51 protein-coding genes and 1 pseudogene (1 of these 52 cut by a window edge) are annotated in these 57,172 nt (G+C 68.0%); 19 read left to right on the forward strand and 33 right to left on the reverse strand.

Annotated features, from left to right (window positions below; all coding sequences use genetic code 11):
* Positions 1–183 (reverse strand): annotated as a pseudogene (locus tag U4Z64_RS37670) (circularly permuted type 2 ATP-grasp protein); the annotation flags it as partial.
* Between the two features lie 737 nt (positions 184–920).
* Between U4Z64_RS37670 and U4Z64_RS31300 the strand changes: the two are divergent.
* The 10 genes from U4Z64_RS31300 to U4Z64_RS31350 all read left to right on the forward strand — a co-directional run bounded on the left by U4Z64_RS31300 (position 921) and on the right by U4Z64_RS31350 (position 15,194).
* Positions 921–1,916: a LysR substrate-binding domain-containing protein gene (locus tag U4Z64_RS31300; protein ID WP_321821987.1), complete on the forward strand. Its 996-nt coding sequence runs from the start codon at positions 921–923 to the stop codon at positions 1,914–1,916.
* Positions 1,917–2,606: 690 nt separating this feature from the next.
* Positions 2,607–3,035, forward strand: a complete 429-nt coding sequence (locus U4Z64_RS31305; RefSeq protein ID WP_044843971.1) for a hypothetical protein — start codon at positions 2,607–2,609, stop codon at positions 3,033–3,035.
* A 72-nt stretch (positions 3,036–3,107) separates the two neighbouring features.
* Positions 3,108–3,866 (forward strand): hypothetical protein, encoded by a 759-nt coding sequence (locus U4Z64_RS31310; protein WP_321821988.1) that lies wholly within the window; start codon positions 3,108–3,110, stop codon positions 3,864–3,866.
* Positions 3,867–3,970: 104 nt separating this feature from the next.
* Positions 3,971–6,979, forward strand: coding sequence for a poly-beta-1,6 N-acetyl-D-glucosamine export porin PgaA (gene pgaA, locus U4Z64_RS31320; RefSeq protein WP_415750613.1), 3,009 nt, complete (start codon positions 3,971–3,973; stop codon positions 6,977–6,979).
* A 15-nt stretch (positions 6,980–6,994) separates the two neighbouring features.
* Positions 6,995–9,088, forward strand: a complete 2,094-nt coding sequence (pgaB, locus tag U4Z64_RS31325; RefSeq protein WP_321821990.1) for a poly-beta-1,6-N-acetyl-D-glucosamine N-deacetylase PgaB — start codon at positions 6,995–6,997, stop codon at positions 9,086–9,088.
* Positions 9,085–10,356 (forward strand): poly-beta-1,6-N-acetyl-D-glucosamine synthase, encoded by a 1,272-nt coding sequence (gene pgaC, locus U4Z64_RS31330; protein ID WP_044843967.1) that lies wholly within the window; start codon positions 9,085–9,087, stop codon positions 10,354–10,356. Before pgaB ends, pgaC begins: the two co-directional genes overlap by 4 nt.
* Entirely contained in the window at positions 10,334–10,822 is a 489-nt protein-coding gene (locus U4Z64_RS31335; protein ID WP_044843966.1) for a hypothetical protein, read from the forward strand. Before pgaC ends, U4Z64_RS31335 begins: the two co-directional genes overlap by 23 nt.
* 124 nt (positions 10,823–10,946) lie before the next feature.
* Positions 10,947–12,770: a glutamine--fructose-6-phosphate transaminase (isomerizing) gene (gene glmS, locus U4Z64_RS31340; protein WP_321821991.1), complete on the forward strand. Its 1,824-nt coding sequence runs from the start codon at positions 10,947–10,949 to the stop codon at positions 12,768–12,770.
* Positions 12,770–14,077 (forward strand): hypothetical protein, encoded by a 1,308-nt coding sequence (locus U4Z64_RS31345; RefSeq protein WP_321822026.1) that lies wholly within the window; start codon positions 12,770–12,772, stop codon positions 14,075–14,077. The genes glmS and U4Z64_RS31345 overlap by 1 nt, the downstream gene beginning before the upstream one ends.
* 280 nt (positions 14,078–14,357) lie before the next feature.
* Entirely contained in the window at positions 14,358–15,194 is an 837-nt protein-coding gene (locus tag U4Z64_RS31350) for a cytochrome c (protein WP_321821992.1), read from the forward strand.
* Positions 15,195–15,215: 21 nt separating this feature from the next.
* Here the strand turns inward: U4Z64_RS31350 and U4Z64_RS31355 are convergent, their stop codons facing one another.
* Genes U4Z64_RS31355 through U4Z64_RS31365 form a run of 3 tightly spaced genes read right to left on the reverse strand, consistent with a single transcriptional unit; the run spans position 15,216 to position 18,188 of the window.
* Complete coding sequence (locus tag U4Z64_RS31355) at positions 15,216–16,472, reverse strand: Zn-dependent hydrolase (RefSeq protein ID WP_124488830.1); 1,257 nt, start codon at positions 16,470–16,472, stop codon at positions 15,216–15,218.
* Positions 16,465–17,004 carry an L-2-amino-thiazoline-4-carboxylic acid hydrolase gene (locus U4Z64_RS31360; RefSeq protein WP_044843961.1) on the reverse strand — a complete coding sequence of 180 codons (540 nt, stop codon included), beginning with the start codon at positions 17,002–17,004 and terminating at the stop codon, positions 16,465–16,467. Before U4Z64_RS31360 ends, U4Z64_RS31355 begins: the two co-directional genes overlap by 8 nt.
* Positions 17,005–17,021: 17 nt before the next feature.
* A complete protein-coding gene (locus U4Z64_RS31365; protein WP_044843960.1) occupies positions 17,022–18,188 on the reverse strand; it encodes a branched-chain amino acid ABC transporter substrate-binding protein in 1,167 nt (388 codons plus the stop codon).
* A 177-nt stretch (positions 18,189–18,365) separates the two neighbouring features.
* Here U4Z64_RS31365 and U4Z64_RS31370 point away from each other — a divergent pair, with 177 nt between their 5' ends.
* The 4 genes from U4Z64_RS31370 to U4Z64_RS31385 all read left to right on the forward strand — a co-directional run bounded on the left by U4Z64_RS31370 (position 18,366) and on the right by U4Z64_RS31385 (position 20,124).
* A complete protein-coding gene (locus U4Z64_RS31370) occupies positions 18,366–19,259 on the forward strand; it encodes a LysR substrate-binding domain-containing protein (protein WP_321821993.1) in 894 nt (297 codons plus the stop codon).
* A gap of 111 nt (positions 19,260–19,370) precedes the next feature.
* Positions 19,371–19,589, forward strand: a complete 219-nt coding sequence (locus tag U4Z64_RS31375) for a ribbon-helix-helix protein, CopG family (protein ID WP_044843958.1) — start codon at positions 19,371–19,373, stop codon at positions 19,587–19,589.
* Positions 19,583–19,765: a hypothetical protein gene (locus U4Z64_RS31380; RefSeq protein ID WP_124893633.1), complete on the forward strand. Its 183-nt coding sequence runs from the start codon at positions 19,583–19,585 to the stop codon at positions 19,763–19,765. Before U4Z64_RS31375 ends, U4Z64_RS31380 begins: the two co-directional genes overlap by 7 nt.
* Positions 19,759–20,124: a type II toxin-antitoxin system VapC family toxin gene (locus U4Z64_RS31385; protein ID WP_321821994.1), complete on the forward strand. Its 366-nt coding sequence runs from the start codon at positions 19,759–19,761 to the stop codon at positions 20,122–20,124. The genes U4Z64_RS31380 and U4Z64_RS31385 overlap by 7 nt, the downstream gene beginning before the upstream one ends.
* A 39-nt stretch (positions 20,125–20,163) precedes the next feature.
* On the opposite strand, the gene U4Z64_RS31390 is transcribed toward U4Z64_RS31385, so the two are convergent.
* Genes U4Z64_RS31390 through U4Z64_RS31400 form a run of 3 tightly spaced genes read right to left on the reverse strand, consistent with a single transcriptional unit; the run spans position 20,164 to position 23,147 of the window.
* Positions 20,164–20,865, reverse strand: coding sequence for an aspartate/glutamate racemase family protein (locus tag U4Z64_RS31390; protein WP_044843955.1), 702 nt, complete (start codon positions 20,863–20,865; stop codon positions 20,164–20,166).
* A 10-nt stretch (positions 20,866–20,875) separates the two neighbouring features.
* The gene (locus U4Z64_RS31395) at positions 20,876–22,180 is read right to left on the reverse strand and encodes a dicarboxylate/amino acid:cation symporter (RefSeq protein ID WP_321821995.1); all 1,305 of its coding nucleotides are present in this window, start codon (positions 22,178–22,180) and stop codon (positions 20,876–20,878) included.
* 1 nt (position 22,181) lies between these two features.
* Positions 22,182–23,147, reverse strand: a complete 966-nt coding sequence (locus U4Z64_RS31400) for an ABC transporter substrate-binding protein (protein WP_321821996.1) — start codon at positions 23,145–23,147, stop codon at positions 22,182–22,184.
* A 320-nt stretch (positions 23,148–23,467) separates the two neighbouring features.
* Here U4Z64_RS31400 and ahpC point away from each other — a divergent pair, with 320 nt between their 5' ends.
* On the forward strand, positions 23,468–24,031 hold the full coding sequence (gene ahpC, locus U4Z64_RS31405) for an alkyl hydroperoxide reductase subunit C (RefSeq protein ID WP_006750178.1): 564 nt from the start codon (positions 23,468–23,470) through the stop codon (positions 24,029–24,031).
* Positions 24,032–24,159: 128 nt separating this feature from the next.
* A complete protein-coding gene (ahpF, locus tag U4Z64_RS31410) occupies positions 24,160–25,758 on the forward strand; it encodes an alkyl hydroperoxide reductase subunit F (RefSeq protein ID WP_321821997.1) in 1,599 nt (532 codons plus the stop codon).
* A gap of 114 nt (positions 25,759–25,872) precedes the next feature.
* On the opposite strand, the gene U4Z64_RS31415 is transcribed toward ahpF, so the two are convergent.
* The 9 genes from U4Z64_RS31415 to U4Z64_RS31455 all read right to left on the reverse strand — a co-directional run bounded on the left by U4Z64_RS31415 (position 25,873) and on the right by U4Z64_RS31455 (position 37,080).
* Positions 25,873–26,706 (reverse strand): extensin, encoded by an 834-nt coding sequence (locus U4Z64_RS31415; RefSeq protein ID WP_321821998.1) that lies wholly within the window; start codon positions 26,704–26,706, stop codon positions 25,873–25,875.
* 168 nt (positions 26,707–26,874) lie between these two features.
* Complete coding sequence (gene lpxO, locus U4Z64_RS31420; protein ID WP_321821999.1) at positions 26,875–27,774, reverse strand: lipid A hydroxylase LpxO; 900 nt, start codon at positions 27,772–27,774, stop codon at positions 26,875–26,877.
* A 209-nt stretch (positions 27,775–27,983) separates the two neighbouring features.
* Positions 27,984–28,538: a carboxymuconolactone decarboxylase family protein gene (locus U4Z64_RS31425; RefSeq protein ID WP_321822000.1), complete on the reverse strand. Its 555-nt coding sequence runs from the start codon at positions 28,536–28,538 to the stop codon at positions 27,984–27,986.
* Positions 28,539–28,563: 25 nt separating this feature from the next.
* On the reverse strand, positions 28,564–29,898 hold the full coding sequence (locus tag U4Z64_RS31430) for an aspartate aminotransferase family protein (RefSeq protein WP_321822001.1): 1,335 nt from the start codon (positions 29,896–29,898) through the stop codon (positions 28,564–28,566).
* 14 nt (positions 29,899–29,912) lie between these two features.
* Positions 29,913–30,962, reverse strand: coding sequence for a C45 family peptidase (locus U4Z64_RS31435; protein WP_321822002.1), 1,050 nt, complete (start codon positions 30,960–30,962; stop codon positions 29,913–29,915).
* Positions 30,963–30,982: 20 nt separating this feature from the next.
* Entirely contained in the window at positions 30,983–31,711 is a 729-nt protein-coding gene (gene glnQ, locus U4Z64_RS31440; RefSeq protein WP_321803834.1) for a glutamine ABC transporter ATP-binding protein GlnQ, read from the reverse strand.
* Entirely contained in the window at positions 31,708–32,364 is a 657-nt protein-coding gene (glnP, locus tag U4Z64_RS31445; protein ID WP_044843947.1) for a glutamine ABC transporter permease GlnP, read from the reverse strand. Before glnP ends, glnQ begins: the two co-directional genes overlap by 4 nt.
* A 66-nt stretch (positions 32,365–32,430) precedes the next feature.
* Positions 32,431–33,183, reverse strand: a complete 753-nt coding sequence (gene glnH / locus U4Z64_RS31450; RefSeq protein WP_044843946.1) for a glutamine ABC transporter substrate-binding protein GlnH — start codon at positions 33,181–33,183, stop codon at positions 32,431–32,433.
* A 354-nt stretch (positions 33,184–33,537) separates the two neighbouring features.
* Positions 33,538–37,080 carry an ABC transporter ATP-binding protein gene (locus U4Z64_RS31455; protein ID WP_321822003.1) on the reverse strand — a complete coding sequence of 1,181 codons (3,543 nt, stop codon included), beginning with the start codon at positions 37,078–37,080 and terminating at the stop codon, positions 33,538–33,540.
* A 120-nt stretch (positions 37,081–37,200) separates the two neighbouring features.
* Here U4Z64_RS31455 and U4Z64_RS31460 point away from each other — a divergent pair, with 120 nt between their 5' ends.
* Positions 37,201–38,154, forward strand: coding sequence for a LysR family transcriptional regulator (locus U4Z64_RS31460; RefSeq protein WP_321822004.1), 954 nt, complete (start codon positions 37,201–37,203; stop codon positions 38,152–38,154).
* A gap of 48 nt (positions 38,155–38,202) precedes the next feature.
* Here the strand turns inward: U4Z64_RS31460 and U4Z64_RS31465 are convergent, their stop codons facing one another.
* Positions 38,203–38,574 (reverse strand): MAPEG family protein, encoded by a 372-nt coding sequence (locus U4Z64_RS31465; RefSeq protein WP_044843943.1) that lies wholly within the window; start codon positions 38,572–38,574, stop codon positions 38,203–38,205.
* A 300-nt stretch (positions 38,575–38,874) separates the two neighbouring features.
* On the opposite strand from U4Z64_RS31465, the gene alr reads away from it, so the two are divergent.
* Positions 38,875–39,996, forward strand: coding sequence for an alanine racemase (alr, locus tag U4Z64_RS31470; RefSeq protein ID WP_257775344.1), 1,122 nt, complete (start codon positions 38,875–38,877; stop codon positions 39,994–39,996).
* A 202-nt stretch (positions 39,997–40,198) separates the two neighbouring features.
* On the opposite strand, the gene U4Z64_RS31475 is transcribed toward alr, so the two are convergent.
* The 12 genes from U4Z64_RS31475 to U4Z64_RS31530 form a co-directional block, all read right to left on the reverse strand.
* Positions 40,199–40,993, reverse strand: coding sequence for an enoyl-CoA hydratase (locus tag U4Z64_RS31475; protein WP_124667701.1), 795 nt, complete (start codon positions 40,991–40,993; stop codon positions 40,199–40,201).
* Between the two features lie 380 nt (positions 40,994–41,373).
* Positions 41,374–41,739 carry a response regulator gene (locus tag U4Z64_RS31480; RefSeq protein ID WP_006765703.1) on the reverse strand — a complete coding sequence of 122 codons (366 nt, stop codon included), beginning with the start codon at positions 41,737–41,739 and terminating at the stop codon, positions 41,374–41,376.
* Between the two features lie 36 nt (positions 41,740–41,775).
* Complete coding sequence (locus U4Z64_RS31485) at positions 41,776–42,744, reverse strand: chemotaxis protein CheX (RefSeq protein ID WP_044843940.1); 969 nt, start codon at positions 42,742–42,744, stop codon at positions 41,776–41,778.
* Positions 42,745–42,766: 22 nt separating this feature from the next.
* On the reverse strand, positions 42,767–43,351 hold the full coding sequence (locus tag U4Z64_RS31490; protein WP_321822005.1) for a hypothetical protein: 585 nt from the start codon (positions 43,349–43,351) through the stop codon (positions 42,767–42,769).
* Complete coding sequence (locus tag U4Z64_RS31495; protein ID WP_321822006.1) at positions 43,348–44,088, reverse strand: methyl-accepting chemotaxis protein; 741 nt, start codon at positions 44,086–44,088, stop codon at positions 43,348–43,350. The genes U4Z64_RS31490 and U4Z64_RS31495 overlap by 4 nt, the downstream gene beginning before the upstream one ends.
* A 2-nt stretch (positions 44,089–44,090) precedes the next feature.
* Entirely contained in the window at positions 44,091–46,499 is a 2,409-nt protein-coding gene (locus U4Z64_RS31500; protein WP_321822007.1) for an ATP-binding protein, read from the reverse strand.
* Between the two features lie 398 nt (positions 46,500–46,897).
* Positions 46,898–47,908 carry a succinylglutamate desuccinylase/aspartoacylase domain-containing protein gene (locus U4Z64_RS31505; protein ID WP_321822008.1) on the reverse strand — a complete coding sequence of 337 codons (1,011 nt, stop codon included), beginning with the start codon at positions 47,906–47,908 and terminating at the stop codon, positions 46,898–46,900.
* 31 nt (positions 47,909–47,939) lie between these two features.
* Positions 47,940–49,133, reverse strand: a complete 1,194-nt coding sequence (locus U4Z64_RS31510) for a pyridoxal phosphate-dependent aminotransferase (RefSeq protein WP_321822009.1) — start codon at positions 49,131–49,133, stop codon at positions 47,940–47,942.
* Positions 49,134–49,185: 52 nt separating this feature from the next.
* Positions 49,186–49,881 carry an ABC transporter permease gene (locus U4Z64_RS31515; RefSeq protein ID WP_044843935.1) on the reverse strand — a complete coding sequence of 232 codons (696 nt, stop codon included), beginning with the start codon at positions 49,879–49,881 and terminating at the stop codon, positions 49,186–49,188.
* A gap of 61 nt (positions 49,882–49,942) precedes the next feature.
* The gene (locus U4Z64_RS31520) at positions 49,943–50,659 is read right to left on the reverse strand and encodes an ABC transporter permease (protein WP_044843934.1); all 717 of its coding nucleotides are present in this window, start codon (positions 50,657–50,659) and stop codon (positions 49,943–49,945) included.
* Between the two features lie 48 nt (positions 50,660–50,707).
* Entirely contained in the window at positions 50,708–51,505 is a 798-nt protein-coding gene (locus tag U4Z64_RS31525) for a transporter substrate-binding domain-containing protein (protein WP_044843933.1), read from the reverse strand.
* Between the two features lie 94 nt (positions 51,506–51,599).
* A complete protein-coding gene (locus tag U4Z64_RS31530) occupies positions 51,600–52,406 on the reverse strand; it encodes an ABC transporter ATP-binding protein (protein WP_044843932.1) in 807 nt (268 codons plus the stop codon).
* 227 nt (positions 52,407–52,633) lie between these two features.
* Here U4Z64_RS31530 and U4Z64_RS31535 point away from each other — a divergent pair, with 227 nt between their 5' ends.
* On the forward strand, positions 52,634–53,290 hold the full coding sequence (locus U4Z64_RS31535) for a TetR family transcriptional regulator C-terminal domain-containing protein (RefSeq protein WP_321822010.1): 657 nt from the start codon (positions 52,634–52,636) through the stop codon (positions 53,288–53,290).
* Between the two features lie 85 nt (positions 53,291–53,375).
* Here the strand turns inward: U4Z64_RS31535 and U4Z64_RS31540 are convergent, their stop codons facing one another.
* From U4Z64_RS31540 to U4Z64_RS31555, 4 genes are all read right to left on the reverse strand, one after another.
* Complete coding sequence (locus U4Z64_RS31540; protein ID WP_321822011.1) at positions 53,376–54,977, reverse strand: 5-guanidino-2-oxopentanoate decarboxylase; 1,602 nt, start codon at positions 54,975–54,977, stop codon at positions 53,376–53,378.
* Between the two features lie 55 nt (positions 54,978–55,032).
* Complete coding sequence (locus U4Z64_RS31545; protein WP_321822012.1) at positions 55,033–55,671, reverse strand: MarC family protein; 639 nt, start codon at positions 55,669–55,671, stop codon at positions 55,033–55,035.
* 61 nt (positions 55,672–55,732) lie between these two features.
* Positions 55,733–56,461, reverse strand: a complete 729-nt coding sequence (locus U4Z64_RS31550) for an NAD(P)H-dependent oxidoreductase (protein WP_321811702.1) — start codon at positions 56,459–56,461, stop codon at positions 55,733–55,735.
* Between the two features lie 41 nt (positions 56,462–56,502).
* Positions 56,503–57,172 carry the 3' portion of an ABC transporter permease gene (locus U4Z64_RS31555; protein WP_044843928.1) on the reverse strand. It continues 125 nt past the right edge of the window, so the window shows 670 of its 795 coding nt (coding positions 126–795); the start codon falls outside the window, past its right edge; its stop codon occupies positions 56,503–56,505.

Below are 57,172 nucleotides of genomic sequence, written 5' to 3' on the forward strand. Positions count from 1 at the left end.
CGTCCTGCGGAACACGCCTTCCGCGTCGTGGGCCTTCTGGGCGAGGCTTGCAGGGTTCTGCGTGTCGAGCCACTGCTTGAGGCGCGCGTAAGGCGCCCTCACCATATCGCCGGATTGCAGCATTTCATCGAATGGCTTCATCGATCTTTTTCTCCATCGATCGTTTTCCCCGGCATTGCGCATGCCGGACCGGCGTACTAACTGCCTTGCAAGGAACGTGCCTTGCGATAACCCCTCAGGTCCCCCTTTTTGTCGCGCGGCCGGCACGCCCCCGCAGCATGCCGCACCATGATGGTGCGACGCACGGCGCGGGACGCGCCAGCGGCGTGCCGTGCCCGTGCACGGCCGCTGCTGCGCCGCGTCTGTGAAACATAGTTCCCCTGCGTGTCACGACTGTGCAAGCTGCACTGCACCAATACTTCCCCTGCCCGCACGCCTGCCCGTTGCCGCGCTGCCCGCCGGCAGCAGCTCCGAGCCCGTACCGGCGCGGCTTCCCGCCGCCGTGCACTCGGCCGCGTCCCGCCACCTCCTCGGCCGGTCTTGCCGCATCGCAGCGAACCGCGCCGCGGCCGCGGCGGCCCGTCGCGGCGGCCCGTCCTGCACCGCGGACGGGAATGGCGCCGCATCCTTCGGTTACCGGGCGGAATGGCGGAAAGGCGGGCCGGCACGAGGCCGGCCCTGGGGGAAGTACCGTCTGCGGCGGGTCGGGCAGTTCGACGCGGTGAACTAACCGGTTAGCCGGGTCCGGCACCTCGAACTTATGCAGCCGTAATCCCGCCGACAACGCCCATGCATATTTCGACTGACACCGATCGAAAAAAAACATCGGCCCCCATGCGCGAGGCGCGGTACGCTACCAAACCGGTTCAGTGAAATGGTGCCGCTCCTCCCGGCGCCGACTATAAACAGCGAAGATCAACATGGAAGCAAAGTGGCTGGAAGATTTCCTGAGCCTTGCGGATACCAAGAGCTTTTCCCGGGCCGCGCGTCATCGGCACCTCACGCAGTCGGCGTTCAGCCGGCGCATCGCCGCGCTCGAAACGTGGATGGACGCGAAGCTGGTCGACCGCAGCATCAACCCGATCGCGCTGACGCCGGCCGGACAGATGTTCCGCGGGCTGGCCGCGGACATCCTGCGCAGCATGTATGCGGCACGCAACCTCGTGAACGGCTATGACCAGTTCGCGGCAAGCGACCAGGTGGTGCGCTTCGCGGTCGCGCATACGCTCGTGTTCACGCTGTTCCCCGAATGGCTCAAGCAGCTGAACGGCGAAGTCGGCCACGTGACCGCGCGCGTCAACGCGGTGAACGTGCCCGAAGGCGTGCAGCAGCTCGTCGAAGGTGAATGCGACCTGCTGCTCGGCTATCACCATCCGCAACTGCCGATCGTGCTCGACCCGAACCACTTCCCGTTCGTCACGCTCGGCGTCGAACGGATCCTGCCGGTGTCGACGCCCGACGCGCGCGGCAAACCGGTATTCGAACTGCCGGGCACGCCGGACGCGCCGCTGCCGCTGCTCGCGTATTCGTCGGGCGCGTTCCTCGGGAACGTGGTCGAGATGCTGCTGCTGAACGCGGCCGAACCGTACGCGCTGCACCGATGCTTCGAGACGCACATGTCCGAGGCGCTGAAGGGGATGGTCGTGGCCGGGCACGGGATCGGCTGGCTGCCCGAAAGCTGCGTGGCGAAGGAACTCGCGGAGGGCTCGCTCGTCCGCGCGGGCTCGGCGGAGTGGATCACCGAACTCGAGATCCGCCTGTACCGGTCGGCGCGCAAGCGCGGGCTCGCGGCCGAGCAGCTGTGGACCTACATCATGAACCGGCCGCGCACCGCGGCCGACGGCGCGCGCGCGGCCGAGGAGTCGATCGCGCCGGCCATGCGCATCGCGCGCCGCAGCGCCGGCGGCAGCCGGTAGCGCCCTTCACCGTCCCTCGTCACCCGACTCGCCAGCGCGCCGCGCGGATGCAATCCGCCCGGCGCGCGGTTATTCGACGTGCGCAATCGCTGAGCATTTTCCGCTCCTGCTCCGTCTTCGATATGCGTTCCGTACCTCGATTGAACCCGTAAAAACAGGCAAACGTTTGCGAGACGAATCGCATTTAATTTACATCGAAAACATCGACCCCGAATAAATTTCCGATTCATACGACAGAAATAACCTGTTACAGAACAAATTAAAAGTTTCTCTTTTCATGCAATGGCATTTTTCATCGATAAGGCCATATCCCCTCTTTCGATTCCCTGACCTGCACTCCGAAATTCACCGTAATGCTTCGATGAAAGAGGAAAGTCTTCCTTTTATCAGTCGTTACTTTTCGGTACAAACGTCGGTACCACTTACGTCGGAAATTTGCAAAATGGCCATCGTTACCGATGAGCAAATTTCATATTCGGCAATATCGCCTTTGTTCAGAGCTGATCCATTTCGTCGAATTATTGCCAATCCTATTTAAATAAGACATTTAAAGCTTGTCCCATTCGGGCCACACATGATTGTTTGTTCGAAACCCATCGTGTATCAATAGCGTTGTCGCAAAACGAAATAGCGTCGCTAATTTTCAAATCGGAATAAGTGCATTGCCAGCGATTCCGGATGGAGGTTGCAATGTCTTCCTCGTTTGAACAGCATGGTCGCCGGCTCCTCGGCATTGTCGTATCCGCGCTCTGCATTCATGCCGCGGCCCAAACTCCGAACCAGGCCCCGACACCCTCGTCCGATACCGGCTCCGGGCGATACGTGATTTCGTACGTCTGCGGCGACGCGCGAATCGACGGTACGGCGCCGCTTCCCCCCGATGGCCGGCCGTACAACCTCGGTGTGTCGTTCGTATCGGGCGCCACCGGGCAACCGCTGTCGAACGTGCAGGTTCGGCTGCGACGGCATGGACGCGTCCTCGTCGAATTCAACGCGACGGGTTCGCGCTGTCTGTTCAGCGTGCCCGATGCAAGTTACCGGGTCGAGGGGACCTATCAGGGAGCGACCCAGTTCGCGGTGGTCGAAACCGGCGCACTCACCACGCAGTTGCGGTGGTGAACGTCAGTCGAATCCGCGCGCCGAGGGCGCGCACCCGCGTCATGCACTGCAATCCATCGACAGGAGAATCGAATGACTCGTGCAGAGCGACCGGACGGCGCGCCCGTCCGTCAGCCGAAGCCCTCCTGGGGACCGGGAAAGAATGCGGCGCTCAGCATCGTTGCATTTGCCGCGATCTTCGGCGCCTTCGCCTACGTCGAGCGAGACGTGGGGGGCAGCCATGCCACCGTGACGCACGACATCGCCGGCCTGATCGGCACCACCGTCGGGAAGTATCGCCAGGCCATCGTGGCCGCGACGGCCGACGCCTCCCGCGCGGCGTCGACGGCCGCGCAGGCCGAGCCGGTGACGCCTTCCGTACCGGGTACGCCGTTTGCGTCGGCAATGCCTGCCGGGTCGGCCGCGACCGCCCCGGCCGTGCCGCCACCACCGACCGCCCGCTCCGCCGCGAAACACACGCGCCCCGCGCATGTGCCGACCACGACGCTCGCGGCCAGCGCACACGCCGCATCGGCCAGCGCTCGCGCGGCACGCCCCGCTGACACGCACCGGACGTCGCGTTCGCAGGCGCTGGCACGCACGAGACAACACCCCGAGCCCACGCCGACACGGCAACCGCAATCGGATATCGCCGATACGACGCACATGCAGACCACCAGCGTCACGCGCGACGAGATGGAAGGCGCCCGCGCCCTCGCCAGGGCGCGCTGGTGCGCACGCATCGACGAATGGACCTGCGTCGAGCACAACGCGAGCCGGGCCCTCGCCATCGACCCGAAGAACAGCGAATCGCGCGCGCTGCTTGGACAAGCGATCCGCAACCGCCTGTGAAGCGGCCGGACGCTGCCGGGCCTCACTGCCCGGCAGCACGACGACCGGCGACGCGCGTCGTCGGGCGTGCAACCGATGTGATCGTTTCAGAGTGAGGAGACATCGTGGCTAACAATCGTCAACAACAATGCACCACCGTCGCTCCGCCCAACCGGCGGATCCTCCTGCACGCGCCCTTGCTGTTGCTGCTCATCGCGTCCGGCTCCTGTCTTGCCGCCGAAGGCGACGCGGAACCGGGCAGCGCGAGGGAAGTCGCAGGGACCCACGGCGCGCCGGATGCGCTGCCGCCCGGCATGCAGCCGACGGAGGCGTCGATGCGGCTCGCCCAGGGCCCGGACGCCCTGCCCCCGCATGCGCCGACGCCGATCGCGCAGGCATCGGACGCATCGATGCAGATCGCGCAGGCGTCGAACCCGCAGCCGCAGGCGATGCCGACCACGGTCGTGGTGGAGCCGGACGCGGCGCAGCCGAGTGAACCGGCGCCGGACGCGCGATCGTCGGATGCGCAGGCGCAGCAGCTTGCCCAGGCGCCCGACATCGCGTCGCCGAATACGTCAGCGCCAGCCGCGCAATCGTCGGACGCGTCAATCCAGCTTGCCCAGGCACCCGACACCGTGCCGCCGAACACTTCGGCTCCGGCCGCGCAATCGTCGGATGCTTCAATCCCGCTTGCCCAGGCACCCGGCACCGCGCCGCCGAATACATCGGCTCCGGCTGCGCAATCGTCGGACGCTCCAATGCCGCTTGCCCAGGCGCCCGACACCGTGCCGCCGAACACATCGGCTCCAGCCGCGCAATCGTCGGATGCTCCAATGCCGCTTACCCAGGCGCCCGACACCGCGCCGCCGAATACATCGGCTCCGGCTGCGCAATCGTCGGATGCTTCAATCCCGCTTGCCCAGGCACCCGACACCGCGCCGCCGAACACATCGGCTCCGGTCGCGCATGCATCGGACGCGCCGACCCGGCCCGCACCGGCCGCTGCCGCCGCATCGCCGAATGCTGCGACGACAGCGACGACACCGACGCAAACCGCGCAGGCATCCGGCACCCCCATGCCGACCTCGCCTGCGCCGGTGACCCAGACGCCCGGCGCTCAGCCGCCGTCCTCGCAGGCACCGAATTCGCAGACGCCCGGCGCCCAGCTACCCGGCGAATCGATCCAGCGATCGCAAGGCCCCGACGTCCAGACACCGAATGCCCAGATACCGAATCTCCGTACCGCCGATGTCGCGACCGTGCGCAACGACGTGTTCGGCCTCGCGGCGAGCGGCGGCGCGATCCAGGCGCTCGAGGAAGCGAAGGCACGGCCCGATGCGTTCTCGGCCGTCGACGTCGCGCAACTGGAAGAGCTGTCGATACGCCAGCAGGTGCGCGGCGGACGCGACAAGTCGCGCTCGATGACGAGTCCGGACCGCTTCGACGGGATCGACAACGCGCTGCGCGCGGCCGACGACCTCGACAAGCGGATGCCGGCCACGCCCGACTATGCGCCGGTCAGGACGGCGCTCGCGGGCGACCGCACGGTCGCCCTCGCGGCACGCGGCGACATGAAGCCGGCCGTCGCGACGTTCGAGACGATCCCGTCCAATGCGGAGATCTCGATCGACGCGCTGGCGGCGGTTGGCGACGCCTACCTGTACCTGAGCGAACCGGCCAAGGCGAACGGCGTGTACCAGCGTGCGCTGAACCAGGCGACCGCGTCGCCTACGGACCGTGCGACCCGCGGCTTCCAGTACGGCGCACGCACGCGTCCGATCGAACTTCGCGAAGGGCTGTTCTGGTCGTATGTCGACCAGGCACGCGCGGCGGACGCGAAGCAGGTGCTCGACGACATGGGCAAGTCCCTGCCGCCGGTCAACGAAGTGCGCAACGTCGGTCCGGAGGAAAGCGACTATCTGCGCTACTACCGGCTGCGCGCGCAATACCTGATCTTCACGGGTCACACCGACGAGGGGATCGCCGCACTGGAACAGCTCGAGAAGGAGGTGCCGTTCAACGCGGAGGTCCGTGCCGCGCATGCCGACGCGGTATCCGGCCAGTCGCATCCCCGCCAGGCGATCGCGATGTATCGCGCATCGCTGACCGACCACCCGGACAGCGTCGAGATGCTCGCCGGCCTCGGCCGCGCGGCGCTGACGGCAGACGACTACGCAACCGCGAAGAACGTCGACCAGACCCTCGACAACACGTTCCCGGACAGCGGCGCCGTGCGCAGCTTCAAGCGCGACTACAAGGCATACCGCAGCCCCGTGTTCACGACCGACCTGAGCTTCGAGCACGGCAACAGCGCACTGGCCGACAACAGCTTCACGTCGGACAGCTATGTGTATTCGCAACCGTTCGGCGACAACTGGCGCGTCTTCTCGCATACGTTCTTCGGCCACGCGCAAACCGATTCCGGCAGCGTCAGCCGCACGCGCACGGGCGTCGGCGGCGACTACCGGCACGGGCCGCTCACCGTGCAGGGCGAAGTCACGCGCTCGTTCGGCTCGGACGGCCGAACCGGCGGCCGCGGGTCGATCGCGTACGCGCTGAACGACTACTGGACGGTCAGCGCCGGCCTCGACAGCAACGACAACTCGCTGCCGTGGAAAGCGTATGCCGCGCATATCTGGGGCCGCTCCGCGAACGCGTCGGTCGTGTATCGCCAGAACGACCGCCGCGAGGTCAAGCTGAGCTACGGCGTGAGCCGCTACAGCGATTCGAACCTGCACCAGGAAATCGCGGCAACCGCCACGCAGCGTGTGTACACGTCCGCCAAACAGCTCGTCAACGTCTCGCTGGAACTCGGCACCGACAGCAACACGCGCAACGACGCGCCCTACTTCAGTCCGCGCCGCGACTATGCGGCCGCGGCGACCGTCATGCACCAGCTGACGCTGTGGAAGAAGGGCGACATGTCGCTGCAGCAGCGCGTCTCGGCGTCGGGCGGCGTGTACAACGAGCGCGGCTTCGGCAGCAGCCCGCTGTGGAGCGCGCGTCTCGAGCACGCGTGGACGTTCAAGCACGACATCACGCTGAGCTATGGCGTCGAGGTCAGCAGCCACGCGTACGACGGCCAGCGCGAGCGCTCCGAAACCGGCTTCCTGTCGCTCAACCTGCCGTTCTAGCAAGGAGATCGCGCAATGCAAACCAGACGGACCTTCATGTGCGGATGCCTCGGCACGTTCACCGCCTGTTCGCTGTTCCCGGGCGTGACGAACGCCAAGATGATCGACCTGCTGCCGCCATCCGATCCGGCCGACGGCAAGACGTTTCGCGTCATCTGCCTGCATGACGTGCGCGACAACCTGATGGAGTCGTTCAAGCCCCCGTCGGCGCTGGTCGATCCGTTCGCGGTCGATACCGGCACGCTGACCGCGATCTTCTCGTGGCTGCAGACCAACAACTACCACACCATCACGGTCAAGCAGATCGAGGCGTCCCGGCACGGCGGCAAGCCGCTGCCGCCGCGCGCCGTGCTGCTCACGTTCGACGACGGCTTTCGCAGCCACTACACGAAAGTGCTGCCGCTGCTCGAGCGCTTCAAGTATCCGGCCGTGATGGGCATCGTCACCGCGTGGATCGATGCACCGCCGAATGTGCCGATCCGCATCAGCGACAAGGTCCAGGTGCCGCGCGACTACTTCCTGTCGTGGGACGAGGTGAAGAAGCTCGGCCAGTCGGACCTCGTCGAGCTCGGCTGCCATACCCACAACCTCCATCACGGCGCGATCGCGAATCCGCAAGGCAACGAGTTGCCGGCGACCACGTCGCACCTCTACCTGCAAGACCTCAAACGCTATGAAACCGACGCCGAATTCCACGCACGCGTGCACGACGACCTGCAGACGTGCGTGCGGCAGATCCGCGAACACACAGGCCTCGTTGCACGCTCGATGGTGTGGCCATACGGCGCGGAAAACCAGCCCGTGCGCCAGATATCGACGTCGCTCGGCATGGACATCCAGTTCAGCCTCGATGCCGGCCCGAATACGCCGGACGTGCCGCTGGACCGGCTGAGACGGATCCTGATGATGTACGACGTCGACATCGGCGGGTTCGAACGCTCGATGCGCGAGCCGGCCTCCAACCGCGGCGACGTCGACGTGCCCGAGCGCACCGTGCAGGTCGATCTCGACCAGGTCTACGATCCTGATCCCGCGCGGCAGGAAGCGAATCTCGGCAAGCTGATCGAACGCATCTACCGGATGCAGCCGAAATCGGTATACCTGCAGGCGTATGCCGATCCGAAAGGCACGGGCGTGGCCGAAGCGGTGTATTTCCCGAACCGGCACCTGCCGATGCGCGCCGACCTGTTCTCGCGCGCCGCGTGGCAGCTCAACACGCGCTCCAACGTGCAGGTGTACGCGTGGATGCCGGTGCTCGCGTTCCGGCCGCCGCCGGACAAGCAACGCGGGCTCGAGGCCGTCAGCGCATTCGGCGGCGCGCCGGCCCGCGAAAACGGCACGCGCGTGTTCCGGCTGAGCCCGTTCGATCCGGAGGCGCGGCTGATGATCCAGCAGATCTACGAGGATCTCAGCAAGCACGCGTCGTTCAGCGGCATCCTGTTCAGCGACGACGCCGTGCTCGACGACTACGAGGATGCGGGCCGGCATGCGCTGCGCACCTATTCGCAGTGGGGGCTGCCGGCCGACGTCGGCAAGATCCGCGAAAACCCCGACCTGTTGAAACGCTGGACGCGCCAGAAGTCGCGCTACCTGATCGACCTGACCCGCCAGCTCGAACAGATCGTGCTGGCCCATCAGAACGTGGGCGACGTGCTGACCGCGCGCAACATCTACGCGCTGCCGGTGCTCAAGCCCGAATCGGAAGCGTGGTACGCGCAGAACTACGACGATTTCCTCGCCGCCTACGACTACGTCGCGCTGATGGCGATGCCGTACATGGAGCAGGCGAAGGATCCCGAGGGCTGGCTGGACCAGCTCGTGCGGGCCGTCCGCGCCAAGCAGCGCGGGCTGCAGCGTACCGTGTTCGAACTGCAGTCGTACGACTGGCGCGCGCAGAAGCAGGTGCCGGCCGGCACGCTGCTTGCGCAGATGCGACGACTGCGCAGCGAGGGCGCCGTGAATTTCGGCTACTACCCGGACAACTTCCTGAACGGCCAGCCGGAACTCGACGCGATGCGCGACGTGATGTCGCTGAAGTCGCGCCTCGATCCGACCTCCATCAACGCGCTGATGCAGATGCAGCATGCACAGGGGACCAAGACGCCATGACCACCCACGGCATCATCCAGCGCCTGCAGGACTTCGTCTTCTACTATCCGTTCTTCATGTCGTATCTGTGGATGATCGGCGGCGTCGTCCATTATTTCCTGCTCGAGGAAGGCCGCGAGCTGTCGACGCGCACGATCGCCGCGAGCGGCATCCCGAAGATCTCGATCGTCGTGCCGTGCTTCAACGAGGCCGCCAACGCGCGCAGCGTGATCCGCCACCTCAACGCGATGGACTACCCGAACTACGACATCATCGCGGTCAACGACGGCAGCCGGGACCGCACGGGCGACATCCTCAACGAGCTGGCCGTCGAGATCCCGCGGCTGCTCGTCATCCATCACGCGCGCAACGAAGGCAAGGCGGTCGGGCTCACCACCGCGGCGGCGGTATCGAACGCGGAATACCTGCTCTGCATCGATGGCGATGCGCTGCTCGCGCATGACGCGATCGGCTGGATGCTCGAGCACTTCCTGACCGACCCGGGCGTCGGCGCGGTCACCGGCAACCCGCGCATCCGCACGCGCACGTCGCTGCTGGGACGCATGCAGGTCGGCGAATTCTCGTCGATCGTCGGCCTGATCAAGCGCACGCAGCAGGTGTACGGCCGCATCTTCACGGTGTCGGGCGTGATCACGATGTTCCGCAAGACCGCGCTTGCCGACGTCGGCTACTGGAGCTCGGACATGCTGACCGAGGACATCGACATCAGCTGGAAGCTGCAGTGCCGCGACTGGCGCGTCGTGTACGAGCCGCACGCGCTCAGCTGGATCCTGATGCCCGAGACGCTGAAGGGTCTCTACCGGCAGCGATTGCGCTGGGCGAAAGGCGGCATCCAGGTGCTGATCAAGTACGCGGGCACGCTCGCGCGGCCGACCCAGATGATGATGTGGCCGCTGTTCGTCGAGTACCTGATCGGCATCACGTGGGCCTACTCGATGTCGTTCATCCTGCTGCTCGCGCTCGTCGACGTCGTCTACCCGCTTCCGCCCGACTGGCATGTGTCCGTGGTGCCGCACTGGCACGGGATGCTGCTGGTCGCGACCTGCATCCTGCAGCTGATCATCGGCAGCATGATCGATCGTCGTTACGACGAAAAACTCCTGATGTATTTCCTTGACACCGTCTGGTACCCCGTCGCGTTCTGGCTGATCAGCATGATCACCACCGTCGTCGCCCTGCCCGCCGTCGTACTGCGGGGCCGCGGCAAGCGCGCCGTCTGGGTCAGTCCCGACCGAGGCATTCAACATGAAGAACGCGCCGATTATTGACCTTTCCCTGCGCGCGCCGCGCGAAATGATCGCCGAGCGCGGCGTCGTCGTCGGGCCCGTGCTCGTCGCATGGTTCCGCCTCGTGCGGCCCGCGCTGGTCGGAGGAGTATGGGCATCGATCTGCATCTACACGTACCGCTACCTGCTGCCGTTCAACGAGGCCGAGATGCCGATCGAGCAGATCGTGTTCTACGTGACGAGCATCGCGCTGATCGCCGGCACGATCGTCACGTGGCTGATCGCGGGACGCGTCGTGCATCCGCTCGCGTACCGGTTGCGCGTGTCGAAGATGCTGCGGCGCTCGGCCAGCGTGAAGATGCGCTCGGTGCCGCCGACCGCGCTCGCGGGCGCCCGCCGGCGCGGCGCGCGGCGCACGACGCGCATTCTCGTCGCGTCGCACGACGCGAACGGCTCGATCTCGGGCATCGAATGGATCGCGCATGCGGGACCGCAGCCCCGCGAGTAGGTCACCGGCGCCGTGCCGCAACGCACTGCGCACCACGCACGCCGCATGACGCGACGGCGCTCCTGAAATCGTCCTGGCGCGCGTCGCGCGCCGGCCGAAAAACTTCCTGTAGACGAGGTGAATCATGTGCGGAATCGTCGGAGCAAGCGGCCTGAACAATCAGGTCCCGCAACTGGTCAATGCACTGAGCCGGCTCGAATATCGCGGCTACGATTCGTGCGGCATCGCCGTGCTGCGTGACGGCTGCCTGCGCAGCGAACGCACGTTGCGGCGCGTGGCAGACTTGCAGGACCGCGTGCTGACGCTCGGTCTCGAAGCGCAGACGTGCATTGCGCACACGCGCTGGGCGACGCACGGCGCACCGTCTGAAATGAACGCGCACCCGATCATGTCGGGCGACACGATCGCGGTCGTGCACAACGGCATCATCGAAAACCACGATGCGCTGCGCGCCGAACTGCGGGAGCGCGGCTATACGTTTCGCGGCGAGACCGACACCGAAGTGATCGCGCACCTGATCCACAGCATGTATCGCGACGACCTGTTCGACGCGGTGATTCGCGCGGTCAAGCGGCTGCACGGCGCGTACGCGATCGCCGTGCTGAGCGCGCGCGAGCCGCAGCGGCTCGTCGCCGCGCGCGCGGGCTCGCCGCTCGTGATCGGCATCGGCGCGGACCAGAACTATCTCGCGTCCGATTGCGCGGCACTCGGCGACCTGACCGACCGTTTCGTCTACCTGGAAGACGGTGACGTCGCGCTGATCACGCCGGAGCGGATCGCCGTGGTCGACTCGGTCGGGAGCGAAGCACAGCGTCCGCTGTGCCTCGTCAAGGCGCGCGACGACGACGCCGCGCTCGGCCCGTACCAGCACTTCATGCAGAAGGAGATCTTCGAACAGCCGAAGGCGATCGCCGCCACGATCGACGGCATCGACACGGTCTCGCCCGCGCTGTTCGGCGGCAGCGACAGCACGCGTGCGCTGCTGTCGAAGACCCGAAGCGTGCTGCTGCTCGGCTGCGGCACCAGCTACTACGCGGGCCTGACCGCGAAATACTGGCTCGAGGGCATCGCGGGCATCCCGGCGCAGGTCGAGATCGCGAGCGAATACCGCTATCGCGATACCGTGCCCGATCCGCGCACGCTCGTCGTCGGCATTTCGCAGTCCGGCGAGACCGCCGACACGATCGGCGCGATCGAGCGCGCGCGCGCGATGGGCCAGGACATGTCGATGGCGATCTGCAACGTGGCAACGAGTTCGATCGCGCGCAGCGCGCCGCTCAGCTTCCTGACACGCGCCGGCATCGAGCTCGGCGTCGCGTCGACCAAGGCGTTCACGACCCAGCTCGTCGCGCTGTTCCTGCTGACGCTCGCCCTCGCGCAGCAGCGCGGCCGGCTCGACGCCGCGCAGGTCGCGACGCACCTGAAGAGGCTGCACGAACTGCCGGACCGCATCGGCCACGCACTCGCGCTGGAAACGCAGATCATGGGCTGGGCCGCGAAGTTCGCGCGCACCGAGAACGCGCTGTTCCTCGGGCGCGGCATTCACTATCCGATCGCGCTCGAAGGCGCGCTGAAGCTCAAGGAAGTGTCGTACATCCATGCGGAAGGCTATCCGGCCGGCGAACTGAAGCATGGCCCGCTCGCGCTCGTCACGAGCGCGATGCCGGTCGTCACGATCGCGCCGGACGACCGCCTGTTCCAGAAGCTGAAGTCCAACATGGCCGAGGTGCGCGCGCGCGGCGGACGGCTGTACGTGCTCGCCGGCCATCATCTCGAGATCGACGCCGACCGCGACACGCACCTGATCCGCGTGCGCGAATCGGGCGACGCGCTGTCGCCAATCGTCAACGTGATCCCGTTGCAGCTGCTCGCGTATCACGTCGGCTGCGCGCGCGGCGCCGACGTCGACAAGCCGCGCAATCTCGCGAAATCGGTCACCGTCGAATGATGCGGCGGCCGGTCGCGGCCCAAGTCGCCACCGCGCGCCCGCATGCGTTCGGGCGCGCCGCCGCGTGGCGCGTCGCGACCGTGCTCTGCGGCGCGTGCTGCGCGTTCGCCGCGCCGTCGCACGCGTTTGCCGGCGCGCCGGTCGTGCACACCGTCACCGTGGAGGCGCCGGCGTCACCTCAGTCGCCGCAGGAGCGCGGCGACCCGCGGCGCTTCATGCACGGGATCGGCGTGGCCGACGCCGGCGACGGCCGGCGCTGGGTGTTCTTCAGCAGCTCGGGCATCGTGCCGCGCGGCGCGCTGCGCAACGGCGACTGGCCGCATGACGTGTACGTCGGCGAATGGCTGCCGGGCAAGCCGCGCTTGCTGCGCGTCCATACGTTCATCAGCCGCCCGGAAGCGCAGGAGCCCGTGTCGATCGCGCAGAACCCGCGCGGCGACATCTTCGTCACGTTCGAGGACGGCTGGAACACGCCGCAGGTGGTCAGCCAGCGATACGGCGTCTATCGGCGCGACCTGAAGCCGGTCAAGCCCTACCCGAACGACGTCGAAGCAGGCGGCCACTCGGGCCACGTCGCCGCGGTGGGCGAACGCTTCGTCGTGTTCTATTCCGCCGACTGGATCGACGGCGGCGGCGTCGACAACCTCGGCACCGGCAACGGCGTCTACGTGAAAACCTACGATGCCGAAGGACGCGTGGTGAACCATGTACCGGTCGCGCCGCACCGCCGCGAATGGTGGCCCGTGGTCGCGGGTTCGCCGCGGCGCGCGCTGCTGGTCTGGCAAAAATACATCGAGGGCAGCACGGACGCGACGCTCGAATACGCGATGTTCGATCCGGTCACGGCGAAACTCGACATGCTCGGGCCGCTGAACGGCACGATCCAGTACTACGTCTATTCGTCCGCGTATGTGCCGGCGGTCGACCGCTTCGTCGTCGTCACGACGACGGCGGACAATCGCGGCGTCGCGATGCTGATCGACCCGGACGGCCGCCGTCTGGCCACGCTCGACTGCCTGCCGGCGTCGGTGCGCGAGGCCGGGATCGGTGTCGACGGCACGCATGCCTACGTGCCGATCCGCGACGGGCGGCTGCTGACCCTCGCGCTTGCGCCGACGGGCATGTCGGTGAGCGGCGTGCAGCGTTCGCCGATTCCGTGGGGCTCGACCGGCATCGCCGGGTTCCCGGCACCCGGCGGGACGATGCATTTCGTGTCGCTGACGCCGTCCGGCGCACGCGAAGCGGATTTCGACACGACGCGGGAAACGCCGTTGCCGAAGGCCGACGCGCAGTGTTCGACGCATTGACGGCAACCCGGCACGTCGATCCGGCCCGACGCGCTCGATCCGGGCGTTCGCGCCTTTGCCCGAATCGCGCAGTGCGATCCCCCCGCGCGTATCGGCCGCACCCGGTCGTCACCCGGTAGTCGGACTTGCAGCGGCAGCCGGGCCGGATTCCTCGTGCCGCCCCCGCTCCCGCGCCGAAGTCGCCAGCGCCGCCCGTACCGGATAGACTGTCGCCCGATTCCATCCCTCGGCCGCGGCGCTCGCCTTTCTGCCGCCGCCGGAACGCCCCCACGGAGAACGAATGCTGAAGCGCCGGTGGTTTTCGCTGTTGCTGGTGACGGTGTGCCTGATCGCGACGCGCGCGTCCGCCCAGGGCTCGCTCGAACTCGAAACCGACGGCACGCCTCGCGTCCTGACGCGCCAGGCGCTGCTCGCGCGCGCCGACGCGGCGGACATCCACGTGCCGCGCGACATCGCGTACGGCCGGCCGATGACGTTCCGCGCGGTACCGTTCGCCGCGCTGCTCGGCGACACGCCGCTGCCGGCGGACGGCGTGCTCGAAACGCGCGCGGCCGACGGTTTCGCCGCGCAACTGCCGCTGGACCTCGCGCGCCGCCGTGCGCCGGCCGGCGCCGTCGCGTGGCTCGCGATCGAGGACCCCACGCACCCGTGGCCGAAGCTGCCGGGCAAGCAGGTCAGCGCGGGGCCGTTCTATCTCGTGTGGCTCGGGCCGGACGCGTCGTCGGTGCGCGGCGAGCAGTGGCCGTATCAGATCGTGCGCATCACGATCGAATCGTCGCCGCTCGCGCGCTGGCCGTCGCTCGCCGTCGATCCGGCGTTGCCGGCGAACGATGCGGCCCGGGCGGGCCAGCGGCTGTTCGTCACGCAATGCCTCGCGTGCCACCGCGTCGACGGCGCGGGCAGCAGCCAGGCCGGCCCCGACCTGAACACGCCGATGAATCCGGTCGACTACTTCCAGCCCGCCGCGCTGCGCCGCTACATCCGCAACCCGGCATCGGTGCGCGACTGGCCGGGCCGCGCGATGCCGGCGTTCCCGCCCGATCAGTTGAGCGACCGGGAACTCGACCAGATCGTCGCCTACCTCGCGTACATGGCGCGGCGCAAGGCCGGCAAGTAAGCCGCGCCCGTCAGGTGCGCGTCACGCGCCCGGTTCCTGCGCGCTTTGCAGCACCGCACGCAGCAGCACGTCGGCGCCCGCCGCCGACCATTCCGGCGTGATCGCCTCGGCTTCGTTGTGGCTCAGCCCGTCGACGCACGGCACGAAGATCATGCCGGTCGGCGCGACGCGCGCGACGTAGCACGCGTCGTGGCCCGCGCCGGACACGATGTCCATGTGCGACAGCCCGAGCGCCTGCGCCGCATCGCGCACCGCGTCGATGCAGCGCGGCGCGAACGGCACCGGCGGGTACGTGAAGATCTGCTCGATCTGCGCGCCGAGCCCGGCGTCGGCCGCGACGCGCGCCAGTTCCGCACGCAGCGCCGCGTCGAGTTCGTCGAGCACCGCATCGTCCGGATGGCGAAACTCGACCGTGAAGAAACAGCCGCCGGGCACCGTGTTACGCGAATTCGGCCGCGCCTCGATCATCCCGACCGTCGCGCGCGCGTGCGGCGCATGGCGGCGGCCGAGCGCATCGACGAATTCGATCATCCGCGCGGCACCCACCAGCGTGTCGCGCCGGAATTCCATCGGCGTCGTGCCCGCGTGCGCGTCGACGCCCGTGAGCGTCACCTCGTACCAGCGCTGCCCCTGCCCGGCCGTCACGACGCCGATCGTCCGGCCCGCGCGTTCGAGAATCGCACCCTGCTCGATATGCAGTTCGTACGCGGCATGCACCGGATAGCCGCCGACGGGTTCGGCGCCCGCGTAGCCGATCCGCGCGAGCTCCTCGCCGATCGTCCTGCCCGCGCCGTCGGTGCGCGACAGCCCGTATTCGAGCGAATAGACGCCCGAGAACACGCCGGCCGAGATCATCGCCGGCGCGAAGCGCGAACCTTCCTCGTTGGTCCAGATCACGACGTCGATCGGGCGCTCGGTCTCGATGCCCGCGTCGTTCAGCGCGCGCACGACCTCGAGGCCGCCGAGCACGCCGTAGATGCCGTCGTAACGGCCGCCCGTCGGCTGCGAATCGGCGTGCGAGCCGGTCATCACCGGCGCGGCGTCGGGATTGCGGCCCGCGCGGCGCGCGAACACGTTGCCCATCCGGTCCACCCGCACCGTGCAACCGGCATCGCGCGCCCACTGCACGAACAGGTCGCGCGACTCGCGGTCGAGGTCGGTCAGCGCGAGACGGCAGACGCCGCCCTTCGGCGTCGCGCCGATCTGCGCCATGCGTTCGAGCGATGCCCACAGGCGCGCGCCGTCGACGCGCGGTGCGGTCGCGAGGTCGTCACGCATTGCCGGCCTCCGGGGTGTCGTCGCGCGGCGCCGCCTGCAGCGCATAGCGGAAATCGCAGCGCTTGCCGCCCTGCATGATCGTGCTCGTGCGCGTCAGCGCGATGCGCGGGTCGTAACCCTCGATGAAGTAGCTGTCGCGCGCGCAGCTCAGCAGGTGGCCGATCTCGCCGAGCCCCATCGCGTGATACATCTCCGCGTAGCTGCAGCGATGCACGTCGTAGTCGTAGTGCGTGTCGTCCGCGCGGCGCACCTCGACGTCGAGCGCATCGTCCTTCTCCCACAGCACCTGCAGCGCGATGAACGACTGCACGCTCGTGCCGTCGGGCTCCTGCGCGGCGAACGTGCGGCCCGCGTCGACGGCCGCGCCGCGCACGGCCTCCGCGATCACGGCCTGCGCGCGCTCGGTGCCGAATTCGCGCTTCATGATCTCGTAGATCGGCTTGATGATTTCCGCTTCGATGCGGCGCCGCGCGAGGATGCCGAGGCGCGTGTCCTCGGGTGCCGCCGCGGATGCGTGGGTGGTGTCGGTCATGGGGTTCGTCTCCGTCCTTATTTCGTTGCCGGGTGCGCGCCGCCGAGCACGTCGACGACGGTCCACTTGCCGCCGCGCACCTGGTAGATCGTGAATGCCGGGTCCTTCAGGTTGCCTTCGCCGTCGAACGCGACCCGGCCGGTCACGCCGGGCCGGTCGATCGCGCGCACGGCCGCGACCAGCTTCGCCGGCTGCGTCGTGCCGGCCTTTTGCGCGGCCGCGATCAGCGTGGCCGCCGCGTCGTACGCGAACGGCGCATGCAGTTCGATCGGCGCGTTGAAGCGGGCGCGGTACTGGGCATCGAACGCCTTGCCGCCCGGCATCCGGTCGAGCGGCAGGCCCGGTTCGAGCGCCGTCACGCCGTCGCCGTCCTTGCCCGCGAGCGACAGGAAGGTCTGGCTCACGAAGCCGCCGGCGCCGAGCAGCGGCGCGTTCACGCCGAGCTGGCGCATCCGGCGCGCGATCGGCGCGGCCTGCGCGTCGAGCCCGCCGAAGAACACGAGATCCGCGCGCTTGCCCTTGACCGCGGTCAGCACGCCGCTGAAGTCGGTCGTCTTGTCGTTCACGTACTGGCGATCGACGATCGTGCCGCCGTTCGCCTGCACGCCCTTGATGAACTGGTCGGCGAGGCCTGCACCGAACGACGTGCGATCGTCGATCACCGCGATGCGTTGCGCCTTCAGCGTCTTCACCGCGTAGGCGCCGGTGAAATTGCCGCCCGCATCGTCGTGACCCATGATGCGGAACGCCGTCGCGTAGCCCTGCTGCGTGTATTGGTGGCCGGTGGACGCCGGCGCGATCTGCGCAATGCCCGCATCGCGGTAGACGCGCGACGCCGGCACGCTGCAACCGGTGTTCCAGTGGCCGACGACGCCGATCACGTGCTGGTCGACGAGCTGCTGCGCGACCGCGACGGCCGTGCGCGGGTCGGATTGATCGTCGGCCGCGACGAGCTTGTAGACGACCGGCTTGCCGCCGATGCTCGGATGTTTCGCGTTCGCGTCGTCGATCGCGAGTTGCGCGCCGTTCTGCAGATCCTTGCCGATCCGCGCCGACGGGCCGGTGAGCGGCGCGGCGAGACCGATCAGGATCGTCTGCGGTGCGGACTGCGCGAAGGCGGGAACGGCGGCGATCAGCGCGGCCGCGGAGAATGCGAAGCTGGCGGGAAGAAAGGCGATTTTCATGTGCGGGGCTCGGGGATTCGAATCAAAACATGAAAAATATTAAATATTTGACACTCTCACCCCAAATATTCAATTGTTTGATGCTTATGCCATTCCCGACACAATAGCGCAATAGCCTGTAAATAAAGGATATTTTTACGTTGTCGCTTACCCTGATTTTTCTATAAAATTCGACACATGAAAAATATCGAACAATTGCCGCACGATCCGCCGTTACGCGCCGTCCGCGCGTTCGAGGCATTCGCGCGTCTCGGGTCGGTCACCGCGGCCGCGCACGAGCTCGACATCACGCCGTCCGCGGTCAGCCACCAGTTGCAGCTGCTCGAGGCGTTCATCCAGACGCCGCTGACCGTGCGCGAAGGCCGGCTGCTCGCGCTCACCGACGAGGGGCGCGACTACTACCGCTCGATCAGCGCCGCGTTCTCGGTGCTGCGCAGCGCGACGCGCTTCGTGCGCGACCGGTCGTCGCTGCGGCAGATCACGATCAGCCTGATTCCGCTGCTCGGCATCGGCTGGTTCATCCCGCGGCTGCATGCGTTCCTCGCCGAGAACACCGACGTCGACGTGACCGTGCTGTACGCGCATCACCGCAACTATCGAAGCGACGCGTCCGACCTGTCGATCCGCTTCGGCACCGGCGACTGGCCCGGCTACCGCTGCGAGCGGCTGCTGCCGGGCGCGATGGTGCCGATGTGCAGCCCGTCGTTCCTGAAGCGCCACGGGCCGTTCCGCACGCCGGCCGATCTCGAGCAGGCGCCGCTCGTGCACGACGAGGATCGCAGCACCTGGGTCAACTGGCTGCAAGGCGCCGGCGTGCGGCACGTGTCGCATGCGGTGGGGCCGATGTTCGAGGACGGGCAACTGACGCTGAGCGCGGCGCGCGCGGATCTCGGCGCGGCGCTGCTGCGCGCGCCGCTGGTCGAGCGCGAACTGGCCAGCGGCGAACTCGTGAAGCTGTTCGACCACGCGCTCGACGACGGGCGCGACTACTACCTGTGCACGCGCGAGGATGCGGACATGCCGGACGGGGCGAGACGGCTCGCCGACTGGCTGAGGAAGATCGCCGCCTGAGCCGCCGTTGCGCCGCCTGCCGGCGCAACGGCGCGCTTGCCGGGCAAGCCGGTGACTTGCGGACGTCCGCACGCGTATATATGATATGCATATCATATATCGGAGGTTGCGATGAGCCGTATCCTGATCGATCTGTCGAATGGCCAGCTCGACGAACTGGCCGCCATCGTCGAGACTGAGCAACGCCCTCGCGCCGCGATCATTCGCGACGCGATCGACGCGTATATCGCGCAACACAAGCGCGCGCATGCCGATCACGTATTCGGCCTGTGGAAGGATCGCGCGGTCGACGGGCTCACCTATCAGGAGGCATTGCGTTCGGAATGGTAAAAGCACACATCGACACTCAAAGCGCGGCCGGGTATGCGGGCCGCGCGCTTCCGGCCGACGCCTGCCTCGTGCAGGTGCAGCAACGGCCGCCCCATGCCCACACCGTGTTCGGTCTCTGGAAAGCGCGTGCGCTCGACGGGCTCGCCTGGCAGGAGGCATTGCGCGCGGAATGGTAAGAGCCCTCTTCGATACCAACATCCTGATCGACTATCTCGGCGGCGCGGAGTCCGCGCGCGCGGAGCTGGCCCGCTACGACTACCGGGCGATCAGCATGGTGACCTGGATGGAAGTCATGGTCGGCGCGACGGCCCGCGACGATGCGGCAATTCGCGCATGGCTTTCGTCGTTCGACATCATCCCGCTCGACAGCATGGTGGCGAACCGCGCCGTAACGATTCGCAAGGAACGTCGCATTCGTCTGCCCGATGCGATCGTCTGGGCATCGGCGCAAGTGAACGGCCTGTTGCTCGTATCGCGCAACACGAAGGATTTTCCCGTCACCGAACCGGGCGTCCGCGCGCCGTATCAGATCTAGCGCGAGCGGCGTCCGTCATGCGTGGCGGACAGCCGCGCGTCACACCGCCCGCCCCCATCCGCGCTCGGCCGCATAGGCGACCGTCGCGCGCGCCAGCTCGTTCGTGCTGTCGACCAATGCAAACGGCGCATCGCGCACCGCCCGCGCGGCGATCGGGATTTCCGTGCAGCCCATCACCGCGACGCCCACGTCCCGTCGCGCCAGCGTCGCGAGCGCGCGCGACAGGCACCGCACCGACGCATCGATCTTCCCCGCCTTGACCGCCGCGATGCACGCGGCGATGTCGCGCTGCGCGGCCACGTCCGGCATTACGGGTTCGAAGCCGCGCGCACGCAGCGCCGCCTGGTAGAAGCCCGACACCAGCGTGCCGCCCGTGGCGAGCACGGCGACGCGCCGCACGCCGGCCGGCAACGCGGCCACCGACGCATCGACGATATGCAGGATCGGCGCCGCGCTGCGTTCGCGCAGCGGCGCATACCAGTGATGCGCCGAATTGCACGGGATCGCAATCACGTCGACACCGCAGCGGTTCAGCAGCGCGACGCCATCGAGCAGCGCCGGCAGCGGATCGGGCCCGCCGTCGATGATCGCGCGCGAACGATCGGGCGTCTGCGTCAGGTTCGCGACGACCATCGGCAGGTGCTCCTGGTCGCAGCGCGCACGCGTCAGGCGCATCACGCGATGCATGAAGTCGACCGTGGCCAGCGGCCCCATTCCGCCCAGTACGCCGACGAGCGCCATGACGTCTCCTTCACGCGCGCGGTGGCCGCGCGCAGATCGCGGATACGACGGCCGAGTTGCCGATCACCAGCAACAGCGTCCGCAACATCTCGCAGAACGGATCGACCGCCACGAACAGCACGAATGCGGCCTCGAACGGCAGGTGCAGCGCCGCGCACACCATGCCGGCGAGCGACACCGTCACGACGCCCGACGTGCCCGTCGACGCGAACCCGGCCAGCACCGACGCGACCAGCACGACGCACAGCTCGCCGGGGCCGAGCGACCGCTCGTAGAGTTGCGCGACGAACAGCGTCGCACTCGCGTAATAGACCATCGGCCCGACGCGCAGCAGCGACACGGCGAGCGGCACGACCAGCTCGACGCGCGCGCGGGCGAAGCCGAAGCCGTCGGCCAGGCACTCGATCATGCTCGGCATGCAGGCCACGCTGCTGCGCGTGGCGAGCGCCATCGCGAACGGCGTGCGCAAGCCGGCGAGCGTCCCGGCCAGCGTCGCGCCCGAGCGCTTCCAGATCACGACGATCGCCGCCGCGATCAGCACGAGCGCGACGACCGCGAACGCGGCGACGAAGCGGACCATCGCCTCGAGCGGCCCGAACCCCGACGTGCCGATCTGCGCGGCGCCGCCGCAGAACAGCACGATCGGCGTCGGATACGCGAGCCAGTGCATGATCTTCTGGCACGTGCAATAGACGGTCTCCAGCGTCTGGCTCAGCGCCGCCGAGATGCTGGGCGGCACGCGCCCCGACGCGAACCCGAAGAACAGCGAGAACACCAGCGCCTTCAGCGTGTCGCCGCTCGCGAGCGCCGCGAAGAAGTTGCCGGGCACCAGCGCGATCAGCATGTCGGCGAGGCCCGACGACTTCTCCGCGGGATCGCTGCCGTACAGCGTCATCACGGTATCGCTCGCCGCGCCGTCGCTGCCGACCAGCGCGCCGAACGCCTTCAGCGTCGCGGTCGACAGGTGCTCGCCCGGCCGCATCGCGACCAGCACGACCGCGCCGACCGCCACGACGAACACCGACACGCAGCTGAAGATCGTGATCACGCGCAGCACGAGATCCGACGCGTTGCCGTCGCGCAGCAGCCGCTGCAGGCTGAAGATCACGGCGGCCGTCATGAACGGCAGCGCCGTCATCTTGAGCAGGCCGACGTACACCTCGCCCACGTAGTCGAATTGCGGTGCGGCCGCCGGCCACAACACGCCCGCCACGATGCCGAGCGCGAGGCTGCCGAAGACCGTCAACGGATGGATCGCGAGCGCATGCAGCCGCTCGATGCGTGGTGTGATCCTGATGTTCTCGTTCATGTTCATGTCAGTGACCCATCGCATCGAGCAGGGATTTCACGTCGAGCCGCTTGTTGCGCTCGGCCAGGAACTGGTTGACGAACGCAAGCAGCGTCGGCATGGACACCGGCACGCCGACGGCAAGCGCGTCGGTGAGGTCGTCGAAGGTCGCGACGCGCAGCCGGATCGGCGCGGTCGGGTCGTCCTGCATCACGCGCTTGATCGCGAGCTCGTCGCGATACACGGCCGTGACCGCGCCGGCGTTCAGCGCGTCGAGCGTCGCCGGCCAGCTCGGATAGGTGCGCACCCGCGCGGCCGGGAAATCGTTGCGCGCGTATTCGGCGTAGGCGGACCCCGCGACGACGCCGATCGTGCCGCGATAGTCGCGCACGACTTCGGGCAGCGGCCGCCCTTTCGCGAGTTCGGCGAAGCCGACGCGGTTGATCAGCAGCGCGCGCCGCAGGCTGATGTACGGCGTGCTGAAGCGCACCACCTGCGCCCGCGGCAACGTACGCGACAGCTTGCTGATCGCGACGTCGGCCTGCCCAGTCGCGAGCAGATGCACGACGTCGTCGAACGTGCGCGCATCGCGGTCGAACTGCACCGGCACGCCGAGCTTTCTGGCGAGCTCGTCGGCGAGGTCGATGTCGACGCCCGCCAATGCGCCGTTGCGCGACATGAAGAACGGCGGCTGATCGACGCCGAGCACCGCGACGACGAGCGTGCCTCGCGTGACGATGCGGGCGAACTCCGGCGCGAGCAGCCGGCCGTCGGGCATCTGCACGAGCCCGGTCGCCGTGGTGGCGGGTGCCGTCACCGCTGCGGGCGCCGCCGGCGCGGACGCATCGAGGGCCAGCGCCGGCGCGGCGCACGACACGGTCACGAGTACGCAGGCCGCACGGCGCAAGAGCCGATGCAGGCATCGCCGCTCGGGGACGAACTCGCGGAACCAGGCAAGCAGCGCGCACGCGGCGCGTCCGGAAAAGAGGTTCATGGCGGCAGTGGGACGGGGAGTATCGAACGACCGCGCGGCCGTTCGTGCAGAACGGGCGCCGGACCCTTGCGCGGGGCGCGGCACCGTCGCCCGGCGCCGCGCCCACCCGCACGCCCAATGTGTCAGAAGCGCCTTCCGGCCGAAATCCGCCGGAAGGCCCGGCCCGGATGGCACGGGACGCCCGGACGGGCCGCCGCGACGGGGCCGGATGCAGATAGAAATTCGCGATGCCGCGGATTGAAACAAGCAATTTCACAAACCAAGGGTGAACCCGGATACTGGCAACACTTCATCAACACCCAAGCAAAGGAACCCGCAAGATGCCGATCATCAACACCCAAATCAAACCGTTCAAGGCAACCGCATACCACAACGGCGATTTCGTGCCCGTGACCGAAGAGAACTTCAAGGGCAAGTGGTCCGTCGTCGTGTTCTACCCGGCCGACTTCACGTTCGTCTGCCCGACCGAGCTGGGCGACCTCGCCGACCGCTACGCGGAATTCCAGAAGCTGGGTGTCGAAATCTACGGCGTGTCGACCGATACGCACTTCACGCACAAGGCCTGGCACGACACGTCGGACACGATCGGCAAGATCAAGTACCCGATGATCGGCGACCCGACGCTCACGCTGTCGCGCAACTTCGACGTGCTGATCGAGGAAGAAGGGATGGCGCTGCGCGGCACGTTCGTGATCAACCCGGAAGGCGAGATCAAGCTGTGCGAAATCCACGACAACGGCATCGGCCGCGACGCAGGCGAACTGCTGCGCAAGGTGCAGGCCGCGCAATACATCGCGGCGCACCCGGGTGAAGTGTGCCCGGCCAAGTGGACGCCGGGTGCGGAAACGCTGACCCCGTCGCTCGACTTGATCGGCAAGATCTAAGGGTCGCCCGGCGCGCCTCGCTCGAGGCGCCCAACGAGCACCCAGCCGGGCCGCCGCCTCGCGCGGCCCGCACCCTCCTCCGGCACGACGTGCCCGAGCAGCCAAATCAATACGGAATCCGAAACGCCATGCTCGACGCCAATCTCAAGAACCAACTGAAAGCGTACCTCGAAAAGATCACGCGCCCGATCGAACTCGTCGCGTCGCTCGACGACAGCGCGAAATCGCAGGAACTGCTTGCGCTGCTGAACGAGATTGCGTCGCTGACGTCGCGCGTGACCGTGACCGAACGCCGCGACGATGCCGAGCGCAAGCCGTCGTTCTCGATCGGCGAACCCGGCAAGCCGGCCGGCATCCGCTTCGCCGGCATCCCGATGGGCCATGAATTCACGTCGCTCGTGCTCGCGCTGCTGCAGACGGGCGGCCATCCGGTCAAGCTCGACGACGACGTGATCGAACAGATCCGCGCGCTCGACGGCGACTACGCGTTCGAGACGTATTTCTCGCTGTCGTGCCAGAACTGCCCGGAGGTCGTGCAGGCGCTGAACGTGATGTCGCTGATCAACCCGCGCATCCGCCACGTCGCGATCGACGGCGCGCTGTTCCAGAACGAAGTCGACGCGCGCCAGATCATGGCCGTGCCCACGATGTTCCTGAACGGCGAATCGTTCGGCCAGGGCCGCAGCAGCGTGAAGGAAATCCTCGCGAAGCTCGACACGGGTGCCGGCGAGCGCGCCGCGAAGTCGCTCGAGAACAAGCCGGTGTTCGACACGCTGATCGTCGGCGGCGGCCCGGCCGGTGCGGCCGCGGCAATCTACTCGGCGCGCAAGGGCATCGCGACGGGCGTCGTCGCCGAGCGTTTCGGCGGCCAGGTGCTCGACACGATGGCGATCGAGAACTTCGTGTCGGTCCAGGAAACCGAAGGGCCGAAGTTCGCCGCGGCGCTCGAGCAGCACGTGAAGCAGTACGACGTCGACATCATGGACGTGCAGCGCGCCGACGCGCTGATTCCGGGCGACGTGCATCAGATCCGCCTGGCGAACGGCGCGGTGCTGAAGGCGAAGACGATCGTCCTCGCGACCGGCGCGCGCTGGCGCGAAATCAACGTGCCGGGCGAGCGCGAATACCGCAACCGCGGAGTCGCGTACTGCCCGCACTGCGACGGCCCGCTGTTCAAGGGCAAGCGCGTCGCGGTGGTCGGCGGCGGCAACTCGGGCGTCGAGGCCGCGATCGACCTGGCCGGCATCGTGAAAGCCGTCACGCTGATCGAATTCGGTGCGCAACTGCGCGCGGACGAAGTGCTGCAGCGCAAGCTGCGCAGCCTGCCGAACGTGACGATCGTCACGCAGGCGCAGACGACCGAGCTGACCGGCGACGGCAGCAAGCTGAACGGGCTCGTCTACAAGGATCTGCGTTCGGGCGAAACGAAGCGCGTCGATCTCGAAGGCGTGTTCGTGCAGATCGGCCTCGTGCCGAACACCGAGTGGCTGAAGGGCACGGTCGAACTGTCGAAGCACGGCGAGATCGTCGTCGATGCGCGCGGTGCGACGTCGGTGCCGGGCGTGTTCGCCGCCGGCGACGTGACGACGGTGCCGTTCAAGCAGATCGTGATCGCGGTGGGCGAAGGCGCGAAGGCATCGCTCGGCGCGTTCGATTACCTGATCCGGCAGGACGCGACGCCGGCTACGGCCGACGCGCCGCAGGCCGAAGAAGCGATCGCCGCGTAACGCGCGACGCACCGCACAGGTTCGTCTCTCTTGGCCCCGCATGCCCTGGTCGGCGTGCGGGGCTCTTTTTCATCCGGTGCGGAGCAGCACGGCGCGCGCGCTGCGGCGCCCTGCTCACTGGGTCGCACCGGGCCCGGCGTTCGCCGGCGCAGGCGCCTTGATATTGCTCGACTGCCTGACCAGCTGGTCGGTCATCGCGGCAGCGACCGAATTCGCCCCCGCCGACGTGTGCTGCCGATCGCCGCTCGGTGTCGCCACGTATTGCGGCGCCGGCAACGACGGATCCAGCTTCGCCGATTCACGCACGAGCGCAGCGGTTTCCGGGGTTTCGGATTTCATGGCGGACGGTGCTGCCGCGTGTCGCTCGAGCCCGTCGCGTTTGCGCGCCGCGTGCTGCGGAGGCTGATACGCCGCCTGCTGGCTCGGCCGGCTTGCCTGCGCGGCCTGGGCCGGCGGCGCCGATTGCGTCGATTGCGCCGGCTGGGCCGATTGCGCTGCTTGTACCGGCGCTTGTACAGATTGCGCGGGCTTGGCCTTCGGCGGGGTCGCATCCTCCGGCTCGACCGTCACGACGTGGACGGTCGGTGGCGGCGCACTCGGTTTCACCGGTTTCGCCGGTGCGGCGATGACCGGCGCTACGGCGGCGGAGGCCGGTGCCGCATTCGTACGCGCAGCGGCCGCGGCAGGCGGCGCTACGGCCGCGGGTTGCGGCACCGCCTCGTCCACATGCGCGGACGGGACGGCGACGGGCGCGGGCGGCGCGATCGTGCCTTGTGCGGTGTGACCGTCGTTCGCCGCGGTCACGGCGGCGGCAGGTGCTGCGGCATCGCCGATGCCGGCTTCCGCGATCGCGCGGTGGTCCGCACGCAGGAGCATCACGTAGCCGCTGCCTGCCGCGGCAACCAGCAGACCGCCGGCGATCATCAATGTCTTACGGGTACGAGTCATGCTTGCTCACCGATCCAATCGACGTGAACAAGCCATGATACGCGTGCGTTCGCGCATGATCCCGCACGAATACAATTGGTTGCATTGACGTCGACCCCAAGAGCGCGGAGGCCATACGATGCTGCGCGCCCTATCGTCTGACGGTTGGGCACCGTCTGCCTTCCGCCTTCAGATGCAGAAGATCGCGACCGCGATCCCGCCGAACAGCGCCCACTTGACGACGTAGTACACGGTGCGATTCCACGCCTTCAGCCGCTTGCCGGCGCGGCGAATCGCATACAGGTACTTGAATGCATGATTGAGCCCGCCCGTGCGGTCGCCCGTTTCGTTCGGCGACGCGGCCGCGCGCATCAGCAGTTGCCCGAACGCATCGTTGATGCGCTGCGCCCAACGATATTTCATCGGGCGGTCGATGTCGCAGAACAGGATCACGCGATCGTGCGCGGTGCGATTCTCGGCCCAGTGCAGATAGGTCTCGTCGAACATCACGGCCTCGCCGTCGCGCCACGCATACGACTCGCCGTCGACGACGATCCGGCACGCGTCGTCGTTCGGCGTGTCCAGCCCGAGGTGGTAGCGCAGCGAGCCCGCATACGGATCGCGATGCAGGCCGAGCTTGCCGCCCGGCGGCAACTGCGCGAACATCGCGGCCTTGATCGACGGAATCCGCGACAGAATCTCGACCGTGCGCGGACACAGCGCCTGCGCGGACGGATGCGGCGCGTCGTACCACTTCAGATAGAAGCGCTTCCAGCCGTTGCGAAAGAACGAATTGAAGCCGATGTCGTTGTACTCGCCCGACGCCTTGATCCGGCTGGCATCTCGCAACGCGAGCGCCTCGTCGCGCAAGGTCCGCCATTCGCGCTGCAGCACGGCGAGTTCCGGAAAGTGCCGCGTGTCGAGAAACGGCGTGGTCGGCACCGACGAGAACGCGTAGGAAAAGCAGTTCAGCGGCGCGGTGAAGGTCGAGTGATCGGATAGTTGCCTGAACAACCTGTGCCGAACCTTGCCGCGCCGGTGCGTATGGACGACACACGCAATGAACACGATCAACAGGACCCAGCGCATCGATATTTTCCCCGTAAATTGTTTTACGGAATTCTAGGTACGGGAAAAATTTCCTGCGCTGAAGCGCAGGCGGTGCGAGGTGCGTCGGCAAGACGCAAAGAGGATGCCGATCGAATCATGCCGGCACACCGAAAAGCCCGTGCCGACGGGCTTTTCGACGCAACCGGAATGCGCGCGCGGCATGCTGCCGACCCGCGCGCATGCGGCGATTATTCCGGAAACGGTAACTCAGTTTGTCCGTCAGCGCGCATACCGAACGTGTTGAGCGTCATCGCCACGAGCGCGTAATAGCCGAGCAGCGCGACGAGGTTCACCACGGTCTCGTGGCCGAATCGCGCCTGCGCGCGCGCGAACGTCGCGTCGCTCACGCGCCGCATGTCGTACAGCTCGGTCGCGAACGCATGGATCAGCGCATCGTCGTCCGATTCGAATGCCGGCTCGACGCCACAGCGGATCGCTTCGGCCGTCGCGGCCGGCACGCCGGCATCGAGCGCGATCGGATGGTGGATGTGCCACTCGGCCTGCGAGCGCCAGCGCGCGGCCGTCACGAGAATCGCGAGTTCCGACAGCCGCAGCGGCAAACCCGTGCGATAGCGGCAGAACGCGCCGAGCCGCTGCGCGTGCTGCGCAAGCTCGGGGCTCGCGATCCAGCCGAGGAACGGCCCGTTCAGGTTGCCGCGCGGGCCGCTGAGGATCTCGGCGAGCACGGCCTTCTGCTCGTCGGTGGCCGATGCGGGATCGAAGGGAGGCAGTCTGTCTGTCATGGCGAGGATTCGGTGAGGTCGTGATTCACGCGCCGGCCGACGCGAGTGCCGCGTCGATCGCGCCGGACAGTCGCTCGACGATCGTGTCGATCTGCTGCGCGGTGCAGACGAACGGCGGTGCGACCAGGATGTGATCGCCGTGCACGCCGTCGATCGTGCCGCCCATCGGATACACCATCAGGCCGCGCTGCATCGCCTCGCGCTTGACCGCCGCATGCAGCTTCAGCGCGGGATCGAACGTCGCCTTGCTGTCGCGATCGCGCACGAGCTCGACGCCGACGAACAGCCCGCGGCCGCGCACGTCGCCGACATGCGGATGCGCACCGTACTGCTCGCGCAGCGACGCCCGCAGTTGCTCGCCGCGCGCCTTCACGTTGTCGAGCAGCTTCTCTTCGGCGATCACGCGCTGCACTTCGAGCGCGGCCGCACAGGCGGTTGCGTGGCCGAGATACGTGTGGCCGTGCTGGAAGAAGCCCGAGCCGTCGACGATCGTCCGGTAGATGCGATCGCTCACAAGCGTCGCGCCGATCGGCTGGTAACCCGCGCCGAGCCCTTTCGCGATCGTCAGCAGGTCGGGCGCGACTCCGTCTTCGTCGCATGCGAACAGGTAACCGGTACGCCCCATCCCCGACATGATTTCATCGAGAATCAGCAGCACGCCGTACTTGTCGCACACCGCGCGGATCTTCTTCAGGTAGGTACGCACCGGCGGCACCGCGCCGGCCGTCGCACCGACCACCGTCTCCGCGACGAACGCCGCGACGTTTTCCGCGCCGAGTTCGACGATCTTCTGCTCCAGTTCGCCGGCCAGGCGCTGCGCATACGCTTCGTCGGTTTCTCCCGCCTGCTGGTCGCGATACGCATAACACGGGCTCACGTGGTGCGCTTCGATCAGCAGCGGCAGGAACGGCTCGCGCCGCCATGCGTTGCCGCCGATCGCGAGCGCGCCGAGCGTGTTGCCGTGATAGCTCTGGCGGCGTGCGATGAAATGGCGGCGTTGCGGCTCGCCCTTTTCGACGAAATACTGGCGCGCAAGCTTCAATGCGGCTTCGACCGCCTCCGATCCGCCCGACACGAAATACACGTGTTCGAGGCCGGCCGGCGCGGCCTCGACGAGCCGGTCGGCCAGCTCCTCGGCCACTTCGGTCGTGAAGAACGACGTATGCGCATACGGCAGTTGCTGCGCCTGCCGCTTGATCGCATCGATCACGCGCTGGTGGCTGTGCCCGAGACACGACACGGCCGCGCCGCCGCATGCGTCGATATAGCGTTTGCCGGTCGAATCGATGATCTCGATGCCGTCGCCTGCGACGGCGACGGGCAAGGTGGCGCGCGGAGCGCGATGGAAAACGGTCGTCATGCGTTGCCTCATGGTCAGGACGCGCGGGGCGCGTGCGCGGACGGCACGATGCGCGTCGCGAAGCGCTGCGTGCCGTGTTGATGAACGGTGAAGTCGATCGCGGTGTCGCGAATCGCGAACACGGCGGTCGCCAGCGTGTTTTCGTCGTCGGGATCGGCCGGATCGTCGCGATAGATCGGCAGCCCTTCCGGTGCGCGATCGCCGAGCACGCGCAGCAGCGCAGCTTCGTCGACCGCATCGATTTCCGGCGTCAGCGCATCGACGCGCCGCTGGCGATCGCCGGACGATTGCGTGACGATCTGCGCTTCGGCCTCGCAGCCCGGATGCACGAGATGATTCGCGTGGCCGCTGAGTTGCGAAACGTCGACGACCGAACAGCGCGCGACGCTCGCCTCGATGCTCAAGAGCCGCGTATCGCCGGTCGCGCCGAGCGTGTGGTGAAAGCCGCTCGCGCGCGCATGGGTGCGCAGCACGTCGGCGGCTGCGTCGAGCGACGTCGCATCGAGCACCGCACGCGCGAGGATCATCCGCGGCACGCCGGCCGCCGGCGTGCGGATCCGCAGGTTGTTGATCGCCTGCGCGATGCCCGCGCGGTTCGCGGCGAACGTATGGCCCGGCAGCGAGCCCGGGTAATAGAAGCTGATGAAGCCCGGCTTGCCCTGCGGCTGCACGTCGACCAGCAGGCAACGCTCGCGCAGGTACGGATCGCCGTCCTCGTTGTGCGCGATCCAGCGCGTGCCGTGCGCGTCGCGCCCGGCGAGCGTCGTGCAGCCGTCCGGCGCGTTGTGGATCAGTTCGCCGCGGCAGTTCCACAGGAAGATGTCCTCCGCCGGCCAGCCGACGCCCGCCGCGATCCCGTCCAGTTCCGCGACGAGGTCGGGGTACGCGGCCAGCGCGGCCTGCCGCAGCGCGGCGACGAACGGATGGCCGCGCCAGCGGCGCACGGCCTGCCATGCGCTGCTCTGCTGCATGTACGCATCGAACACGGGGCGGGCAAGCTCGCCGAGACGCACGCCGATGTCGAACGGCGTGCCGGCGATGACGGGGGAAAGGGAAAGCGGCATGTCGGGCAATTCGGTTTCGTTCAGGACACGTGTTTCAGGAATTCCTTCAGGCGCGGTGTCGGCGGCCGGTCGATCAGGTCGACCGGATGGCCGTCCTCGGCGATGCCGCCCTGATCCATGAACAGGAGCCGCGTGCCGACCCGCTTCGCGAAGCCGATCTCGTGCGTGACGACGATCATCGTCATCCCTTCGGTGGCGAGATCCTGCATCACTTTCAGCACTTCGTGGCGCAATTCCGGATCGAGCGCCGACGTCGGCTCGTCGAACAGCATCAGCCGCGGCCGGATCGCGAGCGCACGCGCGATCGCGACACGCTGCTGCTGGCCGCCCGACAGCTCCGACGGGTAATGATTCGCGCGCGATTCGAGGCCCACCTTGTCGAGCAGCGCCATCGCCTGGTCGCGCGCGTCGGCGCGCGACGCGCCGCGCACCTGCATCGGCCCGAACATCACGTTCTCGAGCGCGGTCATCTGCGGAAACAGGTTGAACTGCTGGAACACCATGCCGGCCTCGAGCCGGATGTTGCGAATCGTCGACGCGTTGCCGCGCACGCTCTGGCCGTCGACCAGCAGCTCGCCGCCGGTGATTTTCTCGAGCGCGTTGATACAGCGCAACATCGTCGACTTGCCCGAGCCCGACGGACCGATCACGACCACGACTTCGCCCGCGTCGATCTTCAGGTCGATGTGCTTCAGCACCGGCACATGGCCGAAGCTCTTCGACACGTTCTGGAATTCGATCATGCTCATAGGATCCTCATGCGCTTTTCGACGAGCCGCAGCGTCAGCGTCATCGCGCCGGTCAGCATCAGGTAGATGATGGCCACCGCGGTCCAGATTTCGACGGCCTGGAAATTGCCGGCAATGATTTCCTGCCCCTTGCGCGTCAGTTCGCCGACGCCGATCACGATGAACAGCGACGTGTCCTTCAGGCTCACGATGCACTGGTTGCCGAGCGGCGGAATCAGCCGCCGGAACGCGAGCGGCCCGACCACCTTCAGCAGCACGCGCGGCATCGACAGGCCCATCGCGAGCCCCGCTTCCGTCAGCCCCTTCGGGATCGACAGCAGCGCGCCGCGCACCACTTCCGCGAGATACGCGCCGGAATTCACCGTGATCGCGATGATCGCGGCCGTCAGGCCGTCGATGCGGATATGCGCGAGCAGCGGCAGCGCGAAGTACAGGAACATCACCTGCACGACGATCGGCGTGCCGCGGATCAGTTCAATATAAACCTGTGCGAGCACGTTCATCGCCTTCGGTCCGTATGCGCGGAACATGCCCGCGATCATCCCGACGACGAACCCGCCCACCAGCCCGAAAAATGCGATGAACACCGTCAACCGGACCCCGTCCATCAGGTCCGGCAACGCCGCCCAGATCGCCGACCAATCGAAATTCACGTGTCGCTCCCCGTTCGATTCAAGACCGGCGCGGCCGCCCGGCCGCGCCCTGTTGCGCCGTCACGCTCACAGCTTCGGCGGCTCGGCGCCGAACCACTTCTTGTAGATCTGCGCGTAGCGGCCGTCGGACTTGATCTTCACGAGCGACGCGTTGACCTTCGGCACGAGCGGGCTGCCCTTCGGGAAGCCGATCCCGTACTTGTCGCCGCTCACCGGCTGGCCCGCGACCTTCACCTTGCCCTTGCCTTCGTTGTTCACGAAGAACAGCACGTTCGGCGTGTCGTGCATCGCCGCGTCGACGCGGCCGGCCTCGAGCGCGAGGTACGCCTGGTCGATGTTCGGGAACTGGCGGATCTCCTTCGGCTTCAGGTGCGCCTTGATCCAGTCGATCGTCGCGGTGCCCGTCTTCGCGGCGATCACCTTGCCGTTCAGGTCGTCGATCGACTTGATCGACGTGTTGTCGGCCTGCACCATCGCCGCGAGCCCGCTGTCGTAGTACGGCGCGGAGAAGTCGATCGCCTTCTTGCGCTCTTCCTTGATGGTCATCCCCGACAGCGCGACGTCGATGTTCTGCGTCTGCAGCGCCGGGATCAGGCCCGCGAAATCCATCGGCTGGATCGTGTATTTCCAGCCCTGGTCCTTCGCGATCTCCGCCCACAGGTCGAGATCGAAGCCGACGTACTTGTCGCCCTGCTTGAACTCGAACGGCATGAACGACGTATCGGTCCCGACGACGAGCGTCTTGGTGTCCGCGTGCGCGATGCTGGCGCCGAGCGCGGCGACCACCGCGACGGCTTTCAGGAAGGAACGGCGACTCATGGCTTTTCTCCGCATGGTTGAGCGATGTAACCGGCCGGCTGGCCGGGGAACGACGACATCAAGCCGCACCGCAACATGCGATGTTGAATTAGACCTTAGTGCAACAAGTGTTGTCAACACGGATACTACGACAACAAAAAAACGCGCAACAAGTAATTGCATCGAGACAAACCCGCGCGGGACGGGCGGGATTGGTCAGAGGAAAAGGCGGGGGAATGACAGCGGGAGCGGCGGCGGGGCCTGGACTCGGGAATGGGGCGGGCGAGCGGTATTTGCCGGCAACCGCCGCCGCTCAACGAACGGAATGAATCGCGAGCGGCAACGCCGCCCGGCATGACTTCAACACGACATCCGTTACGCCGCCACCCCGCTCGCCTGATGCGAAACCAGCCGCGCATACGCACCCTGCCGCGCGATCAGCGCCGCATGCGTTCCCGCCTCGATGATCCTGCCGTGCTCGAGCACGAGGATCGTGTCCGCGTTGCGCACGGTCGACAGCCGATGCGCGATGATGATCGACGTCCGCTGTGCCATCAGATCCTCCAGCGCCGCGCGGATCTGCTGCTCGCTGATCGTGTCGAGGTGCGACGTCGCTTCGTCGAGGATCAGCACCGGCGCATCCTTCAGGAACGCACGGGCGATCGCGACGCGCTGGCGCTGTCCGCCGGACAGCTGCACGCCGCGCTCGCCGACCCGCGTCGCGAGCCCGTCGGGCAACCGCGCGACGAATGCGCCCAGCGCCGCGTGGTCGATCGCGCGCCGGACGTCCTCGTCCGATGCATCGTGCGCCGCGAGCCGGATATTCGCTTCGAGCGTGTCGTTGAACAGATAGGTATCCTGCGCAACCAGCGCGATGTGCCGGCGCAGATCGTCGAGCCGCAGATCGCGCAGGTCGACGCCGCCGAGCGTCACGCGCCCGTGCTGCGGATCCCAGAAGCGCAGCAGCAGGCTCGCGACGGTCGACTTGCCGGCGCCCGATGCGCCCACCAGCGCGACCGTGCTGCCGGGCGGCACCTCGAAACTCACGCGATCGATCGCCGGCACGCCGCGGCCCGGGTACGTGAAGCCCGCGTCCTCGAATCGCACGGTCGCGTCGCCGGACAGCGCATGCGCGCCGTCGACGACCGTCACCGGCTCCTTCTCGAGCGCGCGCAAGCGCCGCGTCGATGCAATCGTGTCGGCCAGCTGTCGCGCGACCTGGCCGATCTCGGCCACCGGCATGAACGCGGCCACCGCGACCAGCACCAGCAGCGGCAACGCTTCATGCGCGAACCAGCCGCGCGCGCACAGCAGCGCACCGAGCGCCGCGACGGCCAGCCCGCCGAGCCCGCTCGCGACTTCGAGCGCGGCGCTCTGCGCCGACAGATCGTCGAGCAGCTTCGCGCGCTGCTGCCGGTACGCGTCGGCTTGCGCGACGAACGCGGCACGCCGGCGCGCGAGTGCCTGGAACGCGGTCAGTTCCGCGAGCCCCTGGATCGTTTCGGTCAGGTGCGCGCCGAGCAGGCCGAGCGCCTCGCGTGCGCCGGTGCCGAGCCGGTCGACGTCGCGCCGCGCCAGCACGGGCGCCAGCCCGGCCCACAGCAGGAACGGCAGCAACACCAGCGCGAGCGGCCATGCGACCGACGCGAGCAGCACCAGCACGCCGGCCGGCACCAGCACCGCGACGAACGCGGGCGCGAGCGTATGCGCATAGAAGTATTCGACGGTCTCGACGTCCTGCGTCGCGAGCGCGACCAGATCGCCGGAACGGCGCCGCAGCAAACCGGCCGGCGCGAGCCGTTCGAGCGTCGCGAACAGCGCGATGCGCATCTCGGCGAGCAGCCGGTACGCGATGTCGTGCGCGAGCCACGATTCGAGCCAGTGCAGCACCGCCGCGACCGGCGCGACGACCAGCAGCGCCGCGACGAGCGCGCCGTTCGCGTGTCCGTCCGACACGCCGCCGACCACCCGCGCACCAATCACGCCGACGCCGATGAACGCGAGCACGCGACCGATCCCGAACAGCACGGTCAACAGGACCTTGCCCTTCCACGGACCGACGAAGCGCAGCAGCGCGCGCAACGTTTCGGGCCAGCCGATCGTCGCCGCGTCGTCGTTCAGCGGCCTGACCTGCGGGCCCGATGCAGCACGCACGCCCGCGCCGCCGGCCATCGCGGCCGTGCCGACGGCTTCGGCGGCGGCCTCCAGCTGCGGCCCCATCAGCTGGCGATACGGGCCGTCGCGCGCGATCAGTTCCGCGTGCGTGCCCGCGTCGACCACCCGCCCCTGGTCGAGCACCAGGATGCGATCGGCGCCGATCACGCTGGACAGCCGGTGCGCGAGCACGAGCGTCGTACGCCCGCGCGTGAGCCGGTCGAGCGCCTGCTGGATCAGCGCTTCGTTTTCCGCATCGACCGACGACAGCGCCTCGTCGAGCAGCAGGATCGGCGCATCGCGCAACAGCGCGCGCGCGATCGCGATCCGCTGGCGCTGGCCGCCCGACAGCATCAGCCCGCGTTCGCCGATGCGCGTCGCATAGCCGTCGGGCAGCGCCGAGATGAAATCGTGCGCGTTGGCGGCTCGCGCGGCCGCGATCATGTCCGCGTCGCTCGCATCAGGCCGGCCGAGCCGCAGGTTGTCGGCGACGCTGCCGTCGAACAGCGTCGCGTCCTGCGCGACCACCGCGATCATCTCGCGCACCTGATCGGCGTCGAGCGTGCGCACGTCGTGCCCGCCGATGCGGATCGTGCCGCCCTGCGCATCGTGCTGGCGCAGCAGCAGGCGCACGATGGTCGACTTGCCCGCGCCGCTCGGGCCGACGATCGCGACCGTCTCGCCTTCGCGCACCGTGAAGCCCAGCGCCGCATGGGCATCCGCGCGACGCCCCGGATACGCGAAGCTGACGCCGTCGAACACGATCTCCGGCCGCAGGTGCGGCACGCGCGGCGCCGCGGCAGCCGGCGTGTCGCTGCCCGCATCGAGCAGCGCGTGAATCGCGTTCGCCGCCGACTGGCCGATCATCCCCTGGTGCAGCACGCCGCGCAGGTCGCGCAGCGGCCGGAAGATTTCGCTGCCGGCCATCAGCACGATCAGCAGCGCCTCGAGGCTCATGTCGCCGTGGCGCACGCGCCATGCGCCGACCGCGATCGCCGCCGCCGCGCCGAGGCCGGTGCCGAGATCGGTGAAGAGCCGCGTCAGCAGCCCGAGCGCGAGCACCCAGAACGTGCTGTCGGACAGCGCGCGCGCCTTCGCCGCCAGCTTCGCGCCGAACGCGCCGCTCTGCCCGAACGCCTTCAGCGTCGGCAGGCCCTGCACCGCGTCGAGAAACTCCTCGCCGAACGCCTTGAACGCGGCCGAGCGTGCGAGCGCCGCGCGCCGGTCGGCGCGATGCACGAGTTGCGGCAGCGCGAGCGTGACGAGCGCGGCGACCAGCAGGATCGCGGCCGTCGGCACGTCCCACCATGCGAGCACCGTGAAGATCATCACCGGCGCGCACGCGGCGATCACGAGCTGCGGCAGGTAGACGCCGAAGAAGGTCTGCAGCTGCTCGACGCCGTCGACGACGGCCAGCATCACGCCGCCCGTGCGCTCGCCGCTGAACCATGCGGGGCCGAGCGTCGCGATCCGGTCGAACAGCCGCGCGCGCAGCGCGGACTGCACGCGCCCGGCCGTCTGCTGCGCGAGCACCGTGCGGCGATGGTCGAGCCATGCGCGCAGCAGCACGCAGGCCGCGGTTGCAACGACGGTTTCGGCGATATCGCGCGCCGGCGCGCCAGCAAAGACGAGCGCGAGCACACGGCCGAGAAACACGAACCGGAGGATGCCGACACCCATCGCGAGCAGCCCGAGCGCGACCGCGGCGGCAACCCGCCAGCGCAATCCCGCCATCATCGCCCATAGTCGTCGGTCGAAATACATGAAGCCCTCCGGTCGGTTTTTTCGTTGCGGTTCGATTGACCGGACCAAGGCTACCCGCGCCCCCGACGCGCGGCAAAAGATGATTTTTCAACGGGTGTTGAGTCAACTACAATACCCCGCATGTCGCACCTCCCACCCCTCAGCGCGCTGCGTGCTTTCGAGGCGGCCGTCCGCCTCGGCGGGTTCGCACGCGCGGCGGCCGAGCTGAACGTGTCGACGAGCGCGATCAGTCACCAGATCCGCGCGCTCGAGGAATCGCTGGGTGCCCGCCTGCTCGAACGCAGCACGGGGCTCGGCGGCATCGGCCTCACGCAAGCGGGCGCCCGCCTGCTGCCGGCCGTCAGCGATGCGCTGTCGAAGCTGACCGACGCGTGCGCCGAGATTCGCGGCACCACCGCGCAACGGCTGACGGTGTCCGCCAACGCGCCGTTTTCGTCGATGTGGCTCGCGCGCCGCCTCGCGGAATTCTCGTCGCTTCATCCCGACACGCCGCTGCATGCGGTCGTGGTCGACGACGAACCGGATTTCGCGCGCAGCGGCGTCGATCTCGCGATCGTGCACGTGCCCGCGCACCGGCTGCGCGCCGACGACGACATCCTGATGCGGGAGACCGTGTTTCCGGTGTGCAGCCCCGAGCTGTTCCCGTACGCATCCGGGTACGTGTGCCGCTCGCGGCTGCTGCAGGAGATGCACGAGGACAGCCCCGAGATCGACTGGCGCAACTGGGCCGTGCACTTCGGCCTGCCGGACGACTTCGAGACGAAGATCGTCCGTTACAGCAGTTTCAGCCAGGTGATCGGCGCGGCCGTGGGCGGCGCGGGCATCGCGCTCGGCCGTGTGCCGCTGATCGAGCCCGAACTGCGCAGCGGCCGCCTCGTGCCGCTGGTGCCGGGCCTCGAGCGCGATGCGTCGTGGCGCTTCGTGCTGCGCCGCAGTCCGTCGGCGCGGCACCGGCTGCTCGATCCGTTGATCGCGTTCCTGCGCCGCGAAGCCGATGCCCCGCCGCTCCAGCGCGCGAAGATCGTTGCGCCCGCATCCAACGACAGTCACGCGCGCGACGCGGGCGGTGCGTAGCGCGCCCGCGCGCACAGCGGGCGCAGGCATCGCCGGTTCGCTACCGCGTCACGGCGTCGCGAAGAACAGCGCGACGACGCACGCCATCCCGCCGGACCACACGAGCGAACGCAGCGACGCCCAGTTCAGCAGGTACATCAGCGCATAGACGACGCGAATCGCGACGAACCCCATCGCGAGCTGGTCGACGTGGTGCGCATTCGCGCCGTTGTGCCATGCGACGACCAATCCGGCCGTGAACAGCGCCAGCGCTTCCCACGCATTCTGGTGCGCGGCCTGCGCCCGCGCGCGCCAGCCTTCGAGCTTCGCGAGGTACTCGCGCGGCGTGTGGTTGTCGTAACCCTTGCGGGCCTTGGCCAGGAACGTCATCGGGAACGGCAACAGCGCCGCGATGAACAGGCACAGCTGGGACGTCGTCATCAAAGTCCCCCTCCTTTATGATTACATTGATCAATGACATGGTCGCGCAGAGCTTAGCATTGCGTCGCGCCGTTCGCGCACCGGTTTTCTAGACGCGAGACTCGGCAAGGCAGGCTGGCGAAGGCCGTGTCGACATGGATTCGGCACAAAAAATTCCACCAAATCGCCGATAAATACGTTAATTAAAACTGGTCGAACACCAATAAGATAGCGCCCAACACTGGCTGGGTGCGCAATCGCACCAGCCACTGACCCGCGCCGCCGCGCGCGTACCGAACGACTTTCGACCCGAGCCCGCCCATGCCCCGTCCCATCGTCGCCCATATCCGTCCCGACGCCGTCCGCCACAACCTCGACTTCATCCGCCGCACCGCCGCGCAATCGCGCGTATGGGCCGTGATCAAGGCCAACGCCTACGGTCACGGGATCGAGCGGATCTATCCGGGCCTCGCGGCCGCCGACGGCATCGCGCTGCTCGATCTCGACGAAGCCGTGCGCGTGCGGGAACTCGGCTGGGACAAGCCGGTGCTGCTGCTCGAAGGCATCTTCGAGCCGGCCGACGTCGAACTGGCCGATCGTTACCGGCTGACGGTGGCCGTGCACTGCGACGCGCAGCTCGACCTGCTGATCGCCGCGAAGCCTCGGCAACCGATCGACATCCAGCTGAAGATGAACTCCGGGATGAACCGGCTCGGCTACCGGCCCCACGCATTCCGTGCCGCGTGGGAGCGCGCGGCGGCCGCGCCGTCGATCGGCAAGATCACGCTGATGATGCATTTCGCAAACGCCGACGAAGGCGAAGTCGACTGGCAGCTTGAGCAGTTCGATGCGGCCACCGCCGGGATTCCTGGCGAGCGCTCGACATCGAATTCGGCGGCCGTGCTGTGGCATCCGCGCGCGCATCGCGACTGGGTTCGGCCTGGCACGATCCTGTATGGCGCGTCGCCGACCGGCGCGTCGCGGCACATCGCCGACACGCCGCTGATGGCCGCGATGACGCTGACCAGCAAGATCATCGGCGTGCAGACGCTCGCGCCGGAAGAAACGGTCGGCTACGGCCGCCGCTTCACCGCCGACCAGCCGATGCGGATCGGCGTCGTCGCGTGCGGCTATGCGGACGGCTATCCGCGCCACGCGCCGACCGGCACGCCGATCGCGGTGGACGGCGTGATGACGCGCGTCGTCGGCCGCGTGTCGATGGACATGCTGACCGTCGACCTGACGCCGTGCCCGGATGCCGGCATCGGCTCGAGCGTCGAGCTGTGGGGCGATCAGGTGAAGGTCGACGACGTCGCGGAAGCCAGCGGCACGATCGGCTACGAGCTGATGTGCGCGCTCGCGCGCCGCGTGCCGGTCGTGGTCGTGCCGTCCGGCGCGTCGACGGTGCAGCCGGCGCCGCGCACGGGCAGCTACGGGCGATAACCGGGGCGCGGATGCGGCGGCACGCTCGCGGGTCGCTGCGCATCCGGACGCTCGGAATCCGCTTGCGGGCCGCGTCGGGCGGTCCGCTTGTTTTGTGCGGTCTGCTTTTGCGGCCTGCTTTTGCCGCATGTACCGACGGCGAAGCACAGGCGGGACGCAGCGCGCAACCGGTCCACGGGCGCCATACACTACGAACTACCAACTACTCACGCCACGTCGGCTTGCGCTTCTCGAGGAACGCATCGATCCCCTCGCCGGCGTCCTCTTCCATCATGTTGCGCGCCATCACGTCGCCCGCAAAAGCGTATGCGTCGTCCAGCGGCAGCTCTCGCTGCCGGTAGAACATCTGCTTGCCGTAGCGCACCGCCGCCGGGCTCTTCGCGACGATCTCCGCGACCTTGCGCGCGACGGCCGCGTCGAGCGCATCCTCGGGCACGGCCTCGTTGACGAGCCCCCACGCGGCGGCCGTCGCCGCATCGATGAAACGCCCGGTGACGAGCATGTCGAACGCGCGCTTCGCCGACACGTTGCGGCTCAACGCAACGGCGGGCGTCGAACAGAACAGCCCGACGTTGATGCCCGACACCGCGAAGCGCGCGGTGTCGGCCGCCACGGCAAGGTCGCACGCGGCGACGAGCTGGCAGCCGGCCGCCGTCGCGATGCCCTGCACGCGCGCGATCACCGGCACCGGCAGCGCGCGCATCGCGAGCATCACGCGGCTGCATTGCGCGAACAGCGTGCGGTAATAATCGAGTTCGGGCTTGCCGCGCATCTGCCGCAGGTCGTGGCCCGCGCAGAACGCCTTGCCCTGCGCGGCGAGCACGACACAGCGCACGTGCGGATCGGCGGCCAGCGAATCGAACGCGTCCTGCAGGCTCGCCAGCATCGCCTCCGACAACGCGTTGAACTGTTGCGGCCGGTTCAGCCGCAGCGTGACGACGCCGTCGTGGGCCTCGCGCAGCAGGATCGGCTCGGCTGTCTCGTGAATGGGTTCCATGATGCTCCGCTCGATGGGGTTCGATCGGACGCGAACCGGCGGCACGGGCAACACGCATCCGGATTCGCGATCGACATGATCACGAATCGTCCTCCAGTTTGCGCGCGACGTCCAGCGAAGCGGACGGACCGCCGGCGCAGCAGACGTTCGCGGGAATCGGGCGGCGCGTCACTCGCGTGCGTGGTCAGGGCCGCGTGCAGGAGCGCACATCGCGAATTTCGCCCGTCGCACCGTCCTGAATGCGGATCGCACCGCCCTGCACGTACTCGGCATGCTCGCCTGCGAACATCCCGTTGCAACCGGCGACGCAGCGGTCGCGCGTCCCGAATCGCAAACTCGAACACGCAACCGGTATCGGGCCCGCTCCCCCGAATATCGGCTCAGCCCGCGAGCTTCTTCAGCGCGTCGAGCACCGCATCGCCCTTGAACGGCTTCACGATCCAGCCCTTCACGCCGGCGGCCTTGCCGCGCTCCTTCATTGCCGGGCTGCTTTCGGTCGTCAGCATCACCACGTTGACCGACGTGTTCGCCAGCTCGCCGCGGATCTTCTCGACCATCGTCAGGCCGTCCATGTTCGGCATGTTCACGTCGCTGATCACGAGACGCACGCCGGGTGTCGCCTTGAGCTTCGCGAGCCCGTCCTTGCCGTCCACCGCCGTCGCGACGTCGAGCCCGTGATTGCGCAGGAAACCCGCGACTTCGTCGCGCACCGTGCCCGAATCGTCGACCACCAGAATCTTTGCCATGCCGTCTTCCCCTTTCGTCGTTGCCGACTTCAACATTCAAAACAGTTCGAGTTCGCCCGCTTCCACCATCGGCCCCACGTCCTGCACGGATTCGCGGAAATCCTCCGGCGACCAGCTCAGGCTGAACACGAAACGCTGGTCGAGCCGCACCGACCGCCCCGATGCGGGGTCGGTCATCCGGTACTTGAAACAGAGCTGCGGACAGTCGCCGCCGAACGAAATGAACTTCTGCTTGTGATTGACGACGAGCGGCACCTGCACCGGATGGCGCGCAAGGGCCTCCGCGTCGCCGAGATAGCGGTTCTTGAACGCGCCCCACACGAGGTTGGTCAGCTCGCCGAGCACGCTGTTCACGTCGCGGAAATCGGGTGCCCGGCCGTCGTCGCGCGTGCCGCCGATCATGTCGAGCAGCGGCTGCTCGCTCGTCTGCAGCAGCATGTAGCCGCGGCACCATGCGCTTTCCAGCGCGATCAGGCTGAACACCTCGCCGAAGATGATCTGGTCGCGCACGATGCACGGCGTGTCGCGCTCGATCGTCATGCCGGGGAACAGGCTGTCGAGCCGCGCCTCGGTGATCTCCGCGATGCCGCGCACCAGCGCGTTCGGGTAGTCGCGGCCGAACAGGTATTCGTCGATCGCGCGCTTGAGCGGCGTCAGGTCGTCGGCGACGTAGGCCGCGCACGCGACGCGTGCGAGCGCATCGGGCAGCCCGTCGCGCGACGCGTCTCCTGCATTCGACATGCGGCGCAGGATGATCGGCAGCTCGGGTCGCAGCGCATCGATCTGCGTCGCGACGATCGCGCTTTCGTCCGGCGAGCCGCCGTAGTCCTCGGCGAGCAGGATCGCGCCGAGATCGATGTTCGAGCGCAGCACCTTCAGCAGCCGGTTGCGCCGCACGGTCAGGCCGACCAGGTTGTGCTCGTCGCAGAAGCGCTTGAGCGTCGCCGCATGCGCGCGGCTGTCGTCGAGCACGAGCACCTTGCTGACGGGTTGATCTACGGTCATGTCGCGGAGTCCTCGCAATCGGTCAAAACAGTTCGAGCTCGCCGCCCGTGTCCACGCTCGCCGCTTCCGACACGTGGAAATCGACCGGCGCGTTCGCGCACACGCACAGCGTCGCGCCGATCCGCACGTCGCCGTCGAGCGTCACGTCGTACGCGGCCACATGGCCGGGATTCAGCGCCTGCAGGTAGTCGATGCTCGCGCCGCTCAGCAGGTAAGGCGTCGACATCCCGAGATCGGGGAACGGCACGGTCAGCGCCTGGTTGATCGCGCCGCAGCACAGGTTCGCGACTTCCATGAACGCTTCGGGCAGCGGCCGCTGCGCGCTCGCGCCGGGCGCCGCCGCAGCGAAATGGCGGCGCGTCGGTTCGTCGTCCCGAAAACGCAGCGCGAGCAGCAGCCGGAAATGCAGCGCCGAGATCGTCAGCACTGCGACGTGTTCCGCGATCTTCGGCATCGCGCGCGACTTCGTGCGGGATGGGTCATGTGACGCACCATGTACGTCGTCGTCAGCCGGCCGGATCTCGCATGCGCCGCCGGACGCGAGCCGCGTGCGCGCCGCATCGAAGAAGATCCGCTCGAAACCGGCGCGGGCCTGCGCGCTGATCACGCCGCCGCTCCTTCGAGCCGCGCATGCAGCTGCCCCGCCAGCGTCTCGACCGTCGCGAGCGCGGCCGTGATCATCTTGCCGCCGGCCTGGATGTCCTGAAACGTCGCGGCCGTCACGAGATCGTTGCGGTTCAGGCTGTCGCGATAGCTGTTCGACAGTTGCTGCGAGCGCGCGGCAAGCCCGCGCACCTCGCTCGCGACGATCGAGAAGCCGCGTCCCGCGGCACCCGCGCGCGCGGCCTCGATCGATGCGTTCAGCGAGACGATCGACACGTGCGCGACGATCGCCGACAGCTCCTGGTTCTTCGTGCGCATGTCCTGGTTCTGCGTGGTCAGCGAGATCATCTGCTCGTGCCAGCGCTCGAACGTGCCGGCCAGCCCGCGCAGGCGCGCGGCTTCGCCGGCGAGCTTCGCCGCGTGCTGCGACAGCGCGGCGCGCTCGGCCGCGAGCGCCTGCAGCGCGTCGCGCTGCTCGCCGGTGCCGGCCGCCTCGCGCGCCCGCGTTTCCTCGAGTTCCGTTTCGCGGCGCGTCCATGCCTGTGCGGCTTCCACATGTGCGGCCGCGGCTTCGTCGGCCCGCGCATCGGCCGCGCCGAGCGCGGCGCGCAACGCGTCCGCTTCGCGCGTCAGCGCGGCAACGAGCCGCGCGCGTGCGATGCGCCACGCGAACGCGGCGATCGCCGCGACCACGAGGCCGCCCGCCAGCGCGGCACCGATCGGGATCATCCACGCTTGCACGATCACTCCGTTGCGTCGACGTTCACGGCGTGCGCCGGCTGCCCGGCTTCGCGCGCCGCAGCGTTGGCCACGCCGTTGACCGCACCGTCCGCCGCGAAACGCGCCGGCAGCGACACGATCGTCTCGAACGCGCGATACGACGCGCCGACGCGATCGTCGGTAAAGCGCAGCGCGATATCGCCGCCGTCGCGCTTCAGGAAGTTGCGCACCGCGTCCATCCCGACGCCGCGCCCCGATACTTCGGTCACCGCGCGCGCGGTCGAGAAGCCCGGGCGGAAGATCAGTTCGGCCACGGCTTCGTCGGTCAACCCGGCTTCGTTGCCGGCGTCGATCCAGCCGCGCTCGCGCGCGATCCCGTGAATCCGGTCGAGCGCGAGGCCGCGGCCGTCGTCGGCGAGCACGAAGCGCAGTGCATCGCCGTCGACGTCGACCGCGATGTCGATCTTGCCGGCCGGCGCCTTCCCGGCCGCGCGACGCTCGTCCGACGTTTCGATGCCGTGGTCGATCGCGTTGCGCAGCAGGTGCATGAACACGTTCGCAAGCGTCGCGCCGATCTCGCTGCGCACGCGATGGCCGTTGCTGTCGATATGCACGACGGGCGCCGGCTTGCCGAGTTCGGCCGCGAGCGACGGCAGCGATTCGATCACGCCGCCCAGCGCATCGCCGATGCCCTGCGTGCCGAACTGGCTCAACAGGCGGCGCACCGAATCGCGCGCCGCGTGCCAGTCGCCCGCGTTCGCCGGATCGGCGCCGTCGAGCATGCGCAGGCTCTCGCTGATATGCGCGCGCTCGACCATCAGGTAGTCGGCGCCGCCATGCTGCGCCGCCTCGCCGTGGCGGCCGAGCGTGACCGCGTTGATCGTCGCGTAGCGGTCGACCGCCTCGCGCACGCGGGCGAGGTCGTCCATCAGCGCATCGCGGTTCCACTCGGGGCCGCCGTCGGCGCGGCGCAGCGATTCGTATGCCTGCTCCGCTTCGTGCACGATGTTGGTCAGGTGCTGCAGGCTGTACGTGCGCGCATTGCCCTTGATCGTGTGCATGTTGCGGAACAGCGCCGCGACGATCGAGTGATCCGCGCGTTCGTGCTGGCGGATCATCCGCTCGTTCTCGCTGAGGAAACCCTTCGCGCTGTGCACGAAGTCGTGGAACTTGTCCTGGCTGATCGACAGGATCTCGCCGATCATCTCGAGGCGGCGCTGCTGCTCGCCGGCCTGCGCGGTCAGCTCGCGGATCTCCGTCACGTCGCGCACGCACAGCATCAGCCGCACGACCGTGTCGGTCTCGTCGGTGATCGCCGACCAGCTCAGGTCGAGCCATTTCTCGCGGCCGTCCGGCATCCGCTTCGCGACTTCGTTGACGAGCAGGTGCTCGTTGAACGCGAAGTTCATGCTGTCCTCGCCGAGGCACGCATGCACGGCCGCGTCGACCTGCGAGCGCGCGTCGGAACCGATGCCCGAATCGTCGAACACGAGTGCCATCAGGTCGCGGCCGGCGATGTCGTTCGTTTCGAAGATGGTTTCGAGGTAAGCCGAATACTCCGCATGCACGACCCCGCCTTCGACGACCGTCAGGATCCCCTGCTGCATGTTCTGCAGCATCGCCTGGATGTCGGCCGTCTTCTGCTTCAGTTGCGCGGCGTTCTCCTGGATCTTCTCGATCATCCCGTTGAACGCGACGATCGAATGGCCGATCTCGTCCATCCGGCCCACCGGCACGCGGCGCGTGAAGTCCTGGCTCGTCGCGATCTCGCTCATTGCCGTCTGCATCCCGATCAGCGGACGCGTGATCTGGCGATACAGCACGAAGCCGAGCGCGGTCAGCAGCACGACCACCGTGCCCGCCACCCCCGCGATCGCGGTGGCCGTCGTCGCGAGCATGCCGTTCAGCGCCCGGATCGCGTCGTCCTTCTGGCGGTTCTTCTCGACGCGCAGCGTGTCGACGATGCTTTCCAGTTCGTCGCGATACTGCGCGACGTTCGCGAATAGGTACGCCTGCGCCATCTCGGGCTTGCCGTCGGTCTTCATCTTCACGGTGTCGTCGATCGCGGCGAAGTAGTTCGCGGCGCTGTCCTTCGCCTGCGCGACGAGGCCTTCCTGCGCGCGGCCGACCGCCGATTTCGCCTGGGCGTCGAGCGCGGCGCGCAGCGCACCCTGCTTCGCCTTCAGCTCGTCGCGCGCCTGCGCGGCGGTGTTCGCGTCGGGCGCGTACACCAGCGTCATCGTCGCGATCTGGATATTCTTTACGTCCGCGACGAGATCCGCCGACGCGAGCGCGCTCGGCACGATTCCCTGGGTAACCTGACGCACCTCGGACGCGCTCTTGCGCGTCTGGTACACGGCGTACACGCCGATCGCGGACAACGCGAAAAACGTCAGGACGACTAGCAGCGTAATGCGATGACGGATGGTCATGAGTACAGCTCCCCGCAGCGATCCGCCTTCGATCGCGCTCTGGCCTATTGAAAGAATGTGAGCGGCGAATTATCGGGGATGGTGTATGACCGTCCGATGACTGAAAATCAATCGGCCGTTGAGGAAATCGCAATGATTAATTGCGACGGGAAAATCCTAAAGTTTTCCGCGAATGCGCCGTTAACCTTCGGCGCCTCCAGGCTCCGGCCGCTTGCCGGGCCGCGCGGAATAATCGCATCCGGAAATTTATTCTTCGATTCTCGATTCGGCAATTCAATCCGGTCGAATACCGGTGAAACGTTTGCGCATTAACCGTGAATCGAATCGCTCGCGGAGTCATCTACGCGCGATAACGGAGCTCATGCGCGGGCCGGGCCGGCGGGCCGCGTCATTGCCGCTCACGGATCGAGCGCACCGCCCGACCAGCCTGCCGACGGCCGCGACCCGGTCAGCTTCAACGCGACGTCGCCCTGCGCGACCAGCCGCTCGCGATTGCGCGTGACGATGCGCCCGGCTTGCGGCGCCACCAGCACGTGCTCGCTGCCGGGCACGCCCGGCTGCACGACGATCCGCGCGATGCGCTCGCCGGCATCGACCGTCGCGCCGAGTTCGCGTTCGTACACGAGCACGCCCGACACCGGCGCGAGCACGGTTTCCATGTGCGCGATCGGCACAGCGTCGCCGTTCCAGTCGCGCGCGCCGGCCGGTTCCGCGATCACGCCGCGGCCGCGCAGGAACGCAAGGACGCCGTCGGCATCGCGTTCGGCGAGCGTGTCGGACACGTCGGATTGGCCGCGCAATTCGATCGTCGCGACGAGTCGCTCGCGCAAACCGCCGTTGCGCGCCCAGTGCGCGGCGATCGCGCCTTCGAACGCGCCGTCGTCGTCCTCGTCCCACAGGATCGCGACGTCCACGCCGAGCGCGGCCGCGAGATCGCGGCCGGCCGGCCACAGATCGCGATGCAGGTATACGTACGGCAGCGCCTCGGAATCGGTGTGCAGATCGAGCACGATGTCGGCGTCGCACGCAGCGTCGAACACCGTGCGCTGCCACGCGGCGAACGTCGTCGCGGGCCGGCGCGCCGCAGCCGATTCGTGGAAATGCCGGTTGAAATTGCGATGCGTCGCGTCGTGGAAGCGGCCGAGCAGCCGCCCTTGCCGGAACTGCGCGAGCCCGAGCGGATTCGCCTGCGGCACGACCGTCACCGTGCCGCGCAGCACGCCGCGATCGTGGGCCGTGCAAAGTTGCGGCAGCAACCGGTGCAGCACGAGCATGCCGGCGATCTCGTCCGCATGCACGCCGGCCTGCAGGTGTACGCGCGGCCCGTCGCCGCCCGACAGCCGCCATGCGCGGATCGCGAGCGGCTGGCCGCCGTCGCCCGGCACCTGCCACGTCAGCGTTTCGATCATCGTCGCTCCTCCTTCCGGTTCCGGCTATGCATCACGACGCCGCGCGCGCGTTCCCGCCGAGGCTCGCGACAAATGCCGCGATACGCTCGCACGCGTCGGCGAGCTTCGCATCGTCGACGACGAAGCCGAAGCGCACGAAACCCGACGCCGTCTCGCCGAACGCGCTCGCATCGAGCAGCGCGACCTGCTTCGCGCGGAACAGCCCCCACGTGAAAGCGTGCGCATCCAGCCCCGTGCCGCGCACGTCGACCATCATGAACATCCCGGCTTCCGGCAGCAGGCAGCGCAGCCCCGGCACGTCGCGCAGGCGCGCGTACGCGAGATCGCGGCGGCGCCGATACAGCTCGCGCATGTCGGCGACGATCGCGGCCTTGTTGTCGAGCGCGGTGACAGCCGCCTGCTGGACGAAGCCGGGCAGTCCGTACAGCATGCACAGCGCGAGCCGTTCCGCATGCTCGATCAGCTCGGTCGGGCCGATCGCCCAGCCGACCCGCCAGCCCGGCATCGCATGCGATTTCGACAGGCTGCCGATCGTCACCGTGCGCTCGGCCATCCCCGGCAGCGACGCGATGCTGACCATGTCGCGCTCGAACGTCAGCTCCGCGTAGACCTCGTCGGACACGACCCACAGGTCGCGCTCGCACGCGAGCCGCGCGATCCGTTCGAGATCGGCGCGCGGCATCACGACGCCGGTCGGATTGCACGGCGTCGCAAAGAAGATCGCTTTCGTGCGCGGCGTCACGGCCGCTGCGAGCGCGTCGACATCGAGATGAAAACCGCGAGCCGCATCGACCGGCACCGGCACGAGCGTCGCGCCCGACGCGCGCACGCTGGCTTCGTACGTGAGGTACATCGGCTCCGGCACGAGCACCTCGTCGCCGGCCTCGCACAGGCACAGCGCCATCGCGAACAGCGCGTTCTGCGCGCCGGCCGTCACGATCACGTGCTCGGCGCCGACCGCCTGCCCGCACGCCTTCGCATGCTCGCGCGCGATCGCCGCGCGCAGCTCGGCACGCCCGCGCACTTCGCTGTAGTGCGTATCGCCGCCGCGCAGCGCGGTCACCGCGCGTTCGACGATCACGTCGGGGGTCGGGAAATCCGGATCGCCGACGCTCAGCACGATCGCCGGCTCGCCGGCCGCGACGGCCGCCTGCGCCGCGTAATGAATGTCCCAGGCGGTCGTGCGCTTGCCCTGCAGGCGCTCGACCAGCTTCGAATAGTTCATGTGTTCTCCGTCGCGCGGCGCCCGCCCGGCCGCCGCGCCATCAAGGGTTCGTTCAACGCGGCATGCGCACCGGCACACGCCGCTCGAGCCGGCCGAACGCGCGCTCGATCGCGAACGCGAGCACGACGTAGATCACCGCGATCGCCAGCAGCGGCTCGTAGGTCCGCAAGGTCTGCGCGCGGATATAGTTCGCGGCGCCGAGCACGTCCATCACCGCGACCGTCGACGCGAGCGCGGTCGATTTCAGCAGCATCACCGTCTCGCCCGCGAGCGTCGGCAGCAGGATCTGGATCGCGCGCGGCAGCCACACGCGCCGCGCGATCATCGACGGACGCATCCCCATCGCGCGCGCGGCCTCGATCTCGCCCTTCGGCACACCGCGCAGCCCGGCGCGCAGCACTTCGCCGACGTACGCGCCGACGCTGATCACCAGCGCGAACGCGACGTACCAGAAGCCGTCGCGCAGGAACGGCCACAGCACGCTGTCGCGCAGCGCGGGCCAGCCGGCGAACAGCGAGCCGACGCCATAGTAGATCAGGTAGATCTGCACGAGCAGCGGCGTGCCGCGGATCACTTCGGTGAACGCCTTGCTGACGCGCGCGACGACTGCATTGCCCGACAGCCGCGCGAACGCGACGGCGATCGCGAGCCCGAAGCCGAACACGGCCGACACGACGAGCAGCTTGACGGTGGTCAGCACGCCGAGCAGCAGCAGCGACCCGTAGGAAGACAGTACGCTCAGATCCATGGCATTGATCCGGTTCGGTCGAAAGATGCGTGGAAAGGCGGGACGTGGGTCACGATGCGGGTCACGATGCGGGCATCCAGCGGCCGAAGCGCCGCTCGATCTCGCGAAACAGCATGCCCGACAGCGACGTGATCGCGAAATACACGGCCGCGACCATCAGGTAGTAGTGCAGGTACTCGCGCGTCGAACCGGCCGCCTGCTTCGCGGTGTAGAGCAGCTCGCTGTAGCCGACCACGCTGATCAGCGCGCTGTCCTTCACGAGGATCAGCCACAGGTTCGTGAAGCCGGCCAGTGCATACGGCGCCATCGCGGGCAGCGTCACGCGGCGGAACACGAGCGCGGGCGGTGCGCCGAACGCGCGCGCGGCTTCGATCTGCCCGTACGGGATCGCGAGGATCGCACCGCGGATGATCTCGGCCGCATACGCGCCCTGCACGATGCCGAGCACGATCACCGCGGCCGCGAAGCCGTTGACCGCGACCGGCCCGACGCCGATCGCCGTCATCAGCAGGTTGATCGCGTCGGTGCCCGCGTAGTAGAGCAGCAGGATCAGCAGCAGCTCGGGCACCGCGCGGCACAGCGTCGTGTAGCCCTGCGCGAGCCGCTCGAACGCGCGCACGCCGGACAGCTTCGCGACCGCGCCCAGGAGCCCGAGCACGATGCCGACGACGAACGCGCCGAGCGAAATCTCGAGCGTCACGCCCGCGCCCTGCAGCAGCGCGACGCCCCAGCCGTCCGGGTCCATGCCCAGGTAGCTCACCCATCCCCAACCGTCCATGCCGCCTCCTCGTCCGTGCGTGGCGCCCGTCGGCGCGAAATCGTGCGATCAGTGCGGCCAGAGGTCGATCGGGAAATACTTCTTCGCGATCTGCGCGTACTTGCCCGACGCATGCAGCTGCTCGAGCGCCTGGTCCATCTGCTGCTTGAGCGGCGCATCGGCCTTGCGCATCCCCGCGCCGACGCCGTAGCCGAAGATCGCCGGATCCATCTTCACGCTGCCGGGGCCTTTCAGCTCGAACGTCGCACCGTCCTTCGACTTCAGGAAGTCGAGAATGCCGAGCTGGTCGAGATACATCGTGTCGATGCGGCCCGCGACGAGGTCCGAGTTGCAATCGTCCTGCGTGTTGTAGAGCCGCACCGTCGCCGTCTTGCCGTACGCCATCTTGATGAACTCGGCGTTCGCGGTCGAACCCTGCACGCCGATCACCTTGCCCTTCAGGCCGTCCGGCGTCAGCGTGAGCTTCTGGTTCTTCGCGCCGACGAAGGTGCCCGGCGTCTCGTAGTACGGCCGCGAGAACGCGATCACCTTCTGGCGCTCCGGCGTGATCGACATCGAGTTGAAGATCACGTCGATCTTGTCGCTGAGCAGCGCCGGGATGATGCCGTCCCACGCGACTTCCTTGATCTCGCACTTCGCCTTCATCTGCTCGCACACCGCGCGGATCAGGTCGGCCTCGAAGCCGCTCCACTGCCCGGTCGGGCTCTTCATCAGGAACGGCGGATACGGCTCGGCGGCGACGCCGAAGCGCAGCACGCCCGACGACGCATGCGCGGAACCGAACGGCGCAAGCGCCGCGAGAACGAGACTCAACAGGCACAGCAGACTGCGAACGATACGCTTCATGGTCGGACTCCTGGCTGGAAAGATACGAAATCGGTACGGCCGGCATCGGTGCGGCCGGCCGCGCAGGCAGGCACGCGCGGGCCGTGCCATCGGTTCAGTGACGTTGCCGGTGCGCGTTGACGAACTGGCGGCAGCGTTCGCTCTGCGGCGCATCGAAGATCTCGGCCGGCGTGCCGCTCTCCTCGACGCGTCCTTCGTGCAGGAACAGCACCTTGTTCGACACGTCGCGCGCGAATGCCATCTCGTGCGTGACGAGAATCATCGTGCGGCCTTCGCACGCGAGATCGCGGATCACCTTCAGCACTTCGCCGACGCGTTCGGGATCGAGCGCGGAAGTCGGCTCGTCGAACAGCATCACTTTCGGCCGCATCGCGAGCGCGCGCGCGATCGCGACACGCTGCTGCTGGCCGCCGGACAGGAACGCCGGATAGACGTTGCGCTTGTCGGCGAGGCCGACGCGTTCGAGCAGCTGCTCGGCGCGCGCGAGCGCTTCGGCGCGCGGTTCGCGCAGCACGTGCACGGGCATCTCGATCACGTTCTCGAGCACCGTGCGGTGCGCCCACAGATTGAAGCTCTGGAACACCATGCCGAGCCGCGTGCGAATGCGTTCGACCTGGCGCGGATCGGTCGGCACGGTGCGGCCCTTGCGATCGAGCTTCAGCCCGATCTCCTCGCCATCGACGACGATGCGCCCGCGGGTCGGCGTCTCGAGCAGGTTGATGCAGCGAAGCAGCGTGCTCTTGCCCGAGCCGCTCGCGCCGATCAGCGAGATCACTTCGCCTTCGCGCGCGCTCAGCGACACGCCCTTCAACACCTCCAGCTCGCCGAACCGCTTGTGCAGGTCCGTCACCTGCACGCGCTCCTCGACCGCCGTCTTCACGCTCTCCACCCGCGCCAACATGCTGTCTCCTGTGTCGAATTCTCACGCCCGTCCCGCGCGGGATCGCGGCGTCTTGTTGAATGGCCGACCAACCTCATGCGGAGTCGAGTATAGGCTCTGTTGAACAAGGGTTCAACAGATTTCAATATTCCGGAAGCAAGGGTTTTCGCGGGTTCCATCGCTGTAATTGAACAAGCGTCCGACACTCCCCTATAATCGGTGCCATGACGATTCCGTAAGGTCCCTCCGTGAAAAAGACTCCTGGCAGCGCACCGGTTCAGACCCGCAGCCGCGGCATCCGAGAAACGCCCGCGGTGCGGCAGCAATCGATCATCGACGCGACGATGCGCTGCATCGCGCGCTACAGCTATTCGGAAACCACGATCGACCGCATCTGCGCGGAAGCGAAGGTGTCGCGCGGGCTGATCAACCATCACTTCCAGTCGAAAGACGAGCTGATGGCGCAGACCTACAAGCGGCTCGCGGCCGACCTGCTCGACGTGTCGCGCGCGGCCGCCGCGAACGCGACGGGCCCCGAGGACAAGCTCGACGCGATCATCAAGGTGTGTTTCGCCGCGCCGGTGTTCGCGCCGAAGAACGTGAAGGTCTGGCTCGGCTTCTGGAGCGTCGCGCACAGCGATCCGGTGATCCGCAAGGCGCACAAGGAGCTGTATGCCGGCTACCGGCAGGCGTTGAAGAAGCTGTTCGACCAGATCGCGGAAGTGCGCGGCGGCACCGTCGACAGCGAACTCGCTGCGCTGACGGTGACGGCGGTGATCGACGGCTTCTGGCTCGAACTCGCGCGCGACCCGACGTCGTTCACCGCGGAAGACGCGCTGACGAGCTGCCTGCGCGTCGTCGATTCGTTCCTGCCGCCGTCGAAGACGGCGCGCAAGCGCGCGTAACGCACACAACGCGCCGCGCCGGCAAGCCGGCGCACTCGCGCCGCAACCGGCACGACGGCCTCGCATCGCGAGGCCGTTCTCATTTTCAGGCCGCACGAATCTCGATCAGGTACGGCGCATCGTGCGCGGCCGCTTCGCCGAGCGCACCGGCCAGCGACGCACCCTCTTCGACGCGCTGCGCACCCCATCCATACGCGTGCGCGAGCGCGACGAAATCGGGCGTATGCAGATCCACGCCGACCGGCTCGACGCCGCCGTCGATCATCGCACGCTTGATCTCTCCGTAACCGCCGTTGTTCAGCAGTACGACGATCACGCGCGCGCGATGCTGCACCGCGGTGCCGAGTTCGGCGAGCGTGTACTGGAACCCGCCGTCGCCGGCGAGGCAGACCACCGGCCGCGATGCATCGCCGAGGCTCGCGCCGACCGCGGCCGGCAGCCCGTAGCCGAGCGAGCCGAAGCCGACCGACGCGTTGAACCAGCTGCGCGGACGCGACGCCGCGAAGCCGACGTTGCCCGCATAGACGATCCGCGTCGAATCGCCGACCAGCGCCGCATCGGGCAGCGCGTCGCGCACGCTGTCGAGCAGCGCGAGATCGCGCCGCATTTCGTCGTTCAGTTCCTGCCGCGCGGCCAAACGGCACGTCGCCGCGCGCTCAACGCCGTCGCCGTCAGCGCGCGCCCGCGCATCGCCCGGCCACACGCGCCGCAGCGCGCGCAGCGTTTCGCCGACGTCGCCGAGCAGCGGCAGCGCGGGCACCGCGTTGCGGCACAGCTGCTGCGGATCGATGTCGATCCGTACGAGAGGCGCGGGCATCGAGAAGCTGCGCGTCGCATACAGGTCGTAATCGGTCGGGCCGAGCTCGGTGCCGAGCGCGACGATCAGGTCGCTGTCGCGCATCAGCGCGCGCACCGCGTCGCTCGACGCCGACCACGACACGCCGAGCGGATGCGCGCTCGGCAACACGCCGCGCCCGTTGATCGTCATCACGACCGGCGCGTCGAGCGTCTCCGCGAGCCAGCGCACGTCGGCGGCCGCGTCGAGTGCACCGCCGCCCGCGAGAATCAATGGTGCGCGCGCGACGGCGGCCTTCGCACGCAATGCGTCGATACCGTCGGCCGATGCGGGGCCCGGCGTGATGCGCGGCGGCACGGCCGGCACAGGCGGCAACGTGTCGGCCGGCGCCGCGAGCACGTCGAGCGGAATCTGCAGATGCACGGGGCGCGGCCGGCCGCCCGAGAACACCGCGAACGCGCGTGCGATGACCTGCGGCAGCGCGTCGGCGCGCGGCACCGTGTAGCTGAACGCGGCGATGTTCTCCGCGAACGCATGCTGGTCCGGCAGTTCGTGCAGATGGCCGTTGCCGGAGCCGATGTCGCCGGACGCGTTGACGCTCGAAATCACCAGCATCGGAATCGAATCCGCATACGCCTGCGCCATCGACGTCGCGATGTTCGTCATCCCGGGGCCGGTGATCACGAAACACACGCCGGGCTTGCCGGTCGCGCGCGCATAGCCGTCCGCCATGAAGCCGAGGCCCTGCTCGTGGCGCGCGCTCACGTGGCGCAGCGCGCTGCCGGCGAGCCCGCGGTACAGCTCGATCGTATGCACGCCGGGAATGCCGAACACCGTGTCGACGCCGTAGGCGGCGAGCAGGTCGACCAGGTACATGCCTACTGTTTTCATGTGATTTCCATCGTTCAGGGTAAGGAGGTGGATCGCGCGCGGCCCCGCGAGGCCGTCAATGCGCGAGCCCCGGCAACAGTTCGCGCACGCCCTGCGCGAGCATCTGGAACGCGATCGCGGTCAGCACGATGCCCGACAGCCGCTCGACCAGCGTCCTGCCGATCTCGCCGAGCCGTCGGCACCACGACGCCGAGCACGCATACGTGAGCCCGATCACGCCCGCGTGCAGCACGCACGCCGCGCTCAGCGCCAGCAGGTCGGCCGGCGTATGAAAGCGCGTCGCGGTCGTGATCACGAGCGACATCACCGCGCTGCCGATCGATAGCGGGAAGATCAGCGGCACCGCGATGTAGCTGCGCCATTGCGCATGTTCGAGGCGCGTGTCGCCGCCGCAGCGCTCGTCGTTCGCCGTGCCGCGCATCATCGGGATCGACCACAGGCACAGCACGAGGCCGCCCGTCAGCGTCAGCGCACCGAGCGTGAGGCCGAGCATGCGCAGCAGGAACTGGCCGCCCCACACCGCGCCGATCATCAGCGCCGCGATCCACGCGAACAGCCTGAACGCGATCTGCCGCTGTGTCACGTCGGGAAAATGCCCGGTGACGGCCGCATACATCGGGATCGCGACGGGCGGACAGAACAGCGTCAGGAGCCCGGTCAGGAACAGCAGCACGTCGCTCGACGTCAGGGTCATCGCTCGAACTCACATGCGCTCGGGTGGATAAGCGGCGCGGCGGCGACGCGGCCGGGCGTGATCAATCCTGCGTGGCGTCCTGCGGCGCGCGTTCGCGCGGCCGCATGTCGCCGTCGAAATCGTCGAGCGTCGGAAACGCCATCGGTTCGTGCCGGTCGAGCTCTGCGAGATAGGCGTCGTAGCGTGCGAGCACGGCCGCGCGCTCCGCGTCGCCGATGTACGGCACGTGATAGCCGACGAACGACGGCAGCACGTCGAAGCCTGCGTAGCCGAGCGTGCCGCGCAACACGTGGCGCAGCATCAGGTCCATTTCGCCGTGCACGCCGTCTGCACCGAACATGTAGTCGCGGCCGCCGCACGTATAGGCGAGCAGCGCGCGCTTGCCGCGCATCCCGCCGCGATCATAGAAGCGCACGCCGCCGTACACCTTGCCCGACACGAGCACGCGGTCGATCCAGCCTTTCATGATCGCCGGCACCGAGCACCAGAACAGCGGAAAGCTCAGGATCAGCAGGTCGCACGCGGCGAGCTTGTCGAGTTCCGCGGCGATGTCCGGCGCGATCGCGTGCGCGGCAACGTTCTCGCGCTGCTCCAGCGCGTAGACGAGATAGTCGGGGTTCTTGCGCACGCCGAAATCGGCCGCGCTCGCGACCGGATTCCACTGCATCGCGTACAGGTCGGACACCGTCACGGTATGCCCCTGCGCTTCGAGCGTGCTCACCGCACGGTGCAGCATCGACGTCGTGAACGACTGCGGTTCGGGATGGGCGTGAACGATCAGGACTTTCATGGTGCGAGTTTTCTCCGCAACGTAACGTTGAACTGCTGGATTCAGACGGACCCGGCCGCACGCTTGCGCAGCAGCGACAGGCCGATCGCGACGCAGGTCGCGACGAGCAAAAGCGTGGATACCGACGCGATCGCCGGATCGACGTTCTCGCGCATCCCGTCCCACATGCGGCGCGGCAGCGTATAGACGTTCCGGCTCGAGATGAACAGCGTGACGACGAGCTCGTCCCACGACAGGATGAACGCGAACACCGCGGCCGACAGCACGCCCGGCCGGATCGACGGCAGGATCACGTAGCGCAGCGTCTGCGCGACGTTCGCACCGAGGCTGCGCGATGCCTGCTCGATGCGCAGCCCAACGGTCGCGAGCGACGCCGAAACCGCCACCACGACGTAAGGCACCGACAGCACGACGTGCGACAGGATCGCGGCGGGATAGCTGTCGAGCATCCCGAGTTCGCCCCACAGCCGGTAGAACGCGAGCGCCGACACGATCGGCGGCACGATCAGCGGGAACAGGATCACGCCGCGCACGAACTCGCCGCGCCGCGACGCGACTTTCCACAGCCCGATCGCGCACAGCGTGCCGAGCCCGACCGAGATCGCCGACGACACCAGCGCGATCAGCCCGCTCTGCAGGAAGCTCGACACCCAGCCGTCGTCGTCGAGCAGCACGCGGTAGTGCCGCAGCGACAGCGCGCCGTCTGGCATC

This window comes from Burkholderia sp. BCC1996, from assembly GCF_905339955.1.
Classification (GTDB): Bacteria; Pseudomonadota; Gammaproteobacteria; order Burkholderiales; family Burkholderiaceae; genus Burkholderia.

Coding starts and splice junctions, on each gene's coding strand:
- U4Z64_RS31430 (WP_321822001.1), bottom strand. CDS start 29,898: ATGACGACCGTTTTCCATCGCGCTCCGCGCGCCACCTTGCCCGTCGCC.
- U4Z64_RS31465 (WP_044843943.1), bottom strand. CDS start 38,574: ATGACGACGTCCCAGCTGTGCCTGTTCATCGCGGCGCTGTTGCCGTTC.
- glnH (WP_044843946.1), bottom strand. CDS start 33,183: ATGAGTCGCCGTTCCTTCCTGAAAGCCGTCGCGGTGGTCGCCGCGCTC.
- U4Z64_RS31380 (WP_124893633.1), top strand. CDS start 19,583: ATGGTAAAAGCACACATCGACACTCAAAGCGCGGCCGGGTATGCGGGC.
- U4Z64_RS31425 (WP_321822000.1), bottom strand. CDS start 28,538: ATGACAGACAGACTGCCTCCCTTCGATCCCGCATCGGCCACCGACGAG.
- U4Z64_RS31350 (WP_321821992.1), top strand. CDS start 14,358: ATGCTGAAGCGCCGGTGGTTTTCGCTGTTGCTGGTGACGGTGTGCCTG.
- U4Z64_RS31360 (WP_044843961.1), bottom strand. CDS start 17,004: ATGACCGACACCACCCACGCATCCGCGGCGGCACCCGAGGACACGCGC.
- U4Z64_RS31365 (WP_044843960.1), bottom strand. CDS start 18,188: ATGAAAATCGCCTTTCTTCCCGCCAGCTTCGCATTCTCCGCGGCCGCG.
- U4Z64_RS31390 (WP_044843955.1), bottom strand. CDS start 20,865: ATGGCGCTCGTCGGCGTACTGGGCGGAATGGGGCCGCTGGCCACGGTC.
- U4Z64_RS31355 (WP_124488830.1), bottom strand. CDS start 16,472: ATGCGTGACGACCTCGCGACCGCACCGCGCGTCGACGGCGCGCGCCTG.
- U4Z64_RS31530 (WP_044843932.1), bottom strand. CDS start 52,406: ATGTTGGCGCGGGTGGAGAGCGTGAAGACGGCGGTCGAGGAGCGCGTG.
- U4Z64_RS31500 (WP_321822007.1), bottom strand. CDS start 46,499: ATGACCATCCGTCATCGCATTACGCTGCTAGTCGTCCTGACGTTTTTC.
- U4Z64_RS31550 (WP_321811702.1), bottom strand. CDS start 56,461: ATGAAAGTCCTGATCGTTCACGCCCATCCCGAACCGCAGTCGTTCACG.
- glnQ (WP_321803834.1), bottom strand. CDS start 31,711: ATGAGCATGATCGAATTCCAGAACGTGTCGAAGAGCTTCGGCCATGTG.
- U4Z64_RS31460 (WP_321822004.1), top strand. CDS start 37,201: ATGTCGCACCTCCCACCCCTCAGCGCGCTGCGTGCTTTCGAGGCGGCC.
- U4Z64_RS31480 (WP_006765703.1), bottom strand. CDS start 41,739: ATGGCAAAGATTCTGGTGGTCGACGATTCGGGCACGGTGCGCGACGAA.
- U4Z64_RS31305 (WP_044843971.1), top strand. CDS start 2,607: ATGTCTTCCTCGTTTGAACAGCATGGTCGCCGGCTCCTCGGCATTGTC.
- pgaC (WP_044843967.1), top strand. CDS start 9,085: ATGACCACCCACGGCATCATCCAGCGCCTGCAGGACTTCGTCTTCTAC.
- U4Z64_RS31385 (WP_321821994.1), top strand. CDS start 19,759: ATGGTAAGAGCCCTCTTCGATACCAACATCCTGATCGACTATCTCGGC.
- pgaB (WP_321821990.1), top strand. CDS start 6,995: ATGCAAACCAGACGGACCTTCATGTGCGGATGCCTCGGCACGTTCACC.
- ahpF (WP_321821997.1), top strand. CDS start 24,160: ATGCTCGACGCCAATCTCAAGAACCAACTGAAAGCGTACCTCGAAAAG.
- U4Z64_RS31515 (WP_044843935.1), bottom strand. CDS start 49,881: ATGGATCTGAGCGTACTGTCTTCCTACGGGTCGCTGCTGCTGCTCGGC.
- U4Z64_RS31540 (WP_321822011.1), bottom strand. CDS start 54,977: ATGAAAACAGTAGGCATGTACCTGGTCGACCTGCTCGCCGCCTACGGC.
- U4Z64_RS31455 (WP_321822003.1), bottom strand. CDS start 37,080: ATGTATTTCGACCGACGACTATGGGCGATGATGGCGGGATTGCGCTGG.
- U4Z64_RS31400 (WP_321821996.1), bottom strand. CDS start 23,147: ATGAACCTCTTTTCCGGACGCGCCGCGTGCGCGCTGCTTGCCTGGTTC.
- U4Z64_RS31310 (WP_321821988.1), top strand. CDS start 3,108: ATGACTCGTGCAGAGCGACCGGACGGCGCGCCCGTCCGTCAGCCGAAG.
- alr (WP_257775344.1), top strand. CDS start 38,875: ATGCCCCGTCCCATCGTCGCCCATATCCGTCCCGACGCCGTCCGCCAC.
- U4Z64_RS31525 (WP_044843933.1), bottom strand. CDS start 51,505: ATGAAGCGTATCGTTCGCAGTCTGCTGTGCCTGTTGAGTCTCGTTCTC.
- glmS (WP_321821991.1), top strand. CDS start 10,947: ATGTGCGGAATCGTCGGAGCAAGCGGCCTGAACAATCAGGTCCCGCAA.
- U4Z64_RS31300 (WP_321821987.1), top strand. CDS start 921: ATGGAAGCAAAGTGGCTGGAAGATTTCCTGAGCCTTGCGGATACCAAG.
- U4Z64_RS31475 (WP_124667701.1), bottom strand. CDS start 40,993: ATGGAACCCATTCACGAGACAGCCGAGCCGATCCTGCTGCGCGAGGCC.
- U4Z64_RS31335 (WP_044843966.1), top strand. CDS start 10,334: ATGAAGAACGCGCCGATTATTGACCTTTCCCTGCGCGCGCCGCGCGAA.
- U4Z64_RS31375 (WP_044843958.1), top strand. CDS start 19,371: ATGAGCCGTATCCTGATCGATCTGTCGAATGGCCAGCTCGACGAACTG.
- U4Z64_RS31545 (WP_321822012.1), bottom strand. CDS start 55,671: ATGACCCTGACGTCGAGCGACGTGCTGCTGTTCCTGACCGGGCTCCTG.
- U4Z64_RS31370 (WP_321821993.1), top strand. CDS start 18,366: ATGAAAAATATCGAACAATTGCCGCACGATCCGCCGTTACGCGCCGTC.
- U4Z64_RS31505 (WP_321822008.1), bottom strand. CDS start 47,908: ATGATCGAAACGCTGACGTGGCAGGTGCCGGGCGACGGCGGCCAGCCG.
- U4Z64_RS31435 (WP_321822002.1), bottom strand. CDS start 30,962: ATGCCGCTTTCCCTTTCCCCCGTCATCGCCGGCACGCCGTTCGACATC.
- U4Z64_RS31485 (WP_044843940.1), bottom strand. CDS start 42,744: ATGACCGTAGATCAACCCGTCAGCAAGGTGCTCGTGCTCGACGACAGC.
- U4Z64_RS31520 (WP_044843934.1), bottom strand. CDS start 50,659: ATGGACGGTTGGGGATGGGTGAGCTACCTGGGCATGGACCCGGACGGC.
- lpxO (WP_321821999.1), bottom strand. CDS start 27,774: ATGCGCTGGGTCCTGTTGATCGTGTTCATTGCGTGTGTCGTCCATACG.
- U4Z64_RS31415 (WP_321821998.1), bottom strand. CDS start 26,706: ATGACTCGTACCCGTAAGACATTGATGATCGCCGGCGGTCTGCTGGTT.
- U4Z64_RS31395 (WP_321821995.1), bottom strand. CDS start 22,180: ATGAACATGAACGAGAACATCAGGATCACACCACGCATCGAGCGGCTG.
- U4Z64_RS31345 (WP_321822026.1), top strand. CDS start 12,770: ATGCGGCGGCCGGTCGCGGCCCAAGTCGCCACCGCGCGCCCGCATGCG.
- U4Z64_RS31510 (WP_321822009.1), bottom strand. CDS start 49,133: ATGAACTATTCGAAGCTGGTCGAGCGCCTGCAGGGCAAGCGCACGACC.
- ahpC (WP_006750178.1), top strand. CDS start 23,468: ATGCCGATCATCAACACCCAAATCAAACCGTTCAAGGCAACCGCATAC.